Genomic DNA, 57,671 nt, shown 5'->3' on the forward strand with positions numbered 1-57,671 from the left:
GAGTTCCCATGTGAGAGTAGGACATTGCTAAACTTCTATTTAGAGAAGCCCGTAGCTGATGCTACGGGTTTTTTGCTTTCTGGGTTTTAATAAATAAACACAGAACAAGTACATATATACATCAATATCACTCCCAAGGTAGTGTGGCTTATGCTAGTTAAGCCCAGGTGGGTAAAGAACATGGTTAAGCTTTACTCTTTATTATATAAGGGAAGGCCTTTTTACTGTCAGGCGTAAAATTTGATTTTTATATATTAAATTAACCATGAGTTATTATTGTTAAAACTTTGATTGAGGCAGGTAATCACATTAGGTAAAGTTTCTTTCATATTATCTTCTTGATAGATTACATAAATTGGATAAGAAAATTCTGGTGAGTTTAGTACTCTTTCAAGTTTTCCTGATTGTAAATGAGGTTCCACTACGCGAGTTCTAAAGTATCCATTACCACCATTTTTCAATATATATTTTAATGCCATTGGTCCTAGATTAAAACTGAGAGTAGCCTGACGTGATAAGGGTAATACTGAATCTAATTGGTTTTTAAAGTCGTCCCCCCAATCGATAAATAAATAAGGGGAGGGGGTGATGGTTGAACGAACATGTATAAGCTTTTCTTCGACTATTTGTTCAACAACCAATCCTGAAAAGTAATTCGGTAGATGAACTACTATAGCATCCAGTTTATTTTCTTTTAATTTTTTGATCAACCCTGCCGTTTTATCTACTTCGATATGCACGTTTATATTTGGTAGAGTAGCTGTAATCTCTTCTAACCACTCGATCATGATTGGATTCCATAAACTGATATCTGCTCCAATATGAATTGATTCTGTTAAATTCATAGGTAGCTTCAGTTGATCCTGCGCTTTTTGCCATGTTTGTACAAGTGTTAAAGCATATGTTGAAAATACTTCTCCTTCTCTTGTTAATTGCGCGCCTGAACGATTCCTTATAAATAATTTACAGTCTAGCTGGCTTTCCAAGTTTTTTATTCTAGTGGTTACGGCGGTTTGAGTTATATGTAATCGACGAGCAGCTTCAACAAATGTACCCGTGCTCATTATTTCTAAAAATGTTTTAGCAAGTATTATGTCCATGTATAAAAATAATTGAAGTTAAGTATGGTTATTATTCATTATACATAAGTTTTAACTTTTATTATCCTTTACACAGATTTTAGTTTTGAGAGTTAATTAAATGTATAAATTAGGTGTTTTTAGCATGGTATTAACATTTCTAGTTGTGCTAGTAGCTGTTTATATTTTGTTTGTTTCATTAATTGAACTTTCACTGGGTTGGACTATGTTTTGGCATTTCACACTTATCTTAACTGGATTAGCGTTTAAGTTCTCTTATGTTTTAGTCTTAGCATCTAGCCGTGGGAGTAAGGCTTAGGTGGAAATTAAAAAATTTAAGGTATTTACTCATATTATTAAAATGATAGGAATTGAAACATCTAATACCTCATTTTATGAAAAAATAATTTCTAGTATTGGTAGTATCATAGGGATATATTGTAGTTATATCATCACAAGTTCGGCATTAACCGATCCGCATAGTCATATCCTATTTACTTCTTTAGGAGCAACAGCAGTTCTAATTTTTGTTACCCCACACAGTGCTTTATCACAGCCTTGGAATATTGTGTGTGGTCATATTTTTTCTGCTGTAGTGGGGTATTTGGCACTACTTTATATTCCTGATGTTATTCTGGCTAGTTCACTGGCTGTTGGTGGTGCTATTGTTATTATGTATTTGTCACGTAGTATTCATCCTCCTGGTGCGGCAACCGCCTTATTTATCATATTGTCAGGGCAAGAACATAGTTTTAACTTTGCTCTTATTTTTGAAGTATTATCTTTTAATCTTGTTGTTATTTTAATTAGTGGCGTCATTTTTAATAATTTATTTTATTGGCGTCGATATCCAGCATATTTATATTTTCACAGTCTCCACTCTGAAAATAAATCCAATAACTTAAGTCATGAAGACTTCAGTGCAGCTTTAATTCATTTAGATTCATATATTGATGTTAGTTCAGAAGAGCTGGCATTGATTTTTGATTTAGCATTAGATAATGCAGCTCAAAATATAAATAAGAGCAAAATACCGGTAAATAAAAATTGTTATTATAGTAACGGTGCATTAGGTAAAAATTGGTCTGTACGTGAAGTACGTGACATAGATGACAAAAAAGTAACCTATAAAACTGTCGTAGGAAATACGCCTTCAGTTTCTAAAAATTGTAGTATAAAAGAGTTTCAAAACTGGGCTAGGCTAGAAGTGATGGCTAAAAATAACACTTGGGTAAAAAAAGGTGTTTTACTTAATCGAGCAGGCTGTGAGTCTACATAAGTAAGATAATGGCCATAAAAATTTATGTAGATTTAAGTCTTAGTTACAACAATCAATATTTTTAATGAAAGATCTTTAAATTAATTATAACTTTTCTTGTACAATTATTTTAAAAGCTAAGTTAATGTTAGTATTACTTAAGCTATTAAATAATCAGTGTAGGGCCAAGGTTATGAAATCTGTATTTTCTACTATTTTTGTTATCTCTTTTTTTGCTTTTATCGCGGTTAAATTCTTTTTTACTAGTCTTTTTTCATTATTTGGCTATGCGGCTGTGCCTATTGAAAGCTTAGCAAGTTTAACCCATTCCAAAAAAATTATGCAAAAGATGCAAACCAGACACAAAGTAAAAAATGCTAATGTGTCAAAGCGTTTTATTAAGCGGTCAGGAAAAAAAGTAGCGATAACGGCTGCTTCTGCTGCAACCATTGGCACCGTTGCTGTTATTGGTACGTTAACTTATTTAGAGATAAGTCAATATTGTGATGATAAACAGGTATTAAATGAAGATGCCAATATTCTATTTGATACTCAAGAAGAGTTTGATATGCAAGCCTGCTTAGAACAAGGAAAACAAGATTCTGCGAACTTTGCGAATGAGGCTTGGAATAATGTAAAAGATAGTAGTAGTGATATGTTAAATCGCTTAGAAAAGTCTAGTGATGAGTTCCTTGAGCCGAGTAGAAAGGCGACGATAGAATTATTTGAATCTATGGACAAATGGTATCAACAGATATTTGAATAAAGCGACGATAATGAATACTAGTCTTTAGTAATAAAGTGTTAACTTTTTAATAGATTTTCGATTTTATAATATATTTATAGCCGCCTGTTCACAATACACGCCAATAACTCTTCATTATGATACATCTCATTATTAGGCGAATAAATTCGCCCCTACGGTGATAATATACGACTCCTTCGTAGGACGTTTTATAGAGGCTACTTCCGTCGACTGTGCACAATACACGCCAATAACTCTTCATTATGTTATATCTCAATATTAGGAGAATAAATTCGCCCCTACGGTGATAATATTCAACTCCGTCGTCGAACATTTTGTAGGGGCGACTTCAGTCGCCTGACCACAATACACGTCAATAACTCTTCATTATGATACATCTCATTATTAGGCGAATAAATTCGTCCCTACGGTGATAATATTCGACTCCGTCGTCGAACATTTTGTAGGGGCGACTTCAGTCGCCTGATCACAATACACGCCAATAACATTGGTATTATGTTATGTCCCATTATTAGGCGAATTAATTCGCCCCTACGGTGATAATATACGACTCCTTCGTAGGACGTTTTATAGAGGCTACTTCCGTCGACTGTTCACAATACACGTCAATAACTCTTCATTATGTTATATCTCAATATTAGGCGAATAAATTCGCCCCTACGGTGATAATATACGACTCCTTCGTAGGACGTTTTATAGAGGCTACTTCCGTCGACTGTGCACAATACACGCCATAACTCTTCATTATGTTATATCTCATTATTAGGCGAATAAATTCGCCCCTACGGTGATAATATTCAACTCCGTCGTCGAACATTTTGTAGGGGCGACTTCAGTCGCCTGACCACAATACACGTCAATAACTCTTCATTATGATACATCTCATTATTAGGCGAATAAATTCGCCCCTACGGTGATAATATTCGACTCCTTAGTAGGACGTTTTATAGAGGCTACTTCCGTCGACTGTTCACAATATACGTCAATAACTCTTCATTATGTTATATCTCAATATTAGGCGAATTAATTCGCCCCTACGGTGATAATATTCGACTCCTTAGTAGGACGTTTTGTAGGGGCGACTTCAGTCGCCTGACCACAATACACGCCAATAACATTGGTATTATGTTATGTCCCATTATTAGGCGAATTAATTCGCCCTTACAGTGAGAATAATTAATTCCTTCGTAAGGCGTTTTTAAAGGGGCGACTTCAACCATTTATATAATTTAACAGCTCGATATATCAGTTAATGTATTTAATTCAAACTAAGTACGACGCAGTTATAGGCTTAGCTGAACTAAGCTAATTACCGATTAAACCATTAATGTGGGCTACAACACTTCTGCCCAAAGAGCTTAAACTATAACCACCTTCTAATACAGATACTATACGTCCTTTAGCATGATCTTGAGCAATTACCTTGAGTTCATCAGTTATCCAACGGTAGTCACTTTCTGTTAGGCAAATTTGTGACATTTCGTCTTCAATATGAGCATCAAAACCTGCAGAAATAAAGATAATTTCAGGCTTAAACTTGTTTAAAGCCGGTAGCCAGTGTTCAGTTATAGTCTTGCGGAATCCTTCGCTTTTAGTTGTTGCAGCTAAAGGAGTATTTATTATAGGCGGTGTATCACTTTCGTTAATATCAAAGGGGTAGAAAGGATATTGGTAACTAGAGCAAAATAAATATGCGCCTTCTGATGTATCATCAACGGTAGGGAAATAATTTCTAACAATATCTTCTGTTCCATTACCGTGGTGTACGTCAAAATCGACAATAGCGATTCGTTTTAACTTATATGTTTTTTTTGCGTAGGCTGCGGCAATAGCAATATTATTAAAAAAGCAAAATCCCATTCCTTTATCGTGTTCAGCATGATGTCCTGGCGGTCGAGTAGTACAGAAAGCACTATTTAACGTATTGTCCATTACTAAATCTACACCATCAATTACAGCACCAGCAGATAGCATAATAGAGGTTAACGTTTTTGAATCCATTACAGAATCTTCACCAATAACAAAATTTTCATTTTCAGAAGTGGGTGCATTATTGAAAACAAAATCAATGTATTTTTGCGTGTGTGCTAAAGAGAGTAATGACTTATCAATAGGCTTAGCATCAAATTGTCGTACAACATAATCAAGTCCACTTCGTATTAGTTGATCTGAAATGGCGGTTAAACGTTTGCCATTTTCAGGATGATCTTTTCCTAAATTATGGTGGTCTCCACATCGGTAGTGGCCAATTATTCCAATAGTCATACATTTCTCTTTAATTTTTGATGCTTGTTCTTTATTAATTCAATATTGTTATTATTGTATATTTTCTATGATGTTTATTTATAGCGTCTATCTATTTAATTGTTGATTATTGAGCAATTAAATCTTTTTCTTCGCTTAATGGAAGTTTTAAGCTGATTTCATCAAAGTCGTCACTAGGTTGACGAACAAATCCTGCTCTTTCAAAAACTTTTAACATAGAGGCATTATCTCTACGCACACAGGCAACTAAACTGTCGAGCTTTCTAATTTTGGCAATCTCGATCATTTGACCTAATAAAGTACTGGCCATACCTCGACCACGTAAACTTTCTTTAATAACAAAAGCGACTTCACCAGAATTAATACTTTCAATATAATAATACCGAGCTACTGCTTGTATTGCTTCGCCTAAATAATCTTTGCGGGTAAAGCATAAGGCTAAATCTACGTGTTGATTCACGCTAACCAAATTACATGATTTTTCTCGTGTCATTTGAGTTATATGATGATTGTAACGCATGATTAAGGTTTCTTTATTGTGTGAATAAAAGAACTCTTGCAGTTTACGTTCGTCTGATGGGGAGAGTGGGCGTAAAATGTAATCAATATTAGCAAAGTTGAATTTCTTTAGCTCAACATCCCCGAGCTCAGGCACTGAACTAGGTGAGCTTTCTTGATATTCAGGTACCCAATAATGTTTACGGACATCAGCTAATAATTGTTCTCTAAACTTAGGATGAGCAATACGAATAAGCTCTAATGCACGTTCTCGAATGCTTTTACCTTGTAATGAGGCAATACCAAATTCAGTGACAACATATGAGACATGACCACGTGAAGTCACTACGCCACCGCCTTCGGTAATATGCGCTACAATACGTGATATTTTGCCATCTTTGGTAGTAGAAGGTAGAGCGATAATAGGTTTACCACCTTTACTTAATGATGCACCTCGCACGAAATCGACTTGTCCACCTATGCCACTGTAAAATTGATAACCAATAGAGTCTGAAACCACTTGCCCTGTCAAATCAACTTCAATTGCGCTATTGATGGACACCATGTTGTCATTTTTGGCAATTTTAACGGGAGAGTTAACGTGTTCTGAAGGATAAAATTCAATGTGGGGATTCCCGTCAACAAAATCATATACTTTTTGGCTACCTACGCAATAGGTGACCACTGCCTTTCCTTTATGGTATGTTTTTTTGCGATTATTTATCACGCCTTTTAGCATTAAGTCAATAATACCGTCAGATAGCATTTCACTATGAATTCCTAGATCTTTATGGTTAGCTAAGTAGCGTAAAACGGCTTCAGGAATTTTACCTATGCCTATTTGTAAAGTGGCTCCATTTTCGACTAGCATGGCAGCGTATTGACCTATTTGCTCAGTGCGTCGGTCGAGTGCAGGAGGAATAACTTCAGGTAATTTTTGTTCTTGATTTATCCACGCATGAATTTGATTTAAATGAACAAAACTATGGCCATTAGTACGAGGCATATGTGGGTTGATTTGTGCAATCACATATTTTGCAGCTTTAACTGCCGCTGACACTACATCGACGCTGACACCTAAAGAGCAATAACCATATTCATCTGGTGGGCTAACCATAATTAATGCAGCATCAAGAGGTAAACTGTTTTCATTAAATAAACGTGGAATATCAGAAATGAAACAAGGCGTGTAATCGCCACGTCCTTCAGCAATCGCTTCTCGGATATTCTTTCCCCCGATAAACAAACTGTTCACTTTAAAAAGATCTTTATGTTCAGGTTTTGCCCAAACGTTTTCAGATAAAGTTAAAATGTGTACTGTTTCAATGTCATGTAATTTATTTGAATTAGCGATTAAATTGTCAATTAAGGCGTTAGGTACCGCAGCTCCTGAGCCGATAAAAATTCGGTTTCCTGACTTTAAATAATCTTCCCAATTTATATTGTCACGTTCTTCATATTGGCCTGCCATACAAATTCCTATTTTAATTCTTATACTGCAATATTAAGAGGTTACCTTATTAAAGCACTTTACATCAATGTAAGCTATTAGATATAAGTATGACTTAATATTTATTGATCCTAGTCAATGGTATAATTATTTTTATTTATTTAGAGTAAGAAAGTGACCATTAATAAGATATTTATAATCGGCTTACCAAGAACTGCGACGACGAGTGTATGTTTAGCCATGTTAGGTCTAGGTTTCAAAACAGCACATAATGCTTATACTGCAAACGCTTTTAGTGACGCTGAAGTGATTGCCGATACCCCTGTATTTTGTGACTACCAAAAACTGGATAAGCATTTTCCAAACAGTAAGTTTATTTATTTAACGCGAAACAAAGATAATTGGATACCTTCAATAAAACAGTTATTGCAGCGTATGATTGTTAATTTACAACGGATTGATGGTGGTTTTAATCCATATTTAAAACGTTGTTACAATGAAACTTTTGCGCCGTTGACAGCTGATAATATAGAGCAAGATGATTTTCTTTTTCAATGTTATCAAAATCATCAGCAAGGGGTATTCGATTATTTTCAAAATAGATCTGATGATCTTTTAACGATAGATGTTAGCGATGAAACGAGCTACCAACAACTGTTGACTTTTCTTAACATTCCACCTGAAAAGGGGAGAAGCACTGGTTTTGAAAAAATTAATATCGGCGGCAAAGTTAGAGCTTGGCAAGATATTAATAATGCATTAAAAATAGAATCAACCAATAAAGGGCGTATTGATAAGATCCTTTATTAATCGGGGTTTGATCTGTAAAATCCTTTCTAATTATTTAACCTTCTCGAAATACTATTTATGTTTGAATTAAAGTATAACACCACGCAAGAGTGGATTGATGCTGTTATGGCGGATTTCCCTAGTTTCTTACAAGACCATGCTGCAGCTGAAAAAAAGGCATCAGGCATGGCAATGGCAATGTTGTCGCATTACCCAGATAAAGCAAAATTGGTTAGAGCAATGACGGATTTGGCGATTGAAGAATTAATACACTTTAAACAAGTTCTAAAGTTACTTGTTGCTCGAAATGTCACCTTGGGACAAGATAAAAAAGATCCTTATATTAATCAAATCAGACAACATTTTCGTAATGGTACAAGTTACTTTTTAATGGATCGATTATTAGTCGCAGCAGTAATTGAAGCACGAGGCTATGAAAAATTTTGGCTAGTTGCACAAGCTTTACCTGAAGGCAAAGATAAAGATCTATATGACGCCATTGCTAAATCTGAAGAAAAGCACAAAAACCTGTTTGTTGAGTTAGCATATGAATACTTTGATAAAGCAGAAGTCGATCAGCGTTTAGAAGAGCTATTAATTGTCGAGGCTGAAATATGCAAAGCATTACCGATTAAAGCAGTACTTCATTGATTGTGACTAGTTGATTTTATATAAATATGAAAAGATGTTTTGATAGTATTACACCTGTATTAATAAACCACCGAAAATCTGTTCATGAGCTGTGCCGTCAATTTACGCGTAGCCCAAGTAAAGGTAACTTAAAACGGTTAAAAACCTTATTTTCCTCATGTGGCGATGATGTATTTATTGAATATGGCTTTCATATGGATTATGGCGATACTGTTAGTATTGGCGATAGAACCTTTATTAATTCGCATTGCACTATTGTTGATGGTTCAAAAGAAACTAATAGCAAAATAAATATTGGTGCTGATTGCCTTATAGGACCAAAAGTACAACTATTGGCTGTTTCGCATGATATTGATCCTAATGAGCGACTAGCTAAACATAACTATGTTGACGATATTTTTATTGGCAATAATGTTTGGCTAGGTGGTGGCGTGATTGTACTGGCAGGTGTAAATATTGGCGACAACAGTACGGTTGGCGCGGGTAGTGTCGTAACTAAAAATATTGAAGCGAATAGTTTTTATGCTGGAAACCCTGCTGTGAAGATTCGTGATTTATAATTTAAGTTTTATGACTTCTGCTGGTATATATTCCGAATCAAGTTCAGGATGGCGGTGTGGATTGAATAGAATAGAGACTCTATTTCCCGTTACTTCATAAGTGCATAACATCTAACATAATATGGTGTCCGGTCGCCTTTATTTATAACAGTACTCTATCCAAAATCGTATTACTACATAAACTTACTAACTTCTGGTGTATTTTACTAATATCTCGTTTAATTTACGTTATAGTTATCCTACTTATTTTTATCTTATTGTATTCTAAGTGATATTTTATTGGCCTGGCACTTGCTTGTTAAAGCAATATAGATGTTTTAATCATCAAATAATAACAAAGGGAACTAACATGTCAGTTATTTTAGAAGATCGACCTACAGAAACAGTGCGCAGTGAAGTTATTGATCAATTAATTATGAATTATAGTCATGGTGAATTATCGTATGAAGCTTTCGAGCGACGTTTAGATCAAGCTATGGAACTACAATGTAATCAAGCACTGATCGAACTGACAGAAGATTTACCTTTAACCGTTGATAAAGCTTTTGTTGAAAATAAAAAGCAAGGCTTAGCGCCCAATGTTGTTTCTGGTGAAACAGAAGATGTTGAGTATATGATTAACGTGTTTAGCGGTAATAAACGCGGCGGCGTTTGGACTGTACCAAAAGAAATTCGTGCGCTAAGCATTTTTAGTGGTTGTGATATAGACTTAACTGATGCGAAATTTACACAAAATGAACTTCATATAAAAATATTTAGCCTATTTAGTGGCAGTGATATTTATATACCTGAAAATGTTAATGTTGTTTCTAAAGCCTTCTGTATTTTTGGTGGTGTTGACTATCAAACATCTACTCAAGTAAATCCCAATGTTGTTGTACCAACAATTATTATTGAAGGGATTTGTATTTTTAGTGGAATCGATATAAAAGTAAGAAGAACAATGAAAGAAAAATTTGTTGATATGGCAGATAAATTTAAAAGTATATTTTTTTCATAATATTTAATAATAAATAAAAGCGAGTTATATTTTAACTAAGCTAACAGAAACTTTTATTATAATATAAGTATATGAATTTATATTATAATAATTAACTAGAGCTGCTTATTAATAGCCGTTATAATGAAAATTCACATTTTTAATTTTAACCTATAAAGGTTGTTTATGAAGTTTTTCTCTCGTCGTTTAGTAATGCCTAATGATTTGAATTATGCCAATTCCTTATTTGGTGGTCGTGCCCTTGAATGGATAGATGAAGAAGCGGCCATTTATTCAATGTGTCGACTAGAAACCAACTGCTTAGTGACTAAGCATATTGGTGCTATTAGTTTTGATTCAGCAGCAAGACAAGGTGATGTTGTTGAGTTCGGTTTAGAAACTAAAAAAGTAGGGACTACTTCAATAACCATTACATGTTTAGTACGTAATAAAGCAACGAAAAAAACAATTTGCTTGGCAGATGATATTGTTTTTGTACAAGTTGATCCTGAAACTCGTAAGCCTGTCCCTCATGGTAAAACGCTAGAGCAGTTACAGAATTCTGAAAAGATTTAATTATAGTTATGGCGTGATTGGCTAATTAGCTATCAGCAATTAATCACCCACGAAAGAGTCATTGATAAGGTGTTAACTTAGCAATACAATGACGTTATTATTTACTTATTTCCAGTGTTATTATGTCTTCAGATAGATTTGGCACAAGTGCCAATTATAAGCAAAAAGAACAAGGGTATCGTGATCGTGCTTTAAAGTTGTATCCATGGGTATGTGGGCGTTGTGCGCGTGAATTTGTCTACTCCAACATAAAGGAGTTAACTGTACATCATATGGATCATGATCATACAAATAATCCTAATGATGGAAGTAACTGGGAGTTATTGTGCATTTATTGTCATGATAATGAGCATGCCAAATACACAGAACATGCTAACTATCAAACTGAAGTAAAAGCAGGGGATACTAATCAAGATACCGCTACTTATAATCCATTTGCTGATTTAAAATCAATGTTGAAAAAGTAACGCTTATTAATTAACAATACTTAACACTTTAGTTTTTATGACTCTGGTGTTAAGTATTTTTTATAGTCGTTAATACCAAAATACCGAACCGATTTTTTTTGTGTTAGTTTTTTAGCAATCAGTTGCTCACCACAATAAATTTTCACAACTTGTTTGTTACCATTGGAATCACTGTCATAACTATGCAGGTCATTCGTTCTAAGGTTATCAAATTCAGTTTTCATGATTAATTGCATAAGATAAACCGTTATAAATTCTTGATATCTTTTTGAACTTGATAGCCTTCATCTGTTACAATTTTTTCAAGTACTTGTACGCGTTCAGTTAATTTACTAACTTGTATTGCTAATTGATCATTTTCTTCCCCATAAGCTTTATTTTGATTTAGCGTTTTTGATTTAAATTCTAAATATCTATTATACATTTTGTATAATACGCCACTCACCACACACACAATGACAACAAGCATTGTTGTTCCACTCATAAGATACTCCTAATTAAGTTAAATTTTATGTCGAAAATAAATAATGTTTATTATAAATAATACGGCAATTAAAGGGAGACTTGTTAGTACCACATAATTCCAACCACCAACAAATAATACCCAGCCAGCCATTAATGAGGCAAATGCCTGAAAGCCAAACAAAACAAAATCATTTGTTGCTTGTACTTTATGGCGTTCACAAGCGTTATAGCTTTGCGGTAATAAAGAAGTACCGGTTAAAAACAGAAAATTCCATCCAATACCTAATAAAATTAATGCCCACCAATAATGTATTACTTTTTGGCCTGAAAAGGCAATGAGAGCGACAAGAAGATAAATAGTCGTGCCTGTCATTAATAAGCCTTTTAATGTTATTTTTTTGACTAACCAAGGAGCGAACAAGGAAGGAAGATACATAGCAGCAATATGGCTTTGAATTACCCATTTAGTTTCATTTAAGCTATGACCTTGCATGTGATGCATACTTAATGGTGTTGCAGTCATTAAATAACTCATTAGTGCATAAGCTATTGTCGCGGTACTGATGGCAACAAGAAAAATAGGCTGCTTAGCAATAACAGATAACGCTCTTGTTTCTCCGGATTTTGATGTTTCTTTTATTTCAGGCTCTTCGAAAAAGAACATAATAAGAGTAGCTAAGCAAATGAATAAACCGAGTAAAAAAAATGAACCAACATAACCATGAGGTGAGCTAAACCAATCTTTAGCTGTTACGGCTATTTCAGGCCCTAAAAAAGCAGCAAACACACCACTTAACATTAAAATGGATAAAACTTTGGGGATATCTTCTTCATTATTACTACTTTCTATCGCGGCAAATCTTAGCTGTTGTGTGAAAGAGCCACCAATACCAAATAAGAAGCTTGCCAGAGAAAACACTTCAAATAATGCTAATTTGGTTGCTAAAATAGCCAGTAATACTGCAATTAAAAGGCAGCTAAACCCTGTAAATACAGCAAACTTGCGTCCTTTTACTTTAGCAATCATTGCCGCAGGAATTGATCCTGCAGCCACACCTAATATCATTAAACTAATAGGTAGTGTAGCCAATGAAGCGTTAGTCGTTAATTCACTTGCTAATAAACCACCAATAAAAACAATAATAGGTGCAGAACAAGTTACTAGCGGCTGTGCGATAAAAAGCAAACTGATATTTCTAGGTAAATTAAACCTTTTGGTTAGTAAAATAGCTGAAATAACAATAAGGGTGATAACGAATAAAATAATTGACATTATTAGCCAGATTCCATCGCTAAAATAGTTTTTATATCAAGTTCACCTTGGTATTTAACAAGTGTTTCTTGTTTTTGTAACCTAGCTAATACCGCCATTCGATCAGATAACTCATTACCTTCAATATTGGCATGTCCTTTAACATGGGTAATAATGATGTGCTGTTTAATCTCTTGATACAAAGTAAAGCATTCTTTGATTAGTTCAAGATTTTTAATTTCTTCTCCTTTGCCACGTGTCCAGCCTTTAACTTGCCAGCCTTTAGCCCACTTGGTAATGCAATCAATTGAGTATTTAGAATCAGAAAGAATTTGAACTTGCTTAACACTGGTTAAATATTTTTTAGCGAGTTTGAACGAATAAAGTAAACCATTTAATTCAGCTGTATTATTTGTACCATTGGCTTGAAACAAACCATAATAGAGTGCGGCTATTTTACCTTGTTGATAAATTGCGATACCAGTGCCTGATTTTCCTGGGTTTGGTGAACAAGCACCATCACAGTATATTTGTATTTCAGCTGTTGAGTTAGATAAACCATGAGCTGAAATATTATTATTACTCGTAGGTGACTTCTTACTTGTAGCACCACTTGTTGCTTTTACCTTATTACTAGCAGCACCTTTGTTGGCTAAAGAGCGTTTCATTAATGCTTTAGTATAAGTTGATGCAAAAGCTGCTTCAGCTTCTGCTTTTGAAGGGAAGCCCATAAACTGAGCATCAGATCTTCCTTGGGTATAATTTTGTACTTCAACCCAAGTAGAAAATATACCTGTTTTGGCGCCTTTCCAGATCACGTAAAATTTTTTACTCATAAAAATTAATTATTTTATTAATGACAATACTAAGTATTATCATTAATAACGTATTGTATAGCTAGTAAAAAAACAGGTAAGAAATACAATTTAGCTAATGTTTAGAGAGTAAAATTGTTAAAACGGTGGCTAATTATATGCTTTGATAGAATTATACTATCAGGGAAACTTCTTTTTTGTAACGACGGTTTTTTTGTAAACGAGACTCTACATAGCGGCCACGCTCTTCTTGATTTTTCCGTCTGTCCTGACCAGTACGACGGTCATTCTCTTTTGCAATAACAAGTGATTCTTCAGGCGAAATTTCAGATTCTGAGGTTGAGTTATCTTCAGAACTTGGAGTTGCTAATAAAGCCATTTGACTGTATTTTTTTTTTTGTCTTTTGTCTTTCGCTAGTTTTTTTGCTTGTGCTATATGGCTAGCATAAGCTAAATCATTTATATAATTCATCGAACTTACTTCGTACACAAGAAAATAGTTTATTAAACTTGAGTATATACCTTAGTTATTTTTTATGACTTGTATGTTTAATCGGCAATAAAATAAAAAAGTTTAACTTTTTTAGACTGTTTTTCTCATTGTTTTCGAATAACCTTTGTACCTAAGGTAAACCTTGCTAAAATTCACACTATATATTTGTTACTTAATTAGGACTTTTCATGGCAATTAATTGGTTTCCTGGCCATATGCACAAAGCTCAAAAAGAAATTAAAGAAATTCTACCGCAAATAGATGTGGTCATAGAAGTGTGTGATGCCCGCTTGCCATTTAGTAGTGAAAATCCAATGATTACTGAAATTAGGGGTAATAAGCCGCTAATAAAAATACTGAATAAAAGTGATCTGGCGGATCCTGATAAAACAAAAGTTTGGCTAGAATATTTTGAATCACAACATAATGTTAAAGCCATTGCATTAACCACAGAAAATAATGCGATAGCGAAAACAATTCCTGTATTAATAAAGAAATTAGTGCCAAGTAAAGATGAAGATGGCAAGCAAATCAATGCCGTTATTATGGGGATTCCTAATGTCGGAAAATCAACATTAATCAATACACTGGTAGGTAAAGCAAAAGCGAAAGTGGGTAATGAGCCAGCCGTTACTAAAGGTCAGCAACGCATTCGTTTAGAAGATGGATTATATCTTTTTGATACACCAGGTATGTTGTGGCCCAAAATCGCTAATGAAAATAGTGGTTATCGCTTAGCAGTATCTGGGGCTGTTAAAGATACAGCGTTTGATCATGATGATATTGCTTATTTTGCAGCAGAATATTTACTTGAAAGTTATCCTGAGCGATTGATGGAACGTTATCAACTAGCAAGTCAGCCTGTGCATGAAGAAGATTTAATTGAAGCAATTGGCCGCAGGCGTGGTTGCGTTCGTAGTGGTGGTCATGTTGATATGCATAAAGCTTCAGTTATTTTAATTAATGAAATACGTGATAAAACTTTAGGGGCAATTACTTTTGAAATGCCAGAAAATATAGAAAAAGAAAATGCACACTTTGCTGAACTAGAAGCAAAGAAAGTTGCGGCTCGTGAAGCGAAAAAATTAGCACGGGGTCGAGGCCGAAAAAATAAAAGATAGTAACGTTTGCACTAGCTGACAATATTTAACAAATTATCGTTGAGGAATATATAATGACAGAAGTTATACCTGTATCAGAGTCTTTTAGTTTACACCCACAATTAGTTCAAGATTGTTTTGAATTGGCTGAATTTCCGTTATGCAAATTACTTCTGTGTAATGATAGTGCTTACCCTTGGTTTATTTTGGTCCCTAAAGTTAGTGATATTAATGACATTTATCAGTTAGATTGGCAACAGCAACAGCAGTTACTTAATGAATCAAGTTTGTTAAGTGAATTGCTTATTCAGGTATTTGATGGGGATAAAATGAATGTAGCTGCACTGGGTAATGTAGTCGAGCAGTTACATATTCATCATGTTGTACGATATAAAAAAGACGTTAGTTGGCCTAAACCTATCTGGGGTCAACAACCGCTAACACCTTATTCTGACGAAGCTATAGTTGCTTTAAAAGAAAAATTATTACCCAAACTATCGATTATTTTAGATGCTTTATAAATAAAAGTGATTCGACTATCAACTACCTTAAGCGGTTAATAAGATGCTAGCTCGGCAGTTGGTTGGTTTAAATGTTGATATGAAGCGCAAAAAAAATGCATCTATAAAAATAGACGCATAAAATATAAAACACTAAAGGGATAACATAACTATTAAGTAAGAGTACCTATCTATTGTAAAGTTCAATTTGATTTTCAATAATGATAAAACATTGAAAATCACGATAATAGATAGGCTGTTCTCCCGAGTTTACTTAAGTTTATTGAGTCGACTTATTTAGTTGCGCCTTTCATATCTATGACGAACGTTGTTAATTCCGCTAGCATTTTTTTATGATCGTTTAAGTTATTTTCAATTATTTTTACTACAGCAGAGCCGCTAATAGCACCACTTGCACCCGCTGCTAATGCGTCTTTAACTTGTTGCGGTGTAGATATACCAAAACCTAGGATTGGTGGCGCAGCTTGATATTGATTTAATGTATTGATTAACGCTTGTGCAGGCGAGCTTGTTTGAACTTTTTCTTCTAATACATCTACTCCTGTTACACCTGCTCGGCTCAATACATATGTATAACCTTTACTATAAGAAGATACGTCGCGTAAAGTGCTATCATCAGCGTTAGGTGGTGCAATAAATATTGGCGCAATATTGTGTTTTAACGCCGCTTCTCTAAATGGTAAGCTTTCACGAATAGGTAAATCAGCGATTAAAACAGAATCAACACCTACCTTTGCCATATCAGCATAAAAAGTATCAATACCACGAGCAAAAATTAAATTACCATAAAGTAATAAACCAATAGGGATATTAGGTGCATATTCACGAACTTTAGCAAGTATATCAATGCATATATCGGTATTAATATCAGACTTTATTGCACGCAATGCCGCCATTTGAATAGTAATACCGTCTGCACTTGGATCTGAGAAAGGAATACCTAGTTCAAGCGCATCAGCACCAGCATCGATTAATGCTTTAATAATGTTAAGTGATTGTTCCGCATTTGGATCGCCAATCATCACAAAAGGAATAAATGCTTTTTCTTGTTTTGCTGACAAATCAGTAAAAGCTTGTTGATAGCGATAGCCCGCCTGTAGTTTCTGCTCTGCCATTATGCTTCTCCTCTGTGCTTAACATTTGCCGTTTCGTTGGTTTGCTCGTTAGGGTGTAAAACAGCATGAACATGGGCAAGATCTTTGTCTCCACGTCCTGATAAATTAACTAAGTAAATAGTTTCTGTGGTTGCTGACTCTGCCATTTTAAGTGCTTGTGCTAACGCATGCGATGATTCAAGTGCTGGAATAATACCTTCACTTTGTGCTAACGCTTGAAAAGCATTCAATGCTTCATCATCATTAATAGGAACATATTGTGCACGACCAGTTTCTTTTAAAAATGCATGTTGTGGGCCTACAGCAGGATAGTCTAGCCCAGCAGAAATAGAATAAGATTCTTCAATTTGCCCATACTTATCTTGCATGATATAGGTATAATTACCGTGTAACATGCCCTTAGTACCAGCAACCAAGGTTGCACCATGCTGGTCTGTATCTATACCTTTACCACCAGCTTCAACACCAATTAGTTTGACTTCTTCATGTTGAATGAAATCATTAAACATGCCAATAGCATTAGAGCCACCACCGACAGCCGCAATAACATAATCAGGTAAGCGTCCTTCTTCAGCTAAGAATTGCGCTTTTGCTTCTTCACCTATCATTTTTTGAAACTCTCTCACAATAGTTGGAAAAGGGTGTGGGCCTGCGGCAGTTCCTAATAAATAGTGTGCATTTTCATAATTGGCAGACCAATCACGCAAAGCCTCATTAACAGCATCTTTTAAAGTCCCAGATCCTGCGGTAACTGGAATGACTTCAGCGCCCATTAATTTCATTCTAAATACATTGGGTTGTTGACGCTGACAATCTACAGCACCCATATAAACTTTACATTTTAAGCCTAATAATGAGCAAGCAATAGCTGTAGCAACACCATGCTGACCGGCGCCAGTTTCAGCAATAACTTCTGTTTTACCCATACGCTTAGCAAGTAGGGCTTGTCCTAAAACTTGGTTGGTTTTATGAGCACCACCATGTAATAAGTCTTCACGTTTTAAGTAAATCTTTGCTAATGGGTTTTTAACAATATTACGACAACAGGTTAGTGGCGTTGGACGGCCTGCATACTTAGTGAGTAGATTATTAAACTCAGTAAGAAAGGCTTCATCGGTTTGCGATTCAATAAATGCTTGCTCTAATTGCTCTAAAGCGGGAACAAGTAATTCGCCGACAAACATGCCGCCAAATTCACCAAAATAAGCCGGTAGTGTTTCTTTGATTGTATTTTTTACTGTTTTAGTCATTTTAATAATTCCTTATTTGCGTAAAAACTTGCTTCAGTTTTTCGCTAGATTTTATACCTGGGCTAACTTCAACGCCTGAGTTGAGGTCTAAGCCAAATAAATCTAAATTGGTTAACTGCGTTAGTGCTAAATTAATATTCTCGGGATTTAATCCACCGGCAAGTAAGCTGGTTGATAAATCTTGTTTGCTATCAGATAACGTTTGCCAGTCAAAAGCTTGACCAGAGCCAGGAGATTTTCCATCGAGTATATGGTGAGCTATGCTTTCATCTAATTCAGGAACTTCGTCTGTGACAGAATGTGCTTTCCACACTAAGCATTCAGCATTATTATTTTCAGCTAATTGCTTTTTAAGAGAATCAATATAAGTTTGATCTTCATCACCATGTAACTGAACTGCAGTTAACTTTAAGTCGTTAGCTAAATTAGCGACTTCTAAAGAGGGATGATTGACAAAAACACCCACGTAGTCTAAGTGTGGTTGAGACTTTATAATATTCAATGCTAGTGCTTTGGTTATACTACGAGGGGATTTTTCAGCAAAGATTAATCCGCCAAATCGAGCGCCTGATTGTGCTGCTGCAATTGCATGTTCTGGAGTAGTTAAACCACAAACTTTATTATTGCCAAAAATCAATTTACGACATGCTAAGTCTATATCGTTATAGGCATTATTATCCATTGCCATTAAAGAGCTACCGACAAGAAAACCATCAACAGCAGGCGCTAATTCGCGTACTTGAGCGTTATTGTAGATCCCTGATTCTGAGATAATGATGCTTTCGTCTGGTAATGTTGGCGCAAAATCAAAAGTACGTGAAATGTCGGTACTTAAATCACGTAGATTACGGTTGTTAATACCAATCATTTTAGCGTTGAGCTTTATTGCACGATCACGTTCATCTTCTGTTGATATTTCTGTCAATATAGCTAAATTATATTGTTCAGCCACTGCTGATAATGCTCGATATTCTTCATCTGATAGAACACTTAGCATTAATAAAATAGCATCTGCGCCGTAGTAACGAGCTAAATGTACTTGGTATGTATCAATAAAAAAGTCTTTATTGAGTACCGGACATTTTACAGTTTCTGTCACTAGTTTTAAGTATTCAAAATTACCTTGAAAATATTTTTCATCGGTTAGTACGGATATTGCCGCTGCATATTTATCATAAACTTGGCAAATACTTTTTACATCAAAATCAGGTCGAATTAATCCTTTTGATGGTGACGCTTTTTTACATTCTAAAATAAAACCGGCTTCAGGTTTCTCTTTAGTACGCCTTAAGGCAGTATACATGTCTTTCGTTGTTGGTTTTAGCTCATCAATAAAGCTTGATAATGGTTTTGATTTTTTAAGGGCATCTATTTCAATACGCTTATCAGCAACTATTTTTTCTAATATATTAGCCATAATTATTTACATTCCTCGTTAGAAAGTACAACAAGTTGCTCTAGTGTTGCTAAGCCTTTGCCACTTTTTAATATATCGCCTGCCAGTTGAGCTGCACCTTTCAAAGTATCCGCTTTGGCATGTAAATAAAGCAATGCAGCACAATTAATAATGACTGCAGCATTGTGAGCTTCTTGTCCTTTACCGGATAAAATTGTTTTAATAATGTCAGCATTCTCTTGCGGCGTACCTCCTTTGATTTGTTCAAGGGAGTAATTTTTTAAACCAAAATCTTGTGGTGAAATAGTGCGTTCGGTTAATTTTCCTACGTTAAGTTCAATCACATTGGTTTCACCATGAAGTGCTATTTCATCTAAACCACTGCCATAAACAACAAAGGCACGTTCAACACCTGTTAATTGTAAAGCTTCTGCCATAGGTAATAATAAATCAGGAGTATAAACGCCAAGTAACATCACATTAGGATTCGCAGGGTTGGCTAGAGGTCCTAAAATATTAAACAGTGTTCGTACCCCCATGGTTTTACGTACACTTGCAGCATGTTTAAAACCGGTATGATAAGCGGGAGCATATAAAAAACATAAATTTGCTTTATCTAAACAGTTGCTGGCTGTTTCTGGTGACATATTTAGGTTTACGCCAAATGCTTCAAGTAAATCGGCAGAGCCCGACATGCTAGAAACACTACGATTACCATGCTTTGCCACTTTTAAACCACAGGTTGCTGCTAAAATAGCCGCGGTAGTTGAAATATTAATGGTATTGGCACCATCGCCACCGGTACCGACACAATCAGCAACGTTGTGGGCTTGAAGTGGAAAGCCAGTTGCAGCATTCTTTATCGCTAAAGCAGCACCTGAAATCTCTTCGGGCGTTTCGCCTTTCATCTTTAATGCAGTAAGAACACTAGCGAGTACAATAGGGTCAGTTTCGCCTTTAAGTACTTCTTCAAAAAACGTTTTAATCGTTTGTTGATCAAGGTCTTGCCCGTCAACTAAGGTTGCTAATATATTCGTCATGTTATACTCCTCGCGCTTTAGTGCTTAGGTTTTCACTCAAGGTAAGTAAATAATCAAAACTTTGCGCTAATAATGTAGAGCCAAAAGTTGTTAAAATAGATTCTGGATGAAATTGATATGCTAATATTGCATCCTTTTCTTGGCTAATGGCCATCGGCATATTGTTGTAGTCGGCAATGACTGTTAAAGAGTCTGGTACTTTAATGCCAACGAGTGAATGATAACGAGCAACCGGTAATGGATTAGGAATATTAGCAAAAGCGCCACTAGCACAGTGAGTAATAGGTGACGACTTACCGTGTACTATTTCTTCTGCACGCCCAACGGTGCCGCCATAATGTTCAATTAATGCTTGATGTCCTAAACAAATACCAATCATTGGAATTTTGCCCGCACATAACTTGATTAATGCCATTAAGCAGCCAGCTTTTTTAGGTTCGCCTGGTCCAGGTGATAATACTAAAATAACTTTTTCGCCAGTTTTTTTAGTGTGTTCAAGCATCTTGTTGAATATAAAATCACTGCTTAACGTATTTCGGTAAACGGTCGGCTCAAAACCTAGGCATTGAAATTCATCGACTAAGTTATAAGTAAAAGAGTCTAAATTATCGAGCATAAAAAGTTTTGTGTTTTTATTATTCGTTTTCATTTTATTTTCAGCTAAAGTCATTAGTTCACTCCTTGAGCGAGTGATTCATTTGATGTCAGTACCGCGTTAATAACCGCTTGTGCTTTTTGTTTAGTTTCATCAGCTTCCGCTTGAGGGATAGAATCATAAACAACACCTGCACCTGCTTGTACATGAGCGATGTTGTTTTTGACAAATGCTGATCGAATAACAATACAGGTATCCATTTCACCTTCGCCAGTTAAGTAGCCAACAGCACCACCATAACTACCGCGACGCTTGCCTTCAATTTCTCTAATTAGAGAGGTTGCTTTTACTTTCGGCGCACCTGATAAGGTTCCCATATTCATACACGCTTGATAAGCATGTAAAGCATCAAGCTCTTCTAGTAAAGTACCGCATACACGTGATACTAAGTGCATTACATGGGAATAACGATCTACTTTTAATAAATCGGCAACATAACGAGTGCCAGCTTTACAAACACGCGCAATATCATTACGTGCTAAATCAACTAACATAATATGCTCAGCAGATTCTTTTTTATCTTGCCTTAACTCCAACTCTATTCGTGAATCTAAATCTAATGAGATACTACCATCAGCATTTAGCCCTCGTGGACGAGTGCCGGCGATAGGATAAATTTCAACTTGTCGCTTTCCTTCAGGAGAGTTTTGTTGATATTTGATAGCCGACTCAGGAGAAGCACCAAACATACTAAAGTCGCTATCTTTAAGGTAGAACATATAAGGGCTTGGGTTACTCAGCTTTAATGCTTGATAAGCCGCGATACTATCTAAACAAGGTAACGAAAAAGTGCGAGAAGGTACCACTTGGAAAATATCTCCGGCACGAATGTTTTCTTTTAACGTCTCAACATTTTTACAAAATTGTTCGTCACTAATATCAACAGAGACAACTTGCGCATCATTAAAATTCGAGTCATTCCTTTCAATTAAAGGAAGAATCGATTCAGTGGTAATGTTTTTTGATAATAGCTGCTTTATATGGGCAATACGTTCAGCTGATTCTGTTGGATCAGCCTGCATACTATTTTCTTCACTTGATGAAGAAAATAGATTAGCGATGATTTCAGTACTTCTTTTTTCATGATCAATCACAACAACCGTTTCAGCCAAATAATAAACGAAGTCAGGGCAGGTATTTTCGCCATCTGGAACTTTGGGTAAGGTCTCGCTCATGCTGATCATATCAAAGGCGAATGCTCCCCCAAGAAAAATAGCAAAGTGATGATTATCGCTATTCTCTATACGATTAAATAAACGCAAACTTTCGAATGGGTTTATTGCCATTAATCGAGATTGTTCATCAAGCTCAGTAGGTGTATCAGGAAAAGTAGCGGTTAATATTTGATTCTTTTCACACAAGGTAAGTTTTGCATGGTTTTGCAATTGAGCCGCGGCAAATTGTAATGCTGTTTGGCCATTGTGTGTTAAAGCGGTAAAAGTAACAACATTGTCATTACAAACAATTTTTAATGCAGCATCAACAAGTAATAGACTTTTTAATAAATGCTTTTGATCTATTTCTGCAGATTCTAGGAGTAAATTATTTTTTTTATCGTGGCAAAGCAATTGATAAACACTTAATGGGTCGCTTTGATAATTAGCGTTATCCGTTAAGGTGCAAACACTTGCGGTAGCTTGGTCGTAGGTACTTTGATTAAACTTTGTCATTTGTATCTTCTTTTTTCATTGGTTATTTTTAGAGTGTCATCCTGCATAAATTGGTTGAAGCCACCAAAGAAACCATGTTCTTGTTTTATTCATTGTCTTTTCTCTTATTCGTTATTGTTAAAATAGTATTAACAGCATATTTTACAAATTACTGCTAATAAACGTAAGGCTTTAAAAAGCAGAAAACCCGCTAGTTCTAGCGGGTTTTGAAATTTGTTTTGATTTACTTTAGCTTTTAATTTGTTAGCTTATCGTAAGACACACGCAATTATCACAACCCACTTATGTAGAGTTATGCCACCACCAACGGAGTTGGGTATTTGTTAAATTAAATTGCTTTGTTTGTATCATTATTTTGCTCTTATCAGTAAACTTGTCATTTCATTAAGTCAATTTTAAATCGACTTACAAAAAAGTTCCTATAGAAGACCTTATTATGGCGTTGCTGTCAACCACTGATTTTCCTTTTTTAATTGAAAAAACCGACGGTTTTTCTCATGGCCGTATTGATTTACATTGTCACACCCATTGTTCTGACGGAAGTTTATCGCCACAAACCTTGATAGATAGGGCTGTTAACTATCAAATAGATGTTTTAGCTATTACAGATCACGATACAATTGAAGGATTTAATATAGCGCAAGATTATATAATGGAAAATAATATTCCATTAAAATTAATCACAGGTATTGAGATTTCTACTGCTTGGCAAGGTTTTGAGATTCATATTGTCGGTCTTAATTTTGATAAAAATAATTTAGCGTTACAATCCTTAATTACTTCACAACAACAAGCACGGGAACAGCGAGCTATAACGATAGGCGAAAAGCTAGCTAACTGTGGTTTTCCTGATGTATATCATGATGCTAAAGTACTCGCAGGCACAGGAACAATAACTCGAGCACACTTTGCTAAGGTACTCTTTCAGCAAGGACATGTTGCCACCATGCAAAAAGCCTTTGATCTATATTTAGGTAAAAAAGGTCGTAATACTCAAAAAGCTTATGTGAAGCCGCTATGGTGTTCTATTGAAGAAGCCGTCGAGGTTATACATGCTGCTGGAGGCACTGCTGTTATGGCACACCCAATTCGTTATGATTTATCGGCAAAATGGTTAAGACGGTTAATTGTACATTTTAAGGAAAGCCAAGGCGATGCTTTAGAAGTTGTTTTACCGCAAATGAATCCCCAACAGCGACAAATAATGTTAAACTACTGCTTAGAATATAATTTACATGCATCAACGGGCTCTGACTTTCATCAGCCGAATAAATGGTCCGATCTTGGTCGTAATTTAATTTTACCTGATGGGGCTACACCTGTCTGGGCATTGTGGAAATAATAGTTTCTAATTTCGATAATGTTTCTTAAGTAGTAACGTTCAGCATTAAAAAGGAAATTATCATGAGTCAGTTTTTTTATGTTCATCCAGAGACCCCTCAAGGGCGTTTAATGAAACAAGCGGTAACAATCATCAAAGATGGTGGTGTTATTGTTTATCCAACCGACTCTGGTTATGCCTTAGGCTGCCATATAGGTGATAAAAAAGCGTTAGAACGCATTTGCCAAATTCGAGATATTAGTAAAAGTCATAATTTTACCTTGGTGTGTCAGGATTTATCACAATTGTCTGAATATACGCGTATTGATAATACTGCGTATAGATTGTTGAAAAGTAATACCCCAGGTGCTTACACTTTTATTTTCAAAGGGAGTAAAGAAGTACCCAAGCGGTTACTTAACCCAAAAAAGAAAACCATTGGTATTCGCATTCCTGACAATAATATTTGCCAAGCCTTGTTGGCTGAACTAGCAGAGCCTATAATGTCTACCAGTTTGATCATGCCAGGGGAAACCATGGCTGAGTTTGATCCGGAACAAATTCGGGATTTATTAGAGCATCAAGTTGATTTAATTATTAATGGTGGTCATTTAGGTGAACACCCAACAACAGTTATTGATTTTTCAAATGACGATATTGAAATTATTCGTGTCGGAGAAGGTGATCCTTCACCATTTGAGTAACCCCCTTTAATAGTCTAAACGTTAATAACGTATAAATGAGCCAGAAGTAAGTTTCTAGGGAACTGCTACTGACGTAACAGAGTAAAAAAATATGTCTCAAGACAAAAAAATACCGAAAGGTAAAAGTACTTCTACCGATTCTAAACCTGCTAATAATAAATATGGCAGCCGTGGTACTGGTTCAAAAGCCACAGTTAAAAAAGGTCAGAGTAAAGCAGCTGGTAAAGTTGGCCAAGGGAAAGGTAAAAAGACTGAAGAGTTACCAGTAAAAGTTAATTTTAAAAAAGCGACGGTTAAAGACTCTGAAAAATTGCAGAAAGTCTTGGCGAGAGCTGGCAAAGGATCACGTCGCGAAATGGAGACTATTATTGGTCAAGGGCGTGTTAGTGTTGATGGAAAAACCGCTTTTTTAGGTGATAGGGTTGATGGAAGTGAACAAATTCGAATTGATGGGCATCAAGTTAAACTAACAGCGCAAGACGACGATATTTGTCGTGTATTAATGTACAACAAGCCAGAAGGCGAAATGTGTACACGAAAAGATCCTGAAGGTAGAGCAACTGTTTTTGATCGCTTACCTCCTTTAGAATCAGGTCGCTGGGTTGCTGTTGGGCGCTTAGATATTAATACTTCAGGTATGTTACTTTTTACTACTGATGGTGAATTAGCCAATCGTTTGATGCATCCATCACAAAAAGTTGAACGTGAATACGCTGTTCGTGTTTTTGGTGAAATCAATGAAGCTATGTTACAAACGCTTCGTACCGGTGTAAAACTGGAAGATGGTCCTGCACGTTTTCAAAAAATTACCTACCGTGGTGGTGAGGGAAGAAATCATTGGTTCCATGTAGTATTATCTGAAGGTCGTAACCGTGAAGTTAGACGTTTATGGGAAAGCCAAGAAGTACAAGTAAGTCGCTTAATTCGTGTTCGTTATGGTGACATGGAAATGAAGCGTCAATTGCCTTTAGGTGGATGGACAGAGCTAGGATTACAAGAGGTTAATTACTTTCGTAAGTTAGTACAATTAACACCTGAAAAACAATCAAAAGTAAAAGTTGATGAAAAAGCTATGGATAATGCCAAAAGTCGCCGAATTCGTCGTTCAGTGAAAAAGCATCAACAACGCCATCAACAAGCGACACGTCGTAGAAGAAAATAGCAACCGATAAAATATTGAATACCAGTATCAGTAATCAACTTAATAAATTAAGTTGATTATGCAACATTTAGAAATAAAGGGATAAAAAACGTAAAAATTATGCAGTATCAATTAATTGAAGATTTTATAAGTTTACAAACCCTTTGTCAGCAATATAGCAAAGCCAGTGTACTCGCGATAGATACTGAGTTTGTTCGTACTCGTACTTTTTACCCTAAATTAGGCTTGTTACAGGTATATGATGGTAAAACGCTTGCTTTAATTGATCCAATAGCAATTGATGACTTATCACCATTTTGGCAATTATTGACGAATGAAAATATAGTTAAAGTGCTGCATGCTTGCTCGGAAGATCTAGAAGTGTTTCTCACTAGTGCTAATTGCAAACCGGTTAACTTACTTGATAGCCAAATAATGATGTCTTTTCTAGGACATGGACTGTCAATAGGTTATGCCGCGATGGTAGAACACTTTACGGGAATTGAGCTTGATAAGTCGGAATCTCGTACTGATTGGACAAGACGGCCATTGTCAGCTAAACAATTAGATTATGCTAGTGCAGATGTCGAGCATTTATTTAATATTTATCCTAAATTAGTGACATTACTTGAGCAGGTAGACAGGTTTCATTATGCTCAGCAAGAAACGCAATTGCTAATTGAGAGAAAATTTACGCCAGTAGACGAAAATCTATTATATCGCCAAATGAAGTTAGCTTGGCGATTAAATGCTAAGCAGTTAAATATCTTACAGCATTTAGCTAAGTGGCGTTATCAGCAAGCAAAAATACGCGATTTACCTTTAGGGTATGTTGTTAAAGAAAATACCTTGATGGCAGTTGCCGCAAATATTCCTGCTAGTTTATCTGCAATGAGTAAGCTAGATGGCGCTGAAGTACTTGATATTCGCCATAAAGGTAAAGCAATGTTAGCTATTGTACAGGAAGCAAATAAAGATAAAGAGGCTAGTTACCCGAAAAAAATACAGCGTTTAGATGAATATCCAGGTTATAAACAAATATTTAAGCAGGTGAAGTCTTTTATTAAGGCAATTGGTGATAAACATGATTTAACTGTTGAAAACTTAGCGTCTAAAAAACAAATTAACCAATTTCTAACTTGGTATTTTGATTTAAATGAGGCTAAAAAATATAGCGAAAATACAGGTGTTTACCCTGATATACTTATCGTTTGGCGCAAAGAGTTATTTGGCGAGTTATTGCAAGATTTTGCTGAAAAGGGGTTTAAATGATATGTATTCATTGGTGTATACTGATATTTACGTAAACCTCAATGAATAAGAAAATAAATCTTTTAGCTGTTATCAACCTGAATAACAGCTAAATTTAGCGATAATTTATTTTATAAACTTGCTAAAAATGTTTTTATCTCTTCTTTTAATTCTTCATCATCAATATTTTCACTCGCAATTTCAGCTTGTTTTGCATATTCAACAGCTTTAGATGACTCTTCAAATTCTTGTTGTCTTTGTGCCATAGCTAAATAAATAGAAGCTGTAAATGTGTTTAATTTCAGTTTGTTAGCAGTGTTTAGTGCAATTTCATATATATCCATTGCTAAATCACCGTCTTCAGTAAAATCGCCTAATGCTTCCCACTGTAATGGATGATCCTTTGGCGTTTCTTGATTAATTGCACATAACTTTTGCAAGTCTTTACAGGCATTATCTCTAAGTTCATCGTTACTCTCGGTAGAGGCGTTTGCTATGCGTTGACAAATGCCGAGAATTTCATCGTATAAAGGAGCTTTCATGTTTGTACCTAACGTTATCAAAAAAAGTAATGTAATTTATTGTGTCATTGTATCGCATATCAATACGAGTGCGTGATATATTATGCATCCATTTCTTATCATAGGTCTCCATTATGCTATGTGCTATTTATAAAAGTGCTAAAAAAGAGCAAACATACCTTTTTGTTAAAACACGCGATGATTTTTCCTCAGTGCCTGAAGCATTAATGCTTACTTTTGGTACTCCTACATTGGTGACTTTAATTAATTTAGCAACGAAAGAAAAATTAGCATTTGCTGACTTAGCTAAAGTAAAAAGTAGCTTAGTAGAGCAGGGCTATTATTTACAGTTACCGCCACCAAAAGAAGATTTACTAAAACAGCACAAAGAATATATGGGAGGAGGGAATGAAATTTAATCATATTATTACTTCTTTATTAGCGGTTAGCTTGATAATTATACCGAGTAAAATATTACAAGCAAAAACATTGAGCGAAGTAGGCTTTAAAGAATACGTTATTGAATTAAAAGAAGCGGCGTTAGCACAAGGTTTCTCACAAAGCTTAATTGATGAAAGTTTTACTAATGTTAAATTTCATAAAAGAGCCGTAGCTGCTGACAGGAAACAACCTGAAAAAGTTGAAACATTAGATACTTATTTGCCAAAACGCATACCTGCTTGGAAAGTTGATAAAGCGAGAGCGTTATTTAAAGAGCATGAAGAAATACTAACAAAAATAGGTCAGGATTATGCTGTTCAACCACGATTTATTGTCGCGCTTTGGGGGCTAGAAACTAACTTTGGTAAATTTACCGGTGGTTATAATGTTATTTCTGCATTATCAACTTTAGCTTATGAAGGGCGTCGTGAAGCTTTTTTTAAAAAGCAATTATGGGCCGCATTAACTATTTTAAAAGAAGGACATATTAAAATAGATGATATGAAAGGTTCATGGGCTGGCGCAATGGGACAAAATCAATTTATGCCAACATCGTTCTTAGGTTATGCAGTTGATGGCGATGGCGATGGTAAAAAAGATATTTGGAAAAACCAAGTTGATATTTTTGCATCAATGGCTAATTACCTACAAAAAGAAGGTTGGAATAATGAGCTAACATGGGGACGCCAGGTTAAGTTACCAGAAAACTTTGATACATCATTAGCGATACCTCAAAATACAGGTAGTCGCAAAAATTGGTTAAAAGCTTGGGCTAAAACTGAGAAAAAGTTAGCGGAATGGCAAGCTTTAGGTATTCGCCGAACAGATGGCACGAGTCTTCCAAATGTAGATATTACTGCTGCGCTTGTTTTTCCTGATGGAATAAACGGACGTGCATATTTAGCATATGATAATTATAAAAGTTTAATGCATTGGAATTTGTCTTATTATTTTGTTAGTTCTGTTGGTCATTTATCTGATCAAATTAAATACCCACCAATTCAATAAGAATATTATTAATTATGACCGTTCTCCAAAAAGATGCACCATTTTGGCAAAGTAAATCATTAGCTGAAATGTCACGTAGTGAGTGGGAGTCGTTATGTGACGGCTGTGCTAAATGTTGCCTTAACAAATTTATTGATGATGAAGAGACTGATGATCACAGTGAACTACAACCTACTGATCATATAGAGGAAGGCGAGCAGGTCGTTTATTCTAATATTGCTTGTTATTTGTTAAATGAAAAAACTTGTCAATGTAGTCAATACGATAAAAGAACCACGTTAGTTCCTGACTGTGTGCAGTTAACACAAGATAATTTAGCAGACGTCTTCTTTATGCCGCCAAGTTGTACTTATCGTCGTTTGCAAGAAGGGCGAGGTATGCCATCTTGGCATCCGCTGCTTCACAAAGGGAAAAAATCGGCAATGCACAAAGCAGGTATGTCAGTTCGTGGAAAAATAGTCAAAGATGATGATGTTGCGCTTGAAGATTTTGAAGATTACATTGTTATCTGGCCTCTTCACGATCTTGATTAATCAACGTACTTATTAACTATAAAATTGACGTTAACTTATGACAGCTAAACAACAAAGCCTTTGGTTTCTTCATAGTGCAGTTCTACTTTTTGGCGGGACAGCGCTATTTTCTAAACTTATTGGTTTACCGGCGTTAGATATTACCGTATATCGTACTGGTGTTGCGGCAATTGTATTATTTATTTTACTTACAATTCAAAAAAAGAAAATTGCTCTCGCCAACCCAAAAGACTATGGCGTTGCTATATTACTTGGCGCTGTCGTAGGCATTCATTGGGTTACCTATTTTGCTAGTATGCAAATGGCTGGCGTCACTGTTGGGGTGATTGCTTTTTTTACTTACCCCGTTATCACTGTATTTTTAGAGCCCCTGTTAAGCAAGACTAAAAGTAGGCCTAAAGTTAAAGATATTGTTATTGCTGTTATTGTTTTAATTGGAATTTTTTTATTAATTCCTGAGATAAATTTAGGAAACCAAGTAACAGTAGGAATTATAATTGGTGTTATTTCAGCTTTCTTCTTTGCATTGCGAAATGTCCTTCATAAAAATTACTTTAGTCACTACTCTGGCCCACATACCATGTTATATCAGACTTTAGTTGCTTTTTTAATGTTAGGGTTATTTGTTGATGTTCCTCCACTCGAGGTGAGCACTAATGATTGGTTACTCGTTTTATTGGCAGGCGCCATTTTTACAGCTATGCCTCATGCCTTGTTTGCCTCATCTTTACGTCATTTATCCGCAACAACAGCAGGCCTTATTTCATGCTTACAACCACTATATGGAAGCGTTTTAGCATTTTTATTACTTAATGAAAGAGTTAATATCATGACTGTTATTGGTGGGACGTTGGTGATTAGCGCGGCATTGTTTGAAACTTGGTCAGTCAGTAAAGAGCGATAATCAGCTTATTTTCGCATTAATTCTCTATTTTTAAAGAATCACTAAAAGATAAGTAAACTTGATTTAGCCCTTGATGATTATTGGGTGTAAATGAAATATTTAGCCCATCTTGTTTATACTTAAAGGAATTAAACTCTTCTAGTAAGCATGCTCTTGTTAATTTTATTCCACACCGTTTGGCAACAAGATTAAAAACATGAGCATTAAGATATCCTTCTAACTGAAATTTATTAAAATCAACATATCCAGCTTGTTTCATATCACGAATAAATTTTTTACAAATGCGCCACTGACATTGATAGGGAGAAGGTATAACCTCACTTACTATTACTTTACTTGGATGCTCAAGTCTTGCAAAAAGATATGAACTTGATACAAATGATAGGGTGCTAAAATAAGCTCTGATTCCCTGTTCATAACCTAAGTTGATTAAATAACTTAGCGGTTGATAAGTACCAACAAAAATAACTGTATCTAATGGCATTGTTGTTAAATTATCAAGAACACGTTCAATATCATTCGTATTACGTTTATATCGCTCTGTTATAACAGGCACTATATTATATTTTTTGAAAATTTGTTCGTAACTTCTTTGAGCTGCTAAGCCAAACTCATCAGCTTGAATAACTAATGCTATCTTATTTACCTTTTTCGCTTCAATTAAAAACTCAATTTGCGCTTGAGCTTCTTGTAAATAGCTAGCCCGTAGATTGAAAATATTATTAATGACAGGAGTACGAAGGAAGTCTGCTCCGGTCAGTGGCATTAAAAAGGGGACATTAGATTGTTTTAAAATTGGCAAAATAGCATGAGAGCTAGGTGTTCCCATAAAATTAAGTAAGGCTAAAACTTCTTCTTGGATAATGAAGTTTTTAATGTTTTTAATAGTGTTCTTGGGTTCGTAAGCATCATCTAAGCTGATTAATTCAACCCGTTGACCATTAATTCCACCAGCATTATTCAGTTGTTCAAAATAAACAGTTGCGCCTCTACTAACCCCTTTACCAATATAAGAAGCTGGTCCTGTTAATGCATTCGACATGCCTAACTTTATATGACTTGCCGACCATGTTTGACCTGGAAAAAAAGTAACACTGACAATAAATGAAAAGAACAGAAAATTTTTAAACAATCGGAATAGGCCTATAAATAGAAAAAGAGTTACGCGTTATTGTCATATTAATTCTATAAGTTACTAAAGAATTATCAAGTAGTTAAAAAATAACTGAGCACAGGTGTTTAAAAATAACACTATAAGTGGTAAAACATTAAGCACTTAGTCCTTTTTATTAATTTTCAAAGGTGTTTTATGATCATTAGCATTCCCAAAGAGTCATTAAAGGGAGAAAACCGTGTTGCAGGCTCTCCTAGCTCTGTTAGTGCTTTAATCAAGTTAGGCTTTACTGTGCGAGTACAAAAAAGTGCTGGCACTAAAGCAAATTTTACTGATGAAGAGTATAGCAAATCTGATGCAGAAATAGTGACTAAAAAGGTTTGTTGGCAAAGTGACATAATCTTTAAGGTAAACCCTCCTACTTTAGATGAAGTGGCACTAATGAATGAAGGGACTACACTTATCAGCTTTATTGCACCAGCCCAAAATCCTGATTTATTAGCTGCGCTACAAGAAAAATCCATCACCACACTAGCGATGGAGATGTTACCTCGTATGACCCGTTCACAATCAATGGATGCATTGAGCTCAATGGCAAATATTGCTGGTTATCGTGCTGTTATTGAAGCCTCGCATCATTTTGGACGTTTCTTCACTGGGCAAATCACTGCTGCAGGTAAAATGCCACCTGCGAAAATAATGATTATAGGTGCTGGTGTTGCAGGTCTTGCCGCTATTGGTACTGCCAGTAGTTTAGGCGCCATTGTCAGGGCGTTTGATACACGACCAGAAGTAAAAGAGCAAATTGAAAGTATGGGGGCTGAATTTCTTGAGATGAATTATAACGAACCTGAAGAATCATTATCAAAAGGCCCAGGGGATGGTTACGCTAAAGAAATGAGTAAAGCATTTATTGATGCAGAAATGGCTTTATTTGCTGAACAAGCCAAAGACGTTGATATTATTATTACTACTGCCATGATTCCAGGCAAACCTGCGCCAAAACTGATTACAGATAAAATGGTGCAATCAATGAAAGCTGGAAGTGTAATTGTAGATCTAGCTGCGGCTGGCGGTGGTAATTGTGAATGTACTGTTGCGGGTAAAGTAGTTAACGCACATGATGTTAAAGTGATTGGTTATACTGATTTAGTGTCAAGATTACCAAATCAAGCATCTCAACTATATTCAAATAATTTATTAAATTTAGCTAAGCTACTCTGTAAAGAAAAAGACGGTACTTTAACTATCGACTTTGATGATGTAGTTATCCGTAATATGACGGTTGTGAATAAGGATGAAATTACTTTTCCGCCACCACCTATTCAAGTGAGCGCTTCACCGTCATCGACTAAAAAAGAAAAGGTAATGCCTGCTGTTGACGTAGTTGAAGCACCGGTATCATCGACAAAAAAATATGCCTTTATAACGGCAGGTATGGCATTGTTTGGTTGGATAGCTAATGTAGCACCTGCTGATTTTGTCACTCATTTTACTGTTTTTGTCTTGGCTTGTGTTATTGGTTACTACGTGGTGTGGAATGTTAGTCATTCTTTGCATACTCCTTTAATGAGTGTCACTAATGCAATTTCAGGCATCATTATTGTGGGGGCGTTATTACAAATCAGCTCTGAAAATATTTTAGTTCAAATACTCGCAGCGCTAGCTACTTTGGTCGCCACAATAAATATAGTGGGTGGCTTTAAAGTGACTAGTCGTATGTTAAAAATGTTTAGTAAGTAGGAGAACTGTATGGAATCCACACAAATTGCGTCCAATGGTTTTATCAGTGCAGCTTATGTTGTTGCAGCATTACTTTTTGTGTTTAGTTTAGCTGGATTAAGTAAACAAGAAACCGCCAAACAAGGTAACTTATACGGCATGATTGGTATGGGCATTGCGTTGATGGCGACAATTTTTAACCCCGCAGTGACTAGCATTTGGCTTATCGTGCTTGCCATGATCATTGGTGCAGGCATAGGATTGAAGTTAGCCAATAAAGTTGAAATGACACAAATGCCTGAGCTTGTCGCTATATTACATAGCTTCGTTGGCTTAGCTGCAGTATTGGTTGGTTTTAATAGTTACTTTGAGGCTGGTCATCACGTTATCATAACTGCCAGCCAACAAACGGCCATGAATATTTATCTAACTGAAATTTTCTTAGGTATCTTTATTGGCGCTGTTACTTTTACTGGATCTATTGTAGCTTTTGGTAAGTTAAGTGGCTCTATTAGCTCTAGCGCTTTGGCGTTGCCACATCGCCATAAAATGAACCTTGCTGCTGGCGTTGTTTCCTTTGTTTTAATGATTATCTTTGTGCAAAATGGAGGATCAAATTTCCCACTGTTTTTAATGACCGTTATTGCTCTAGCGTTTGGTTGGCACCTTGTTGCTTCTATTGGAGGAGCTGATATGCCGGTTGTGGTATCAATGCTTAACTCTTATTCAGGATGGGCAGCCGCAGCAGCTGGCTTTATGCTAAGCAATGATTTGTTAATTATTACAGGGGCTTTAGTTGGCTCATCAGGTGCTATTTTATCTTATATCATGTGTAAAGCGATGAACCGATCATTTATCAGTGTTATCGCTGGCGGTTTTGGTACAACGGTAGTGATTGATGAAGATAAAGATTATGGAGAACACCGCGAAATACAAGTAGAAGCGGTTGCTGACTTGTTACGAAGTGCTAAGTCTGTAGTCATAGCACCAGGCTACGGTATGGCTGTTGCTCAAGCACAATACCCGGTATATGAACTGACTCAACAATTAATAAGTAAAGGGATTGATGTACGTTTTGCTATTCATCCTGTTGCGGGTCGGTTACCTGGGCACATGAATGTATTACTCGCGGAAGCAAAAGTACCCTACGATATAGTGTTAGGCATGGATGAAATCAACGATGATTTTCCTAATACTGATGTGGTATTGGTTATTGGCGCTAATGATACTGTAAACCCTGCGGCTAATGATGATCCTAACAGTCCAATTGCAGGCATGCCTGTACTTGAAGTTTGGCATGCAAAAGAAGTCATCGTCTTCAAGCGCTCAATGAATACAGGTTATGCCGGTGTTCAAAATCCTTTGTTTTTTAAAGATAACACGCAAATGCTTTTTGGTGATGCTAAAACTACAACCGAACAAATATTTAGAGCTTTGTAATGTTAAATATTCATTATAAAAATAATATTCAGCAAATAAATAGTAGGTATTGACGGTGAGGTTATAGTGTAAAGGCGCTTTTTGCTTTACTTTAGATACAATGAAAGTTTAAATCATAATTGTTGAAAGCTAAGTTAATTTTAATTAAATCTCTATTAAGCTCAAGTAACAAAATGATATTTTAAAAACTTAATTTTCATGATGTTTAGCTTTTGTCGCTACCATGATATAAATATTTTAAACATTTTTAATGTTCATTCTTCCAATTAGGAGAGCGCTTTATGACAAGTAAAATCACAATTCCCAGTTCAGGCGATAAAATCACGGTATCTAACGGTAAATTAGTCGTGCCAAATAACCCAATCATTCCTTTTATTGAAGGTGATGGTATTGGTATTGATGTTACGCCACCTATGATTAAAGTCGTTGATGCTGCTGTCGAAAAAGCTTATGGCACCAAGAAGAAAATTGCTTGGATGGAAGTATATGCCGGTGAGAAAGCAACGCAAGTATATGATTCTGAAACTTGGTTACCAGATGAAACATTAGAAATGTTTAAAGAATATAAAGTTGGTATTAAAGGGCCATTAACTACCCCTGTGGGCGGCGGTATGCGTTCTTTAAATGTAGCGTTACGTCAAATACTCGATTTATATGTATGTCAGCGTCCAGTGCAATGGTTTACCGGCGTACCAAGTCCGGTGAAAAAGCCATTTGAAGTAGATATGGTAATTTTCCGTGAAAATACAGAAGATATTTATGCCGGTATTGAATATCAAGCAGGTAGTGATAGTGCTAAGAAGATGATTAACTTCTTAACTGAAGAAATGGGGGTCACCAAAATTCGTTTTACTGAAAATTGTGGTATCGGTATTAAACCTGTTTCTAAAGAAGGCACTCAACGTTTAGTTCGTCAAGCGATCCAATATGCTATCGATCATAATAGAGACTCAGTAACGTTAGTACATAAAGGTAATATTATGAAATTTACTGAGGGTGCATTTAAAGATTGGGGTTATGAATTAGCGTGTGAAGAGTTTGGAGCAGAATTAATAGATGGTGGTCCTTGGTGTCGTATTAAGCATCCTAAAACAGGCAAAGAAATCATTATAAAAGATGTAATTGCAGATGCAATGTTACAGCAAGTATTGTTACGTCCTGCTGAGTACAGTGTTATTGCAACACTGAATTTAAATGGTGATTATTTATCTGATGCCTTAGCGGCACAAGTTGGTGGTATTGGTATTGCACCAGGTGCTAACTTAAATGATGAAGTTGCCATTTTTGAAGCAACTCACGGTACTGCGCCTAAATATGCGGGGAAAAATAAAGTTAACCCAGGTTCGGTAATTCTATCTGCTGAAATGATGCTACGCCATATGGGGTGGGTTGAAGCAGCCGATTTACTACTAAAAGGTATGTCTGGCGCTATTGGTGCAAAAACAGTAACGTATGATTTTGAACGCCTAATGGATGATGCAACCTTGGTTACTTGTTCTCAATTTGGTGATTGTATTATTGAAAATATGTAACTAAGCCTATGTGAGCTAACGTAACTAAGTAAATATAAACAAAGTAAAAGCATTAAAACCAGTATTATCTAAGATGATACTGGTTTTTTTAGGTTTACAGTTAATACTATTATTTGATTTTAAAGTAGGCTTTTTAACCACTGCACAAAAAGACCTAAACTTTCGTACCAGGCAGCGGTTGTTATCTGCAGAGATTTACTTTTAGGAACGTAATACCCCCAACCTTTAGGACCATTTATATTTTTAACCATAAAGCCTGTTGGTGCAGGTATTGGCTCTACTCCTTGTGCTTGAAAGTATTTTATTGCTCTTAGCATATGACTTGCATTGGTTACTAATACAACATTATGTCCTTGTACTCTAGGACCAATTAATTGCGCTTCTTCTTCAGTATCTTTAGGGAAATTTTCTGTCATGATTTTATTGGCAGGTACACCTAAAAGAACTAAAGATTGCTTCATTGTTTGAGCATGAGATAACTGATCCTTAATATAATAACCTGACGTGATAATCGTTGCTTCTGGATGTAATTGATAGATCCTTAATACTTCAACTAATCTTTCTAATGAGTTTGTATTAAGTTGGCTAGTTACGGGTAAGGCATCATTAGCAACGTGCCAACCTCCTAGCACTATAATGTAGTCAACAGGTTTACTAGAATGAGTAAAGCTTTCATATTTATTTTCAATATTTACCATTAACTTATCAGAAACCACTGGCATAGAGGATATAGTTAATAATAATCCTGCTGAGATTAAGCACTTAACGCTTCTTTTTGGGCGTTTTCGACAATACAAAAGTGATAAGGTTAATAAAATTAACACTAAATTAATCGGCATAATTGCAGCCGAAATAACTTTTTTTAGTAAAAATAAATCCATTAGGCTCTACATAAGCTAGTAATACATGTTTGTAGCTAGACTATAACAAATGTAACTGTAAAATTGGGGAAAGTTATGCGTACAAAAAATTGCATTGTATTTTTCTACTATTTTGCTTTATGTGCTTAGTTGTTTCTTAAGTTTTAGTCACTGTTTAGTCATCTTTAGTTAAATAGAAATAGGCTTTATTAGTATTGACTATTAAATATAAAAATTATTGTTCCAAATTAACTCTCTTTATAGCCATCTAAAAGTCTATTGCAATTACTACTGAATTCATGTCTAATAGACGGGTTGTTTATACACTTTTAATTTAAGTGATATTTACAACACCAGAAGAGGAGCGATAACTAGATAGATAACGTTATACTGAAAAGTATTAGGAACCACATTCCAACATACGTTATTGAAGGAGATTATCGCCGAGAACATAAACACCGTGGCTGTTTACGTTCGGTCACTAAGGCTGAATCCTTAGGACTGTCACCTGATTTTAGTGTCTGTATAGACTAAGGTGGAGAGCTTCTGGCTGAAAAAGTTACTATGCTCTATGCCTATATTGTTAAATAGGCTAGCCTGTCGAACTGTTCAGTCATGCTCTTCCTGTTTTAATTAGTGAGTATTATTTACTAATGTAAGTTATTGTATTTAGGAAGATTACCCATGGTACATCCAAGTTCACCAAAAGAAAATTTATCCCTTACCGTTGCTAAATTTGGCGGTACAAGTGTTGCTGACTTTCCCGCTATGTTGCGTTGCGCTCAGATTATTAAAAATGACTGTAGTAATCGCTTAGTGGTTGTATCTGCTAGTGCAGGCGTTACCAACTATTTAGTACGCTTAAGCCAAGCAAATTTATCCCTTGATGAACAAGCAGATATTATTGATAAAATTCAAGCTATTCAGTTAAATATTACTCAACATTTGGCAAAAGATGTTGAGCAAGCTTTAAATACTGAAATAAAAGGGTTACTTGAAGAGTTAGCAACGCATGCGTTAAAACAATCGCAACAGCATAGTGTTAAGCAAGGTGATGCCATTCTGTCATTTGGTGAGCAGTTAAGTTCACGCATCTTTGCGCAAGTTTTACAGTCTATTGATGTTAACGGTGCTTATTTTAATGTACAGCAAGTTATGAAAACTAATAGCTTATACGGCAAAGCAGTGGTAGATATAGAGCAATTAAGTTTAGCATGTACAGAGCTTTTAGCGCCTAAATTGACTCAACAAGTATTAGTAACACAAGGCTTTATTGGTCAAGATGGTTTAGGTGAAACAACAACCTTAGGTCGTGGTGGCTCTGATTATAGTGCGGCTTTATTGGCTGAAGCACTTCATGCGAATAATTTATCAGTATGGACTGATGTTGTTGGCATTTTTACCACCGATCCTCGTATAACCGATCAGGCGCGTGCTATAAAAGAAATTAGTTTTGGTGAAGCAGCTGAAATGGCAACTTTTGGTGCCAAAATATTACATCCAGCTACTTTGATTCCAGCAATGCGCCAGAACATTCCTGTTTTTGTTGGTTCAAGTAAAGAGCCTGAAAAAGGTGGAACACAAATCAAAAAATCGGTCGCCTCTAATCCTACTTACCGGTCAATCGCCTTAAGACGAGAACAAACCTTAGTCACAGTTAAAAGCCCGGCTATGTTACACGCGAGTGGTTTTTTAGCACAAGTATTTGGTATTTTAGCTAAACATGAGCTGAGTGTAGACTTAATTACTACCAGTGAGATTAGTGTCGCCCTCACTTTTGATAACCCAAGTGGCTCTACACAAGCGTTAATAACATCAACAGTCGTAGAAGAATTAGAGCAGCTTTGTGAAGTAACCGTTGAACATGGTCTGTCATTAGTTGCTGTTATTGGCAATGGCTTAGATTGTGCAAAAGGCATAGGGCAACGTATTTTTCAAACGATTAATGACATCAGCGTTCGTTTAATTTGTCATGGGGCAAGTGCCAATAACTTATGCTTCTTAGTGAATGAGCGAGATGCGAATAATGTTGTTGAGAAACTACATGGAGAATTATTTAACTAATCTTTTTTGCACTCTATTAGTATTAACTTTTCCTCGTCATTTATTATTACCAAGTAGGAGCTCCGATTTTACTTGGTAATAAATCATTCCAAAAGCCCCTTAGCACCATCTAAAGCAATAAACTATCAATTATTGCTTTCTTTAATTGTGACTCTTTCATCTTAATAATTGGTATATCCTGTTTATATCTCCTTGTTATTATTTTAATACCCAATTACCCAATTACCCAATTACCCAATTAATCATCTCACCGATTATATTCTCATCACTGATATTGTCATTTCGAGTGTAGTGCAAAAGTATGAGAAATATAATTCGAACGTACAGTGCCTATATTAAATATGATGCGTATGATTGATTATATAAAACAAACATAAGGAAAAAATTTTAGGGGTGTTGTCTCTTAAAATTTTGATATTTTAGCACTTATAGTTCAATTAGCTCGTGCATTTTTTATCTTATTCACCTCATTATTGGAATTCTACAAATGAGTATACGTGCTCTGATCAATATGAGAATAATTGCATCAGTACTGTTGATTTTAATTTTTAGTGCAATTATTGCTGTATGGCAGGCAAGAAGCTCAGTAGAGCGAGAAGTGAATTCTTCAATTAACTTAGCCGTACAAATGATTGAATTTGGCCTTAATCAAAGCTCTTCCACTAGTGAAGAGAAAGACGCATGGCTAGACAAGATTGCCACAATGCAACCAGTAAGGCATTTAAATATTTCTGTCAAAAAGAGTGTAAATCAAGTTAAAAATACCCATGCTACTAAGCTAAATGATGATTTAAAGGATGAGAAAAAATCGACACCTCATTGGTTTGTAAAGTCAGTTATGGTCGACTTTTTTATACATCATTATGATATTAAAATTGCGGATGGATCTATCAAAGCGATTGTTATTACCGCGAATCCAATGGATGAAATAAATGAAGCTTGGCAAGAAACAAAGTCTTTTTTTTGCTCTATTGTGCTAATGCTTTTTATTATGTTTTTGACAGTGAACCTAGTGTTTAATGCAATGTTGGATTCCGTTAAAGCTATTTTAACTGGACTTAAACAAGTTGAAAAAGGGCACTTTGATCATGTACTACCTCACTTTAAAATTAGTGAATTTGATGCAATAGCGTTAGAAATTAATGGTATGTCATCAGCCCTTAAAACGGCTCAAGAGAAGAACCAAGCTTTGGCGCGCCACAGTATGCAAATTCAAGAAGCTGAAAGACAAAATCTGTCTCGAGAGTTACATGATGAAATGGGGCAATCGTTAACAGCAATCAAGGCAATGGCGATTACATGTCAACAACCAAAGACAAATGTAAAGGCAGTAACTAGTTCAATTGTTGATATTTGTAACCATCTATCTGTGGTCGTTCGTTCTATGATGAGAACATTACACCCATTAAGTTTGTCAGAGCTTGGCTTAGGAGCCACCTTATCTGAGCTGGTTAGAGAATGGCAAAGACGAAGTAGTGAGGTTCAGTTCGATTTAGATTACGACCAAGCTTTAGAGCATTTAAGTCACGATATTACTATTCATGTCTATCGAATTGTTCAGGAGTGCTTAACCAATGTTGTTCGACATGCAAATGCAACTAAAGTGGTTATTTTAGTCGTTAAACGCGGTGATAAAGTCATGATTACTGTATCTGATAATGGTCAAGGAAAACAGCTTAATACTCCTGGCTTTGGTTTGTTGGGAATGCGCGAGCGAGCTGAAAATTTAGGCGGAACATTTACATTTGAATCTGTATTAAATACCGGTGTTAATGTTGTTGTGGAATTACCTTACTGGGAGGAAAAGTAATGGAAACAAAAAAAATTAAAGTTCTATTAGTTGATGACCATATGGTTGTTAGGGCAGGGTTTAGAATGTTGCTCGACTCTCAACCCTATATTGGTGATATTGTAGACATTGAACGCGGTGAGCTGGCCGTGAAGGAGTATGAACGTTTCCAACCTGATGTTGTTGTGATGGACTTGTCAATGCCGGGTATTGGTGGTTTAGAAGCTATTCGTCGCCTTTGCAAGCATTACCCTAATGTACTTATTTTAGTTTATAGTATTCATGATGAAAAAGTTTATATTGAACGTGCATTAGAAGCAGGTGCACGTGGTTATGTTAGTAAGAATAGTGCTGCTGAAGTATTAGCGCAGGCGGTTGCTGTTATTGCTAGTGGTAAACGTTATATTGAAGAAGGCTTAATGCCGGAAGTAAATGATATATGCTTAACCGAAGCTAAAAAACCAAAGCATAAACTTAAGCTTTTATCGCCACGTGAATTTGATGTGTTTCGCTTACTTTCAAAAGGGTTAAATGCTCATAATGTCGCTAGCGAGCTTTGTTTAAGTTATAAAACTATTTGCAATTACAATACACAAATTAAAAGTAAACTGAATGCGAATACCTCAGCTGATCTTGCTAATATAGCGATGGTAAATAATATTATTTAGGCCAGACTAATTTTTTACTTTATTGATATATTTGGTATGGATGCGGTTTAATTTTTATCGCTATTTTTTGACCTAGAGCGAGTAACATCTCACTATAAAAACTAAGTTGTTTAAAAGCTAATGATGAATCTCTTTCAATGCTACTGAGTAAATAACGAAACCCTTGTTCAGTAACGGCAATATTATCTACTGTTACATTAACCTTTTCATCCTCACAATACTCAATAGCTTGCGGTTTTAACAAGAATTGTAAGGTTTGTGAATTCTTATTATTGGCTTCATTATTCGTGTCTACAATTGCTGAATTGGTTGATGAAAAACTGCCGATGGCTGTTTGGTATTCATTACCTTTGGCCTTTACGGGTATCCAACTACCTAATTGTAAAAAGTCAGCAACTTGCCAACTACTCGGCGATTGGCAAACTGAAGCAGGGCTGCCTGTTTGTAAAATTCTTCCTTGGTGCATAACCGCTATTTTATCTGCAAAAGTAAAAACTTCATCTTTGTTATGTGTAACAAAAATAGCACTCATTTTTAGTTGCTTTAAAAGCTGGCGCATTTCTAACATTAATTCATTACGCAAACGGGCATCAATATTTGAAAAAGGTTCGTCTAATAATAATAATTTAGGCTGAAGGGCCAATGCTCGTGCAATAGCAACCCTTTGCTGCTGGCCGCCAGATAGCTGATGAGGATATCTTGATTCTAAACCGGTTAACTTAAGTAAATGTAGTAGATCAGCCGTGCGTGTTTCTTGTTCACTTTTAGGTAATTTATCAATACCAAAATAGATGTTTTTCTTAACCGATAAGTGAGGAAATAATGCATAGTCTTGAAAAATCATACCAATATTACGATGTTCTGGTGGTATGTTTTTAGAGGGACTAATAGTCAGTATATTCATCGCAGTTTGCGTACTATTGTTTATTTTTAATTCACCAGTACTCAGCTCATTAAAGCCCGCAATGGTATTAAGTAATGTTGTTTTACCACAACCGCTAGGACCTACTAGACCAAGTATTTCACCAAAATTTAAGGTCAAATTAGTATCTGATAAAATGATTTTTTTTTGTAATTTCACCGAAAGCTGTTTGATGCTTAATAATTCAATGTTGTTCATTTATGTTATTTCCTTTCTTTATTAAGCCAAACAATAGGTAGTAATCCCAGAATAACAATCAAAATAGCGCCCAATGCACCTTGCTCTAGCATTTCATCAGAGATTAATTGATAAATTTGAATACTCAGGGTTTCAAAGTTAAAAGGCCTTAATAATAGTACGGCTGGCAACTCTTTCATCGACTCAACAAATACCAATAACCAAGCCACTAAAATAGAAGGCTTTAGGATAGGAATATGTATTTTTATTAGCATTTTACCTAAGCCGGCACCTAAACTTGCTGGGGCTAAGTCGACAGATCTCGGTATTTGTTCAATACCACTGGATATTGTGCCATTAGCAATAGCGGCAAAACGAACTACAAAAGCAAAAACGACAGCAAAAATAGTACCTGATAATAATAATCCTGGAGAGTCTAATCTTAAATAATCAGCGACTTCATTAAGCATGTGATCTAATGGGCCGAAAGTCGCGAGTAATACCATCGCCAAGACTGTACCAGGAATAGCATAACCGAAACCTGCCAAACTTAATGGAAGCATACGCCATTTATCTTGGCTAAGTCTACGATACAAACCGAATAATAGAGCTAAAAAAGTTGCAATAGTTGCAGCATAAAAAGATACCTCAATGCTGTTAATACTTGGCGGTAATAGTGCTATTAGTTGATTTAGGTCACTGTATTCAAATGCCATAATAATCAATAAAATGAAAGGTGCAAGGAAGCCTGCGAATACTAATATCCAACAAAAAGCACCAATGAAACATTGTTGTATAAAAGATAATTCTATTACTTCTATATTTTTATTGGGCCTGTTTGACTGATGCCCTTGTCCAGCTCTTGCACGTTGCTCAGCTACAACCACAAAAAATATTAACAACATTAAGATACTTGCTAACGCGTTTGCAGCGGCTAAGTCGCCATAACCTAACCAAGTATCGAATATCGCTGTTGTAAGTGTATTAACCGCAAAATAATTTACCGTAGCAAAATCGGCTAATGTTTCCATCAGAACTAAACTTGCAGCGACTGCAATAGCAGGACGCGCCAAAGGTAGGGCAACTTTTAAAAAGCTTTGTTTTGATGATAAACCTAATAGACGTCCGGCTCTTAATAAGTTTTGATCTTGTTGTTCAAATGCAGTTCGTGCCAACATATAAACATAAGGAAACAATACTAATGCCAGAATAACGGCGGCGCCGGGTAAAGTGCGTATATCAAAAAACCAGTAGTCATTTGGCGATTGCCAATTAAACCAATAGCGTAATGCGCGTTGAACTGGCCCTGCATAATCAAAAACATCAGTATAAAGATAAGCAACTAAATACCCTGGCATTGCCATGGGTAATAAAAGCAGCCATCGTAGAAACCGTTTACCTACTATATTGGTGTGAACAATAAAGGCCGCACTAAAGGTACCAAAAATTAACGTAAGGCAAACGACCAGTACACCAAGTATTAGCGTATTAGTAATATAATCTGGCAAAACCGTTTGCCAAAGGTGAGAGAATAAGTCACTCGACGAACTGAGACTCGCTAACAACATTACTACGATAGGTATTACGAGTAGTAATGCTATTAACCAACAGGCAGTTCGCCAGAGATTATTTTTTAACGGGGCAATCAAGGAGTAATTATATCATCTTATAAATCAAATTTAGCTTGATCAATTAATTTAAGGGCTTCTTTTCTATATTTCGCAATAGTTTCTAATGGTAAGTCATCGGCTTTAAACTTACCCCATGAAGCAACTAACTCAGAAGGCATTACATCAGCTCTTACTGGATATTCTACATTTGTTTCTGCATAAAGTTGTTGTGCTTCTTTTGATATTAAAAATGCCATTAATTGTTTAGCATTGCCAGTATTAGGAGAGAACTTTGCCATTCCCATGCCAGATATATTCACATGAGCACCACGGTTACTTTGATTAGGAAAGTTAATGTTTACCGCTTCAGCCCATACTTTTTGTTTTTCGTCTGATAGCATTCTACCGAAGTAATAACTATTTCCTAGTGAAATATCACATAAGTTTTGATGAATAGCTTGTACTTGTCCGCGATCATTGCCTTGAGGTTTACGTGCTAAATTTTCTTTGAATTTTTCTAACCAAACAAGTGTCTCTGCGCTACCATGTTCAGCAATCATAGAAGAGACTAGTGCGATGTTATAAGCGTGTTTACCACTTCGTGTACAAATTCTACCTTTATACTTACTATCAGCTAAGTCTTCATAATTAATATCTAATGTGCCTAAACGTTTGGCAGAATAAATATTTCGTACACGCGTTGTTAATGCAAACCAAGTATTGTCTTTTGCTCTGTATTGACTAGGAATAACATCAAGTAATACTTCAGCGTCATTTGCTTGTAGTAAGTTACGGTCCTGTAATTCAATAAGTCGACTAATATCTGTAGTTAATAATACATCTGCAGGGCTATGTTTACCTTCACGCTCTAGACGTTCTGCCATGCCTGTTTTAGCAAAAATAACATTTACTTTGATGCCGGTATTTTCAGTGAACTTGTCGAACAGAGGCTTAACTAAAAATGCTTGGCGATAAGAATACACATTGACTTCTTCATTTGCGTGTACAAGAGAAGATGAAATAAGACATAGGCTAGTAAAGGTCAACAGGATTTTTTTTCTAATCTTGGTTATTTGAGGCATAGCATAATTCTGACAATATGATGTCAGTCTCTTTAATAGGTTTTTAATACAAATAGGGGGGCAAGATTAAAGAAAACATTGTACTATGTCAATGTCATTTGATAACCATTCTCATTTGATTTGTTTAGATGTAGTAAATATTACGTTATTCTATTAATCACTGCTTTTAATATTTATATTCCTCATTATTAATTAGGCCCAACATAATAAGATCAGCCTTCTACTTTTGTTAATTATACTTTAGGTAGAAGGCAATAATGGCTTATTAATATACGTTTAATAAATTGTTATAACGCCCAAATACTATTACGCTCTCCAAAATATGCGCGTTTTTTAGTTTTTAGTGCTCCATAATAAAATATAGCGGCAAAAATTAAAGCGGATATATCAATAGCACTATTGCTAAACGCATTTAAATTCCACTGGCTAAAGATTGGTGTTGTTATAGCAACAAGTGTTGTAATAGGAATACATAAACAAGTTAAAGCAATGATTTTTTGCATATGAATAGCACTTTTTGCGGCGCCAAAAACAAAGCTATAAATTAAAACAGCAAAAAATACTAGGTAGTAACAAGTTACATAACTATTGTTAATTTTTGCGTTAATCAAATATAACCACTTACTTGCTAATAAAGTAACAACGACCGCTAATATCGAGCCTAAACATACACCAATAGTTAGATTAGCCATAAAACGGTTAGATTTACTCTGAATCGGTTTCTTTTGTCTTCGTTTTTCTAACCAAAGCAAGTTACCGCTGTAAAATAAAAAAGCACCGAGTAAGCCCATCACAAAGTACAACCAACGGCCTAATTCACCGCCAAATCCACCAAAGTGTAAAGAAAAGAAGCTCGCGACATAAGAAACGTAATAATCGTCTTCGCTCATTGAAATACTGCTAAATGCAGGAGCAAGAGTGTAAGGGTTCATGTAAATAAAGTCGCCAGTGTTATTACGCATCATTTCAGCTGTATTCATCACACTTATTGCAACAGAAGGGCGTTGAGTTGATAAGCGCGAAAACTCAATGTATTTGATACTATAACCCTCAGTTAGCTCATTGACCTTATCTATATATGTTGAAATAGGTGGTAGTTGGCTCGCAGAGTAGTTTACTGGCGCACTTTTCGCTTGTTCAAATATGGGTTGTTTACCATATACTAAGTCTAAACCATCATATAATACGTCGTGAAAAGCAAATACCACAACAGACCAAGCAATTATTAAATGAAAAGGAAGACTCACAACGCCAACTAGGTTATGGCTGTCTAACCAAAATCGGTTTGCGCCTTTATTTTTTCTAACAGAAAAAAAAGTTTTTACTAACGTAGGTAGTAGAAAAATAACACCTGAAACTAAGGCTAAAAAGTAAAGTATAGAAGCAACACCAAGCACTAAAACACCTAGGTTTTCGTGTCCAACTTTTCCTGCAATACCTGCCGTACGGTGTAACATGTCAATTAAATCACCTAGTTCATTGGTAGGCTCCGTTCGAGTAATTAAATCTCCTTGAGCTGATAGGGTGGCATGCACCATAACATTATCTAAATATAAACCTCGTCCTCCTTTTTTTTCATACCAAGTCATCGGGGAGCTTGCGTCATTGAAATTTATTTTAAAACCTTGTTGCGCGTTTTCTGAGGTGTCTAGGGCTTTAGTGATTAAATTATCTATTTTATCTATAGTGACCTGTGGAAGGTGATGACTTGGAGGCGTTGCCCATTGAGTAATTTCTTCCTCAAACATAGTAAGGGAGCCAGCATAAAAGCCGATAAATAAAACTAAGCCAGCAACAATGCCTGTCCATGTATGTACAGATTGGTAGGTTCTAAGTATATCGCCACGAACTCTCATGATAACCACCTTAAAAGAAAAAATACGCTGTAAACGATAATGTTCGCAGATAATAGATATACAACAGCTTTTAACGCTGTTTTAAATAAATAGGTAAATGACAATACAAACAATGCAATGGGAGAAAGCACCCACATATTGAATTGACCTTTTGCAGGGGCATCTAAGCCTCCAGGACCAAACCAAGCAAAAATAGCAACAAAAGCGTAAGCTAATGTTAAACCCAAAATTGTTCCGGCAAATGTTTTAACCCACCAATGGGGTTGAATCTTTTGTTCTGAGGTTAACCTACTCATGATGATGCTCCTTTATTAGATCCGTTATTTTTGTTCGGTGTAATCATTAAACTAAGGAAAGGGATACAAGCTAAAGTGGTTAAAAGTACAAAAAGCCAAGTGAATAGTGCAGCAGCAAGCACCTGTGTTTGAAGGCAAGAAACTAGTGATAATAGCCAACATAAGTAACCCAGTGTTCGCCATTTTTTTGTTAATGGTTTGCGAAATAAATTTTGATTTTTATTAGTGGAATATACAATAAATACGCCAAAAAAAATAAATAGTAGTGCCAATAATTGCCACATATTAAAAACTCTCAATGTTAAATATAGATACCCAAAACAGAAATAGTATGGGTATCTATATTGTATAAAACGACATAGTTATTTATTTGTTAAATAAATAGTGTTAGAAATCCATTTTTACTTTCACAGCAAATGTTCTGGGTTCACCAATGCGTAAACCACCATATGAATCACTATTTGCCCAATATTCTTTATCAAATAAATTATCTATCGTCGCGATAACGGTAAGGTCTTTTTCAGCTAACTTTGTACTGTAACTCGCACCACCATAAAAAATAGTATAGGAAGGCAATTCCCAAGTATTGTTTGAATCTACCGTGGTTACACCATGGTATTTTCCACCTAAGTTTACTGTTAGCCCTGGAATAGCAGCAACATTGTAATTAGTTTGTAGGGTGAACTGTTGTTTAGGTGCACCTGCAACATTGTTACCTTCAATTGGCTCACTTGTTTTGTCATATTCAGCACTCAATAGCATAAAATCACCATACAGTGATAAATTCTCAGAGAACTCTAATGCACCACTAAATTCTAATCCTTGGTAAAGACTTATTCCGTCTTGAATTAAATAATTGTCATTGGTAACAAGAGTCGCACCGCGTTCAATACGAAATAGTGCAGAGGTAATAGACCAGCCATCTCCAGCAGTTTTAAGACCAAGCTCATACTGAGAGCTCTCTAGCGGTGGAAGTAATTCGTCAGCATTGGCATAATCTTCACTAACAACACCTGTTTTACCTTCAAAAGATTCTACATAGCTCATGTAGTAAGAAGTATTTTCACTGGGTTTGTAGATTAATGCCACTGTTGGGCTAACGGCTGAATCATTTAAATCATCATGTGAAGAAAAATAGTCACTGGCTCTATGTTCAATTTTGTTTGATCTAATACCAACCAGCACTTCCCACTGTTTTGTTATCGATATAAAGTCACTGATGAACATAGACGTTTGTGTATCGGACCAAGCCATTTGTATATCTTTTTCTAAATCAGCGCTGTAGGTTTTAACCTCAACAGGGTTATATAAATTGTCAACAGCATAACCTCGAGTTACTAAACGACCGTAAATACCGCCGTCATTTCGGTATGTTATTGCTTTTTGATGAGACGCTCCAATAACTAGGTTATGACTAATATTACCGGTATTGATTTTACCCGTAAGTAACCCTTGGAATTGATCATATTCAACATCAAAATATTGCTCATATAAGCTAATACTGATATCGCCATCGCTATTTAATATGCTGTCTAAGTTTTTAACCCAACGAGTTTCATTTTTAGAATGATCATAATCAATGCTAGCATGCCAGTTGTCATTGATTTCCCATTTTAAACTTGTTAGCGCTATTAAATTTTCGTAACGGTCAAAGGTACCTTCGGCAGCAAGATTATGTGTGCCATTGACTGGTTTAGGTAAAGAGTCATCGCTGTCTAAACCATTACTAAATTGAGTCCATGAGTTTTCAACTAATCGGTCATTAGATATAATATCTACTGTCCAATATAAAGAGTCGGTTAGTTGAGCATCAAACGCTAATGATACTGTTTCACGATCTATCGAGCCACCATCTAAATAAGTATCACCTTTTTCTTTAACCAAATTAACACGTAAGCCGTAATCGTCGTTATCACCTATGCGAGTACTGGCATCAAGATGTCCACTGAAAACACTATCACTACGCATTCCTACATTAACGCTAATAGCATCATCAGTTGCTTTTTTAGTGACATAATTAATTATGCCTCCGGGTGCAGCCATACCGTACATAAAACCAGTCGCACCTTTTATTAAGGTTACTTGCTCAAAAGCTTCGTATGGCAATTCACCACTAAAACTGTTAATAGACATACCATTAACTTTAAAGCTTTGCGTGTAATCTAAATTTAAACCACGTACGCGCACTGTATTACCAAAGGCACTATAGGCGCTGCCATCTACAGAAACGGAAGCTTCACGACTGAATAAACTGTCTAAAGTATTTACCTGACGAATCTCCATATCTTGTAGTGAAATAACATCAACAGAGAATGGCGTGTCAAGTAGGGATCTATTACCTAAAGCACCACCATTATTTTCTTCACTAAGTTCGGTCAGCTTGTGACCAACAACGTTGATTACTTCTATTTTTTTTTCAGTTTCTTCAGAAGCTAGAACAGAAGAGCAGTTTACTGATAATACTGCCGCACAGGCCACAGCAACTTTATTTAACCGTAAGTTATTAGTTTTCATTTAGAATTCCATTATATTTTAGAAAAATGATCAAAGGCAAAGCATGATTATTAATCGATAAGGTTTGCCAAATTGTTATTGGGGTTCAATCGTTGCGAATACTAACCTAAATGATAATGATTGTTAATAGCGTTAATGAGAAAAATGGGTTATTATTCATTTTTTTCACATGCTTAGTATATTTTTATTGTGATTCCGTTAAATAACTAATCGAAAATCAAGGTAAAAAGGGGTAATTAATGATAAGTAAAGAAGTGTTTGTTAAGGGAGCTAAACTGGGTGGACTTGGAACTATGTGTCTAATATCTTTAATTCAATTTTCGGTATTGAGTGCTGAAATAACTTCATCAGCTTTATCAAACTTAACGGTTAGTAATGCTTTAACAGGTAGATTTAATGACACTCAGAGTAAAAAAAATGAACTCAATCAAAACTTTAAAACGATAAAAATAATCGTACCCTGTGAAAAAGGAGACTATCTAACGGGATATATTGAGAATAGTCACCCTATAACGGTTGATGTTATTAATGCAAAGGGTGATTTATCAAGACGTTTAATTGATAACAAAAATGGGAAACAAGATTTTTATTCAGTCGCTAAAAATTGTGATGAAATATGGCATATATCAGGCTCTGGTTCATACCATATTGTGCTTGAAAATCGTATTAGCTTAAAAGAACAAATCCCTGATGACCAAAGTAAGATTTTAAGTCCGGTAATATCGTCATTAAATGATGAGCTTCGAAAAGGGCAAAGTACTGAGAATTTTTGGAAAATGATAGAGAGAACAGGGACGCCATTGATTGAAAATACACCTAACGGAACTTTGATGACTTTTTTGGCAAGAGGTTCGTACAAAAATGTTAAACTTATTGGGGCGCCTTCTAACAATCATGAGTCCCTACAAAGGCTTGCTAATTCTGATACCTGGTATAAAAGTTTTATTGTACCTGACAATACTCATTTATCTTATCAAATAGCCCCTGATGTGCCGCAACCGCCACTAACTGGTTTTGCTCGTCGAGTTGCTATAAAAGCTGTGGCTCAGGTTGATCCGTACAACCATTACCCTTGGTCATCTTCGGGTTTTGACAAGTTTAGTACGAAATCAACTATCACTCTTGAAGGTGCGCCTAAAAACCCTATGATCGATTCAACAGAAATAAAGCCAAAAGGGACATTTTCTCAATTTTATTTTACGAGCAGTACCTTAGCGAATACTCGCGAGATAACTATTTATTCTCCTCTAATGACTAAGAAAAATAAAAAGGATGCTGTACTGCTATATATTTTTGATGCGCAGGCTTACATAGAATTGGTCAACTTGCCAACAATACTCGATAATTTAATGGCAGAAGGCGCTATTCCTCCTGTTATTACCGTTTTTATCAGTAATCCTGATCGTGAAGCTCGTGCTCGTGAATTGCCAGCTAATAGCATATTTGCTGATGTTTTGGCTAATGAACTTATTCCTCAAATAAAGCAGAGGTTACCAATGATAATACCAAAAGAAAAAACGGTTATTGCTGGCTCTAGTTATGGTGGATTAGCAGCAACGACGATAGCATTACGTCATCCTGAGATATTTGGCAATGTTATCTCTATGTCAGGGTCATTTTGGTGGAGTCCCAAAGCTCAGACTGAAAATGATAAACATTTTGTAGCTTCTGAAGTCATAGCGATGGATAAAAAAGCAGTTCGTTTATTCTTAAGCGCAGGTTTATTTGAAAACTCTCGTGGCGTTGGTGATGGAATTTTAGAGACTAATCGCCATTTACGTGATGTTTTATTAGCAAAAGGCTACGAAACTCATTATCAAGAATACGGTGCTGGGCATGATTATTTTTCTTGGCGAGGGGTTATAGCAGATGGTTTAATATCTCTTTTTGCTACCAATAAACTCAGAGAAAAATAGAATAAATAATGTAACCTAAGGTATGATTTTTCATGTTACCCCTTAAGTTATTGACCTAACTTGGTTATTAATGTTTAGAAAGGCACTACATCGAGGTAGCTTCTTAGCATATTTATTCACTATAGCCGTTCTGCTTGAAAATGTTGTTAATTACATTTGCATTATCTCTATTCAAGTGGAACGGTTTTACAATCAATAGCATTATAGAATGAGAGAATATTCATAGCTGCCCAGTTGGGTTGTTAGTATTGTAAATTATTGAAATATAGTGCATACCCCTCCTTTTTCATCACTTTTTGGCTTGGTGGTTTTTTTTGTCATAAATCTTTCTTTTAAAGCTTATATGATTGCGTTGTTAACGGTTTTATTAAAATAATTTTATATTGATGAATAATTTATTTTAATTTTGTGGTCTAGGTAAGAAATTAAAACGTATTACCTGTCAATTGCGATAAAAATAATGACAAGCTGAACTGATGAGTTACCTATATGAAAATCATTCAATTATTTAATGGTGAGTTTTCTGCTGAAAATGCGCCCAAAGCACAACTTGATAATGGCAGTTTTTGCATACCACAGCATTATCTTAAATATCGACACACGTTAGCGAGTGTAGAGGAGCTAATTTTAAAAATAAGTTATTGCGATAGATATCCCATATTTGTTTCAGAAGATAATCAAGGGATTTATATACAAGTTGGTATCATCGGCGCCGATAACTACAAAGGTAATAATTATGAAAGTCACTCTATTCTTCATCAGAATCAGAAATCAAGTGATGGCGTTTCAGCAGTAAAAGATAAAAAACTTAAAATAATGTATGGGCGTAAATGGCGAGTAGAACCTAAATTACCTAGTGCTGAAATAATACAAACCGCTTTTCTTGCGATAAAAAAGGTGAGAGAGCATGAAGTAAGAGAGCTATTTCGTTTAAAAGCGTTTAACAAAACAACAACACCATTAAATTGTCATCATGATGTGACTATGTTGATTAATAGCCAAGAAATTAGAAGTAAAGAGACTGAAATTTCATGGTTAGAACTACAACAAGAGCTGGATAATTTGCGCTATGAACAAGCTAAGTTTCAGGTAATTAATATTGAAAACCGACATGAAAAATATTGGATACTTGAATTAAAAGTATGTCTTGAGGCTTCAAGTCACTTAGATGAAATAGAGCATGATCAACTTATTGTGTTAATCATTAATAAACTCACCTTTAATAATGTTTGTTATCAATTAATGGCAGAGCTAATTCGATTAAGTGATAGGCATGTAGACGAAAACTTTATGTTTTCTTGCGTTCCTCGTTTTAGTCAAAAAAATGATATAAAAGCGATTGCTAAAATATCAGCTAATACACGTGAACTTCACAAATCAGCAGAAAAGTCGGACTTTGAAGAAGATTGGCGTAAAGAAAATTATCAAGTGGACTTAGCCCGAGTTCCACAATTAAATACCAGCGTATTTTCAGAGCGGATTAGAAACATATTAAATTCGTTTAATGGTATTGAAGGAATATTACCAGAGAATACTTAATGACTTTACGTATTCTCTGGTGCTATGTATAACGGAGTATACCTTTAGGCTGTTGTTATACTTATTTGACTTGTGAAATATTCTTTTAAATAATTAAGCAGTAACCTAAGCTTTTTCGAATTAGCTGTGCCTGGAGGAAATACGCCATACACATTAATATCACTAAGTTGGTAATCATCCAGTACTGTTTCTAATGTGCCTGCTTTTATTTTTGGTAACGCATCATAAGTAGGTATCCGGCCTAAACCATGTCCTGCTTCAACGAAAGAAGTTCGTGCAGCAGCATTATTGGTACTAATGCTGCCTTTTGTCGTAATGCTGAATGAACGACTACCTTTAGTTAACGTAACTACACCTGACGTTAGCTTGTAAATGATCCATTGATGATTACTTAAATCGGCAGGGTTTTTTGGTCGGCCATACTGAAGGAAATACTCAGGAGCACCACACAAACACGTTTGTAATGTGGCTAATTTACTTGCTTGCAAACCAGAATCAAGTAAAGGCGCGCCACGAATAGCTAAATCAATGCCTTCTTTCATAATGTTAACAACTTCATCTGTTAGCATTACATCAAGTGATATTTTAGGATAGATTTTTTTAAATTCATTTAGTGCCGGTACAACGGTTTGTAAACCAATATTCACCGGACACGTTATTTTAAGTAGCCCAATAGGCTCATTTTTAAAATTCTCTATTTGTTGATTAGCTGCACTCGCTTGTTCAGAAATTATACGACAGCGTTCATAATATCCTTGGCCTGCTTCGGTAAGATTAATGGATCGGGTAGAGCGGTTAAGTAATTTTACTTCTAGTTGTGCTTCAAGCTTTTTTAAATGATAACTGACCACTGCTCGGGATAAGCCTAGGTGTTTTGCCGCAGCACTTAAACTTCCTTGTTCAATAACTTGTGCAAATACAACCATACTTTTGAGCTGTTCAAATGATATATCCATAAACCCCTCTAATAAAAACTTTTTAATTATTGTATCAATTATTGATACAAAGTTGTTAGTTTTATCTGCATTGTTCACTTGGAGGCTGAAGCATATACTAGCTGTATTGAAAATGAATAAACAATTGTAAGAGACTTACATACTTCTAAGTATATAGATAAAAGGATAAATAAGAATGACTAAAAAAATATTGATGGTACTTACTTCGCACGATGAACTAGGCAACACAGGTAATAAAACAGGCTTTTGGGTTGAAGAGTTTGCTGCTCCTTATTATGCTTTTATCGATGCCGGCGTTGAAGTAACGTTAGCTACACCTCTAGGTGGACAAGCACCTATTGATCCAACAAGTACATTAGCCGACTTTCAAACTGCAGCAACAGAGCGTTATGATGCTGACTCTGAGGCACAAGCTAAAATTGCCACAACAGTAAAACTAGCTTCAGTGAGTGCGGCAGATTTTGATGGTGTTTTTTATCCTGGGGGGCATGGCCCATTATGGGATCTTACTGATAATACTGACTCTATCACTTTAATTGAAAACTTTTTAAATGCAGAGAAAGCTGTTGCAACTGTTTGTCATGCAAGTACTGCCTTATTAAATGTAAAAGATGTGTCAGATAATTTTGTTATAAAAGGCAAAGCTGTAACAGGTTTCACTAATAGTGAAGAAGCAGCAGTTCAGTTAACAGATGTTGTACCATTCTTACTAGAAGATGAACTGATTAAGCGTGGTGCTGAATATCAAAAAGCGCAAGATTTTCATCCCTTTGCTGTACAAGATGGCTTAATTATTACTGGGCAAAACCCAGCTAGTTCAGCATTAGCTGCAGAAAAATTACTCACTCATCTTTCAGCTTAAATAAATTACTTCGTTTAGCTAAGTTATTTAACTAATTAACTTAGCTAAATCGTTACAGACAAATACAGGACTATATATGTTAAATTTTAATTTTCAAAATCCAACAAAAATTAACTTTGGCGAAGGCCAAATCAAGGTTATTTCAAAAGAAATCCCTTTAAATGCAAGAGTATTAGTGGTTTATGGTGGTGGTTCCATTAAAGGTAATGGCGTATATCAACAAGTTGTTAATGCGCTTACTGAGCATACTTGGTTTGAGTTTTCAGGAATTGAACCAAACCCAACGTACGATACCTTGATGAAAGCACAAGATATCATTAAAGCCGAAAAAATTGATTATTTATTGGCGGTAGGTGGCGGCTCTGTAGTTGATGGCGCAAAATTTATTGCTGCCGCGGCTTTGTATGAAGGGGATACTGAAGGAAATGATCCTTGGGATATTCTAGCGAAACAAGCAACTATCACTAAAGCCTTACCGCTTGGGGCAATATTAACATTACCGGCTACAGGCTCAGAAAGTAATGGTAACTCTGTAGTGACTCGAGATGGCAATAAACTACCTTTTGCTAGCCCTTTAGTTCGTCCATTATTTGCAGTACTAGATCCAACAGTCACCTTGTCGTTATCAGATCGCCAAATTAGTAATGGTGTGGTTGATGCTTTTGTTCACACAATTGAGCAGTATTTAACTTACAGTGTTAATGGCAAGGTGCAAGATCGCTTTAGTGAAGGTTTGTTGCAAACGCTAATTGAAGAAGGCCCTAAAGCTTTAGCAGCTGAAACGAAAGATGATTTAGAAGTCAGAGCCAATATTATGTGGTCTGCAACCATGGCATTAAATGGCTTAATAGGTGCGGGTGTACCACAAGATTGGTCAACACATATGATTGGGCACGAATTAACTGGTGCTTTTGGTATTGATCATGCGCGGACATTATCTATTGTGTTACCGGCAGTGATGAAGGTTTGTAAAGAAAAAAAACGTGAAAAATTACTGCAATATGCATCGCGCGTGTGGGGAGTAAATAAAGGTGATGAAAACACACGTATTGACCAAGCAATACAATTAACTGAAGCATTCTTCGAAAAAATGCAAGTGCCTACACGTTTATCTGATGTCGAGCTTGGTAGTAAAGATATTGATTTATTAGTTGAGCGATTAGAACAACACGGCATGACCGCGTTAGGTGAACATAGCGATATTACGTTAGACATAAGCCGTGAAATTTTAACTCAAGCACTATAAAAGATAATAGGAAGTAATATGACTCAAACAACGGATATAAATCGTCAAATGCTCTTGGCATCAAGACCTTTTGGTGCCCCAGTGAGCGAAAATTTTAACCTAGTAACGAGTGAAAAGCCGACACCTAAAGCAAATGAAGTATTGCTTCGTACCGTGTTTCTTTCATTAGACCCATACATGCGTGGCCGTATGAATGATGCGAAATCATATGCCGAGCCAGTTGGTATTAATGAAGTAATGGTTGGGGGCAGTGTTTGTCGAGTAGAAGAATCAAACCATGCTGATTATAAAAAAGGCGATTGGGTTGTCGCTTTTGGTGGCTGGCAAGATTATAGTGTTATCAATGGCAGTGAATTACTTAAACTTGACAATAATATGGTCAACCCATCATATGCATTAGGTGTTTTAGGTATGCCAGGGTTAACAGCCTATATGGGGCTACTTGATATTGGCCAACCTAAAGCAGGTGAAACTGTTGTCGTTGCTGCAGCAACAGGTGCAGTAGGAAGCTTAGTTGGACAAATAGCCAAATTGAAAGGCTGTAAAGTTATTGGTATTGCCGGTGGCGATAC

The 57,671-nt window shown here is 35.7% G+C and carries 53 protein-coding genes and 1 riboswitch (1 of these 54 running past the window's edge); of the genes, 29 read left to right on the plus strand and 24 right to left on the minus strand.

The genetic code is table 11. The features are described from left to right. Positions 1-254 precede the first annotated feature (254 nt). Entirely contained in the window at positions 255-1,100 is an 846-nt protein-coding gene (locus tag Q4503_RS13400; RefSeq protein WP_215972907.1) for a LysR family transcriptional regulator, read from the minus strand. 298 nt (positions 1,101-1,398) lie between these two features. On the opposite strand from Q4503_RS13400, the gene Q4503_RS13405 reads away from it, so the two are divergent. Together Q4503_RS13405 and Q4503_RS13410 are read left to right on the plus strand one after the other, a co-directional pair. Beyond that, positions 1,399-2,358, plus strand: coding sequence for an HPP family protein (locus Q4503_RS13405; protein ID WP_303602577.1), 960 nt, complete (start codon positions 1,399-1,401; stop codon positions 2,356-2,358). A 172-nt stretch (positions 2,359-2,530) separates the two neighbouring features. Continuing rightward, positions 2,531-3,103 (plus strand): hypothetical protein, encoded by a 573-nt coding sequence (locus Q4503_RS13410; RefSeq protein WP_303602578.1) that lies wholly within the window; start codon positions 2,531-2,533, stop codon positions 3,101-3,103. A 1,305-nt stretch (positions 3,104-4,408) separates the two neighbouring features. On the opposite strand, the gene Q4503_RS13415 is transcribed toward Q4503_RS13410, so the two are convergent. After that, positions 4,409-5,368, minus strand: coding sequence for a histone deacetylase family protein (locus tag Q4503_RS13415; protein ID WP_215972077.1), 960 nt, complete (start codon positions 5,366-5,368; stop codon positions 4,409-4,411). A gap of 106 nt (positions 5,369-5,474) precedes the next feature. Then, complete coding sequence (locus tag Q4503_RS13420; RefSeq protein ID WP_215972078.1) at positions 5,475-7,337, minus strand: GNAT family N-acetyltransferase; 1,863 nt, start codon at positions 7,335-7,337, stop codon at positions 5,475-5,477. A gap of 153 nt (positions 7,338-7,490) precedes the next feature. Here Q4503_RS13420 and Q4503_RS13425 point away from each other — a divergent pair, with 153 nt between their 5' ends. From Q4503_RS13425 to Q4503_RS13450, 6 genes are all read left to right on the plus strand, one after another. Continuing rightward, positions 7,491-8,126 carry a sulfotransferase gene (locus tag Q4503_RS13425; RefSeq protein WP_303602579.1) on the plus strand — a complete coding sequence of 212 codons (636 nt, stop codon included), beginning with the start codon at positions 7,491-7,493 and terminating at the stop codon, positions 8,124-8,126. 57 nt (positions 8,127-8,183) lie between these two features. Further along, positions 8,184-8,756, plus strand: coding sequence for a tRNA-(ms[2]io[6]A)-hydroxylase (locus tag Q4503_RS13430; protein WP_215972079.1), 573 nt, complete (start codon positions 8,184-8,186; stop codon positions 8,754-8,756). A 26-nt stretch (positions 8,757-8,782) separates the two neighbouring features. Beyond that, positions 8,783-9,316: a sugar O-acetyltransferase gene (locus tag Q4503_RS13435; RefSeq protein WP_303602580.1), complete on the plus strand. Its 534-nt coding sequence runs from the start codon at positions 8,783-8,785 to the stop codon at positions 9,314-9,316. A 349-nt stretch (positions 9,317-9,665) separates the two neighbouring features. Next, positions 9,666-10,316, plus strand: coding sequence for a LiaF domain-containing protein (locus Q4503_RS13440; protein ID WP_303602581.1), 651 nt, complete (start codon positions 9,666-9,668; stop codon positions 10,314-10,316). A gap of 165 nt (positions 10,317-10,481) precedes the next feature. Further along, positions 10,482-10,871, plus strand: coding sequence for an acyl-CoA thioesterase (locus tag Q4503_RS13445; RefSeq protein WP_303602582.1), 390 nt, complete (start codon positions 10,482-10,484; stop codon positions 10,869-10,871). 122 nt (positions 10,872-10,993) lie between these two features. After that, positions 10,994-11,338 carry a YajD family HNH nuclease gene (locus Q4503_RS13450; protein WP_215972083.1) on the plus strand — a complete coding sequence of 115 codons (345 nt, stop codon included), beginning with the start codon at positions 10,994-10,996 and terminating at the stop codon, positions 11,336-11,338. 35 nt (positions 11,339-11,373) lie between these two features. On the opposite strand, the gene Q4503_RS13455 is transcribed toward Q4503_RS13450, so the two are convergent. The 5 genes from Q4503_RS13455 to Q4503_RS13475 form a co-directional block, all read right to left on the minus strand. Beyond that, a complete protein-coding gene (locus Q4503_RS13455; protein WP_252727383.1) occupies positions 11,374-11,562 on the minus strand; it encodes a hypothetical protein in 189 nt (62 codons plus the stop codon). Positions 11,563-11,585: 23 nt separating this feature from the next. Then, positions 11,586-11,822: a hypothetical protein gene (locus Q4503_RS13460; protein WP_215972085.1), complete on the minus strand. Its 237-nt coding sequence runs from the start codon at positions 11,820-11,822 to the stop codon at positions 11,586-11,588. Between the two features lie 18 nt (positions 11,823-11,840). Further along, positions 11,841-13,076 (minus strand): MFS transporter, encoded by a 1,236-nt coding sequence (locus Q4503_RS13465; RefSeq protein WP_303602583.1) that lies wholly within the window; start codon positions 13,074-13,076, stop codon positions 11,841-11,843. Between the two features lie 2 nt (positions 13,077-13,078). Beyond that, complete coding sequence (locus Q4503_RS13470; protein ID WP_303602584.1) at positions 13,079-13,891, minus strand: ribonuclease H family protein; 813 nt, start codon at positions 13,889-13,891, stop codon at positions 13,079-13,081. A gap of 151 nt (positions 13,892-14,042) precedes the next feature. Beyond that, positions 14,043-14,342 carry a hypothetical protein gene (locus Q4503_RS13475; RefSeq protein ID WP_303602585.1) on the minus strand — a complete coding sequence of 100 codons (300 nt, stop codon included), beginning with the start codon at positions 14,340-14,342 and terminating at the stop codon, positions 14,043-14,045. 209 nt (positions 14,343-14,551) lie between these two features. On the opposite strand from Q4503_RS13475, the gene ylqF reads away from it, so the two are divergent. Both ylqF and Q4503_RS13485 read left to right on the plus strand, forming a co-directional pair. Then, positions 14,552-15,484 (plus strand): ribosome biogenesis GTPase YlqF, encoded by a 933-nt coding sequence (ylqF, locus tag Q4503_RS13480; RefSeq protein ID WP_215972089.1) that lies wholly within the window; start codon positions 14,552-14,554, stop codon positions 15,482-15,484. A 53-nt stretch (positions 15,485-15,537) separates the two neighbouring features. Continuing rightward, complete coding sequence (locus tag Q4503_RS13485; protein WP_303602586.1) at positions 15,538-15,984, plus strand: HIT domain-containing protein; 447 nt, start codon at positions 15,538-15,540, stop codon at positions 15,982-15,984. 272 nt (positions 15,985-16,256) lie between these two features. On the opposite strand, the gene trpA is transcribed toward Q4503_RS13485, so the two are convergent. From trpA to Q4503_RS13515, 6 genes are read right to left on the minus strand one after another with little or no spacing between them, the layout of a single operon-like run. Continuing rightward, a complete protein-coding gene (gene trpA / locus Q4503_RS13490) occupies positions 16,257-17,099 on the minus strand; it encodes a tryptophan synthase subunit alpha (RefSeq protein ID WP_303602587.1) in 843 nt (280 codons plus the stop codon). Then, the gene (gene trpB, locus Q4503_RS13495; RefSeq protein ID WP_215972092.1) at positions 17,099-18,349 is read right to left on the minus strand and encodes a tryptophan synthase subunit beta; all 1,251 of its coding nucleotides are present in this window, start codon (positions 18,347-18,349) and stop codon (positions 17,099-17,101) included. Before trpB ends, trpA begins: the two co-directional genes overlap by 1 nt. 1 nt (position 18,350) lies before the next feature. After that, complete coding sequence (gene trpCF, locus Q4503_RS13500; RefSeq protein ID WP_215972093.1) at positions 18,351-19,766, minus strand: bifunctional indole-3-glycerol-phosphate synthase TrpC/phosphoribosylanthranilate isomerase TrpF; 1,416 nt, start codon at positions 19,764-19,766, stop codon at positions 18,351-18,353. Between the two features lie 2 nt (positions 19,767-19,768). Continuing rightward, positions 19,769-20,785, minus strand: coding sequence for an anthranilate phosphoribosyltransferase (trpD, locus tag Q4503_RS13505; RefSeq protein WP_303602588.1), 1,017 nt, complete (start codon positions 20,783-20,785; stop codon positions 19,769-19,771). A gap of 1 nt (position 20,786) precedes the next feature. Beyond that, positions 20,787-21,455 (minus strand): aminodeoxychorismate/anthranilate synthase component II, encoded by a 669-nt coding sequence (locus Q4503_RS13510; RefSeq protein ID WP_303602589.1) that lies wholly within the window; start codon positions 21,453-21,455, stop codon positions 20,787-20,789. Continuing rightward, a complete protein-coding gene (locus Q4503_RS13515; protein ID WP_215972095.1) occupies positions 21,455-23,110 on the minus strand; it encodes an anthranilate synthase component 1 in 1,656 nt (551 codons plus the stop codon). The genes Q4503_RS13510 and Q4503_RS13515 overlap by 1 nt, the downstream gene beginning before the upstream one ends. 436 nt (positions 23,111-23,546) lie before the next feature. Between Q4503_RS13515 and Q4503_RS13520 the strand changes: the two genes are divergently transcribed. From Q4503_RS13520 to rnd, 4 genes are all read left to right on the plus strand, one after another. Next, entirely contained in the window at positions 23,547-24,452 is a 906-nt protein-coding gene (locus tag Q4503_RS13520; protein WP_215972096.1) for a PHP domain-containing protein, read from the plus strand. Positions 24,453-24,514: 62 nt separating this feature from the next. After that, positions 24,515-25,135, plus strand: coding sequence for an L-threonylcarbamoyladenylate synthase (locus Q4503_RS13525; RefSeq protein ID WP_215972097.1), 621 nt, complete (start codon positions 24,515-24,517; stop codon positions 25,133-25,135). Positions 25,136-25,226: 91 nt separating this feature from the next. Then, on the plus strand, positions 25,227-26,297 hold the full coding sequence (gene rluB, locus Q4503_RS13530; protein ID WP_289847520.1) for a 23S rRNA pseudouridine(2605) synthase RluB: 1,071 nt from the start codon (positions 25,227-25,229) through the stop codon (positions 26,295-26,297). Between the two features lie 99 nt (positions 26,298-26,396). Continuing rightward, the gene (rnd, locus tag Q4503_RS13535; protein WP_215972098.1) at positions 26,397-27,548 is read left to right on the plus strand and encodes a ribonuclease D; all 1,152 of its coding nucleotides are present in this window, start codon (positions 26,397-26,399) and stop codon (positions 27,546-27,548) included. Positions 27,549-27,658: 110 nt separating this feature from the next. On the opposite strand, the gene Q4503_RS13540 is transcribed toward rnd, so the two are convergent. Beyond that, positions 27,659-28,069, minus strand: a complete 411-nt coding sequence (locus Q4503_RS13540) for a hypothetical protein (protein ID WP_215972099.1) — start codon at positions 28,067-28,069, stop codon at positions 27,659-27,661. Between the two features lie 113 nt (positions 28,070-28,182). Between Q4503_RS13540 and Q4503_RS13545 the strand changes: the two genes are divergently transcribed. Genes Q4503_RS13545 through Q4503_RS13560 form a run of 4 tightly spaced genes read left to right on the plus strand, consistent with a single transcriptional unit; the run spans position 28,183 to position 30,934 of the window. Then, positions 28,183-28,467: a YcgL domain-containing protein gene (locus Q4503_RS13545; protein ID WP_215972100.1), complete on the plus strand. Its 285-nt coding sequence runs from the start codon at positions 28,183-28,185 to the stop codon at positions 28,465-28,467. Beyond that, the gene (locus tag Q4503_RS13550; protein ID WP_215972101.1) at positions 28,457-29,497 is read left to right on the plus strand and encodes a lytic transglycosylase domain-containing protein; all 1,041 of its coding nucleotides are present in this window, start codon (positions 28,457-28,459) and stop codon (positions 29,495-29,497) included. The genes Q4503_RS13545 and Q4503_RS13550 overlap by 11 nt, the downstream gene beginning before the upstream one ends. A 14-nt stretch (positions 29,498-29,511) precedes the next feature. After that, positions 29,512-30,030, plus strand: a complete 519-nt coding sequence (locus tag Q4503_RS13555; RefSeq protein WP_215972102.1) for a YcgN family cysteine cluster protein — start codon at positions 29,512-29,514, stop codon at positions 30,028-30,030. Positions 30,031-30,067: 37 nt separating this feature from the next. After that, a complete protein-coding gene (locus Q4503_RS13560) occupies positions 30,068-30,934 on the plus strand; it encodes a DMT family transporter (RefSeq protein ID WP_303602590.1) in 867 nt (288 codons plus the stop codon). A gap of 16 nt (positions 30,935-30,950) precedes the next feature. Here Q4503_RS13560 and Q4503_RS13565 read toward each other — a convergent pair whose 3' ends face one another. After that, positions 30,951-32,066: an ABC transporter substrate-binding protein gene (locus tag Q4503_RS13565; protein ID WP_303602591.1), complete on the minus strand. Its 1,116-nt coding sequence runs from the start codon at positions 32,064-32,066 to the stop codon at positions 30,951-30,953. A gap of 177 nt (positions 32,067-32,243) precedes the next feature. Here Q4503_RS13565 and Q4503_RS13570 point away from each other — a divergent pair, with 177 nt between their 5' ends. The 3 genes from Q4503_RS13570 to icd all read left to right on the plus strand — a co-directional run bounded on the left by Q4503_RS13570 (position 32,244) and on the right by icd (position 36,742). Next, on the plus strand, positions 32,244-33,791 hold the full coding sequence (locus tag Q4503_RS13570; protein WP_303602592.1) for a Re/Si-specific NAD(P)(+) transhydrogenase subunit alpha: 1,548 nt from the start codon (positions 32,244-32,246) through the stop codon (positions 33,789-33,791). 9 nt (positions 33,792-33,800) lie between these two features. Beyond that, the gene (gene pntB, locus Q4503_RS13575) at positions 33,801-35,210 is read left to right on the plus strand and encodes a Re/Si-specific NAD(P)(+) transhydrogenase subunit beta (RefSeq protein WP_215972106.1); all 1,410 of its coding nucleotides are present in this window, start codon (positions 33,801-33,803) and stop codon (positions 35,208-35,210) included. Positions 35,211-35,491: 281 nt separating this feature from the next. Next, positions 35,492-36,742 (plus strand): NADP-dependent isocitrate dehydrogenase, encoded by a 1,251-nt coding sequence (gene icd / locus Q4503_RS13580; RefSeq protein ID WP_215972107.1) that lies wholly within the window; start codon positions 35,492-35,494, stop codon positions 36,740-36,742. A 119-nt stretch (positions 36,743-36,861) separates the two neighbouring features. Here icd and Q4503_RS13585 read toward each other — a convergent pair whose 3' ends face one another. Next, entirely contained in the window at positions 36,862-37,623 is a 762-nt protein-coding gene (locus tag Q4503_RS13585) for an ElyC/SanA/YdcF family protein (RefSeq protein ID WP_303602593.1), read from the minus strand. A gap of 328 nt (positions 37,624-37,951) precedes the next feature. Further along, a riboswitch (Lysine riboswitch) is annotated at positions 37,952-38,156 on the plus strand. 130 nt (positions 38,157-38,286) lie between these two features. Here Q4503_RS13585 and lysC point away from each other — a divergent pair. From lysC to Q4503_RS13600, 3 genes are all read left to right on the plus strand, one after another. Next, positions 38,287-39,666 carry a lysine-sensitive aspartokinase 3 gene (gene lysC, locus Q4503_RS13590; RefSeq protein WP_215972109.1) on the plus strand — a complete coding sequence of 460 codons (1,380 nt, stop codon included), beginning with the start codon at positions 38,287-38,289 and terminating at the stop codon, positions 39,664-39,666. Between the two features lie 487 nt (positions 39,667-40,153). Continuing rightward, a complete protein-coding gene (locus Q4503_RS13595; RefSeq protein ID WP_303602594.1) occupies positions 40,154-41,476 on the plus strand; it encodes a sensor histidine kinase in 1,323 nt (440 codons plus the stop codon). Continuing rightward, entirely contained in the window at positions 41,476-42,123 is a 648-nt protein-coding gene (locus tag Q4503_RS13600; protein ID WP_215972111.1) for a response regulator transcription factor, read from the plus strand. Before Q4503_RS13595 ends, Q4503_RS13600 begins: the two co-directional genes overlap by 1 nt. Positions 42,124-42,142: 19 nt before the next feature. Here the strand turns inward: Q4503_RS13600 and Q4503_RS13605 are convergent, their stop codons facing one another. The 6 genes from Q4503_RS13605 to Q4503_RS13630 form a co-directional block, all read right to left on the minus strand. Further along, positions 42,143-43,243, minus strand: coding sequence for an ABC transporter ATP-binding protein (locus Q4503_RS13605; protein ID WP_215972112.1), 1,101 nt, complete (start codon positions 43,241-43,243; stop codon positions 42,143-42,145). 5 nt (positions 43,244-43,248) lie between these two features. Next, a complete protein-coding gene (locus Q4503_RS13610; protein WP_303602595.1) occupies positions 43,249-44,730 on the minus strand; it encodes an iron ABC transporter permease in 1,482 nt (493 codons plus the stop codon). A 158-nt stretch (positions 44,731-44,888) separates the two neighbouring features. Continuing rightward, positions 44,889-45,914 carry an extracellular solute-binding protein gene (locus Q4503_RS13615; RefSeq protein ID WP_303602596.1) on the minus strand — a complete coding sequence of 342 codons (1,026 nt, stop codon included), beginning with the start codon at positions 45,912-45,914 and terminating at the stop codon, positions 44,889-44,891. 287 nt (positions 45,915-46,201) lie between these two features. Continuing rightward, positions 46,202-47,770 carry a PepSY domain-containing protein gene (locus Q4503_RS13620; protein WP_303602597.1) on the minus strand — a complete coding sequence of 523 codons (1,569 nt, stop codon included), beginning with the start codon at positions 47,768-47,770 and terminating at the stop codon, positions 46,202-46,204. After that, positions 47,767-48,066 (minus strand): hypothetical protein, encoded by a 300-nt coding sequence (locus Q4503_RS13625; protein ID WP_303602598.1) that lies wholly within the window; start codon positions 48,064-48,066, stop codon positions 47,767-47,769. Before Q4503_RS13625 ends, Q4503_RS13620 begins: the two co-directional genes overlap by 4 nt. 387 nt (positions 48,067-48,453) lie before the next feature. Beyond that, positions 48,454-50,580: a TonB-dependent siderophore receptor gene (locus Q4503_RS13630; RefSeq protein ID WP_303602599.1), complete on the minus strand. Its 2,127-nt coding sequence runs from the start codon at positions 50,578-50,580 to the stop codon at positions 48,454-48,456. 239 nt (positions 50,581-50,819) lie between these two features. Here Q4503_RS13630 and Q4503_RS13635 point away from each other — a divergent pair, with 239 nt between their 5' ends. Both Q4503_RS13635 and Q4503_RS13640 read left to right on the plus strand, forming a co-directional pair. Then, a complete protein-coding gene (locus Q4503_RS13635) occupies positions 50,820-52,496 on the plus strand; it encodes an esterase family protein (protein WP_303602600.1) in 1,677 nt (558 codons plus the stop codon). Between the two features lie 489 nt (positions 52,497-52,985). Then, positions 52,986-54,035, plus strand: a complete 1,050-nt coding sequence (locus tag Q4503_RS13640; protein ID WP_215972119.1) for a hypothetical protein — start codon at positions 52,986-52,988, stop codon at positions 54,033-54,035. Positions 54,036-54,079: 44 nt separating this feature from the next. Here Q4503_RS13640 and Q4503_RS13645 read toward each other — a convergent pair whose 3' ends face one another. Further along, entirely contained in the window at positions 54,080-54,991 is a 912-nt protein-coding gene (locus tag Q4503_RS13645; RefSeq protein WP_215972120.1) for a LysR family transcriptional regulator, read from the minus strand. Between the two features lie 175 nt (positions 54,992-55,166). On the opposite strand from Q4503_RS13645, the gene Q4503_RS13650 reads away from it, so the two are divergent. The 3 genes from Q4503_RS13650 to Q4503_RS13660 all read left to right on the plus strand — a co-directional run. Further along, positions 55,167-55,853, plus strand: coding sequence for a type 1 glutamine amidotransferase domain-containing protein (locus Q4503_RS13650; RefSeq protein ID WP_215972121.1), 687 nt, complete (start codon positions 55,167-55,169; stop codon positions 55,851-55,853). Positions 55,854-55,929: 76 nt separating this feature from the next. Then, positions 55,930-57,099: an iron-containing alcohol dehydrogenase gene (locus tag Q4503_RS13655; RefSeq protein ID WP_303602601.1), complete on the plus strand. Its 1,170-nt coding sequence runs from the start codon at positions 55,930-55,932 to the stop codon at positions 57,097-57,099. Positions 57,100-57,117: 18 nt separating this feature from the next. After that, a protein-coding gene (locus tag Q4503_RS13660) for an NADP-dependent oxidoreductase (protein ID WP_303602602.1) crosses the window boundary here: on the plus strand, positions 57,118-57,671 show its 5' portion. The gene runs 487 nt beyond the window's last position; 554 of the gene's 1,041 nt are visible here — the first part of the coding sequence; the start codon lies at positions 57,118-57,120; its stop codon lies off the right edge, out of view.

Source organism: Colwellia sp. 6_MG-2023 (assembly GCF_030547765.1).
In the GTDB taxonomy this organism is placed as follows: Bacteria; Pseudomonadota; Gammaproteobacteria; order Enterobacterales; family Alteromonadaceae; genus Colwellia.

Bases quoted from the DNA above. Each gene is read 5' to 3' on its own strand.
- Q4503_RS13400 (WP_215972907.1), bottom strand. From the start codon at position 1,100: ATGGACATAATACTTGCTAAAACATTTTTAGAAATAATGAGCACGGGT.
- Q4503_RS13410 (WP_303602578.1), top strand. From the start codon at position 2,531: ATGAAATCTGTATTTTCTACTATTTTTGTTATCTCTTTTTTTGCTTTT.
- Q4503_RS13415 (WP_215972077.1), bottom strand. From the start codon at position 5,368: ATGACTATTGGAATAATTGGCCACTACCGATGTGGAGACCACCATAAT.
- Q4503_RS13420 (WP_215972078.1), bottom strand. From the start codon at position 7,337: ATGGCAGGCCAATATGAAGAACGTGACAATATAAATTGGGAAGATTAT.
- Q4503_RS13430 (WP_215972079.1), top strand. From the start codon at position 8,184: ATGTTTGAATTAAAGTATAACACCACGCAAGAGTGGATTGATGCTGTT.
- Q4503_RS13435 (WP_303602580.1), top strand. From the start codon at position 8,783: ATGAAAAGATGTTTTGATAGTATTACACCTGTATTAATAAACCACCGA.
- Q4503_RS13440 (WP_303602581.1), top strand. From the start codon at position 9,666: ATGTCAGTTATTTTAGAAGATCGACCTACAGAAACAGTGCGCAGTGAA.
- Q4503_RS13445 (WP_303602582.1), top strand. From the start codon at position 10,482: ATGAAGTTTTTCTCTCGTCGTTTAGTAATGCCTAATGATTTGAATTAT.
- Q4503_RS13450 (WP_215972083.1), top strand. From the start codon at position 10,994: ATGTCTTCAGATAGATTTGGCACAAGTGCCAATTATAAGCAAAAAGAA.
- Q4503_RS13455 (WP_252727383.1), bottom strand. From the start codon at position 11,562: ATGAAAACTGAATTTGATAACCTTAGAACGAATGACCTGCATAGTTAT.
- Q4503_RS13460 (WP_215972085.1), bottom strand. From the start codon at position 11,822: ATGAGTGGAACAACAATGCTTGTTGTCATTGTGTGTGTGGTGAGTGGC.
- Q4503_RS13465 (WP_303602583.1), bottom strand. From the start codon at position 13,076: ATGTCAATTATTTTATTCGTTATCACCCTTATTGTTATTTCAGCTATT.
- Q4503_RS13470 (WP_303602584.1), bottom strand. From the start codon at position 13,891: ATGAGTAAAAAATTTTACGTGATCTGGAAAGGCGCCAAAACAGGTATA.
- Q4503_RS13475 (WP_303602585.1), bottom strand. From the start codon at position 14,342: ATGAATTATATAAATGATTTAGCTTATGCTAGCCATATAGCACAAGCA.
- ylqF (WP_215972089.1), top strand. From the start codon at position 14,552: ATGGCAATTAATTGGTTTCCTGGCCATATGCACAAAGCTCAAAAAGAA.
- Q4503_RS13485 (WP_303602586.1), top strand. From the start codon at position 15,538: ATGACAGAAGTTATACCTGTATCAGAGTCTTTTAGTTTACACCCACAA.
- trpA (WP_303602587.1), bottom strand. From the start codon at position 17,099: ATGGCAGAGCAGAAACTACAGGCGGGCTATCGCTATCAACAAGCTTTT.
- trpB (WP_215972092.1), bottom strand. From the start codon at position 18,349: ATGACTAAAACAGTAAAAAATACAATCAAAGAAACACTACCGGCTTAT.
- trpCF (WP_215972093.1), bottom strand. From the start codon at position 19,766: ATGGCTAATATATTAGAAAAAATAGTTGCTGATAAGCGTATTGAAATA.
- trpD (WP_303602588.1), bottom strand. From the start codon at position 20,785: ATGACGAATATATTAGCAACCTTAGTTGACGGGCAAGACCTTGATCAA.
- Q4503_RS13510 (WP_303602589.1), bottom strand. From the start codon at position 21,455: ATGACTTTAGCTGAAAATAAAATGAAAACGAATAATAAAAACACAAAA.
- Q4503_RS13515 (WP_215972095.1), bottom strand. From the start codon at position 23,110: ATGACAAAGTTTAATCAAAGTACCTACGACCAAGCTACCGCAAGTGTT.
- Q4503_RS13520 (WP_215972096.1), top strand. From the start codon at position 23,547: ATGGCGTTGCTGTCAACCACTGATTTTCCTTTTTTAATTGAAAAAACC.
- Q4503_RS13525 (WP_215972097.1), top strand. From the start codon at position 24,515: ATGAGTCAGTTTTTTTATGTTCATCCAGAGACCCCTCAAGGGCGTTTA.
- rluB (WP_289847520.1), top strand. From the start codon at position 25,227: ATGTCTCAAGACAAAAAAATACCGAAAGGTAAAAGTACTTCTACCGAT.
- rnd (WP_215972098.1), top strand. From the start codon at position 26,397: ATGCAGTATCAATTAATTGAAGATTTTATAAGTTTACAAACCCTTTGT.
- Q4503_RS13540 (WP_215972099.1), bottom strand. From the start codon at position 28,069: ATGAAAGCTCCTTTATACGATGAAATTCTCGGCATTTGTCAACGCATA.
- Q4503_RS13545 (WP_215972100.1), top strand. From the start codon at position 28,183: ATGCTATGTGCTATTTATAAAAGTGCTAAAAAAGAGCAAACATACCTT.
- Q4503_RS13550 (WP_215972101.1), top strand. From the start codon at position 28,457: ATGAAATTTAATCATATTATTACTTCTTTATTAGCGGTTAGCTTGATA.
- Q4503_RS13555 (WP_215972102.1), top strand. From the start codon at position 29,512: ATGACCGTTCTCCAAAAAGATGCACCATTTTGGCAAAGTAAATCATTA.
- Q4503_RS13560 (WP_303602590.1), top strand. From the start codon at position 30,068: ATGACAGCTAAACAACAAAGCCTTTGGTTTCTTCATAGTGCAGTTCTA.
- Q4503_RS13570 (WP_303602592.1), top strand. From the start codon at position 32,244: ATGATCATTAGCATTCCCAAAGAGTCATTAAAGGGAGAAAACCGTGTT.
- pntB (WP_215972106.1), top strand. From the start codon at position 33,801: ATGGAATCCACACAAATTGCGTCCAATGGTTTTATCAGTGCAGCTTAT.
- icd (WP_215972107.1), top strand. From the start codon at position 35,492: ATGACAAGTAAAATCACAATTCCCAGTTCAGGCGATAAAATCACGGTA.
- Q4503_RS13585 (WP_303602593.1), bottom strand. From the start codon at position 37,623: ATGGATTTATTTTTACTAAAAAAAGTTATTTCGGCTGCAATTATGCCG.
- lysC (WP_215972109.1), top strand. From the start codon at position 38,287: ATGGTACATCCAAGTTCACCAAAAGAAAATTTATCCCTTACCGTTGCT.
- Q4503_RS13595 (WP_303602594.1), top strand. From the start codon at position 40,154: ATGAGTATACGTGCTCTGATCAATATGAGAATAATTGCATCAGTACTG.
- Q4503_RS13600 (WP_215972111.1), top strand. From the start codon at position 41,476: ATGGAAACAAAAAAAATTAAAGTTCTATTAGTTGATGACCATATGGTT.
- Q4503_RS13605 (WP_215972112.1), bottom strand. From the start codon at position 43,243: ATGAACAACATTGAATTATTAAGCATCAAACAGCTTTCGGTGAAATTA.
- Q4503_RS13615 (WP_303602596.1), bottom strand. From the start codon at position 45,914: ATGCCTCAAATAACCAAGATTAGAAAAAAAATCCTGTTGACCTTTACT.
- Q4503_RS13620 (WP_303602597.1), bottom strand. From the start codon at position 47,770: ATGAGAGTTCGTGGCGATATACTTAGAACCTACCAATCTGTACATACA.
- Q4503_RS13625 (WP_303602598.1), bottom strand. From the start codon at position 48,066: ATGAGTAGGTTAACCTCAGAACAAAAGATTCAACCCCATTGGTGGGTT.
- Q4503_RS13630 (WP_303602599.1), bottom strand. From the start codon at position 50,580: ATGAAAACTAATAACTTACGGTTAAATAAAGTTGCTGTGGCCTGTGCG.
- Q4503_RS13635 (WP_303602600.1), top strand. From the start codon at position 50,820: ATGATAAGTAAAGAAGTGTTTGTTAAGGGAGCTAAACTGGGTGGACTT.
- Q4503_RS13640 (WP_215972119.1), top strand. From the start codon at position 52,986: ATGAAAATCATTCAATTATTTAATGGTGAGTTTTCTGCTGAAAATGCG.
- Q4503_RS13645 (WP_215972120.1), bottom strand. From the start codon at position 54,991: ATGGATATATCATTTGAACAGCTCAAAAGTATGGTTGTATTTGCACAA.
- Q4503_RS13650 (WP_215972121.1), top strand. From the start codon at position 55,167: ATGACTAAAAAAATATTGATGGTACTTACTTCGCACGATGAACTAGGC.
- Q4503_RS13655 (WP_303602601.1), top strand. From the start codon at position 55,930: ATGTTAAATTTTAATTTTCAAAATCCAACAAAAATTAACTTTGGCGAA.